At 71.9% G+C, this 55,494-nt stretch carries 52 protein-coding genes, 2 tRNA genes and 2 pseudogenes (2 of these 56 running past the window's edge); 32 read left to right on the forward strand and 24 right to left on the reverse strand.

The features are described 5' to 3' along the window. Together BN4251_RS14195 and BN4251_RS14200 are read right to left on the reverse strand one after the other, a co-directional pair. Positions 1–390 carry the start of a lysylphosphatidylglycerol synthase domain-containing protein gene (locus tag BN4251_RS14195; RefSeq protein WP_087485701.1) on the reverse strand. It extends 627 nt beyond the left edge of the window, so 390 of the gene's 1,017 nt are visible here — the first part of the coding sequence; it begins with the start codon at positions 388–390; its stop codon lies beyond the left edge, outside the window. A 1-nt stretch (position 391) separates the two neighbouring features. Then, entirely contained in the window at positions 392–1,468 is a 1,077-nt protein-coding gene (locus tag BN4251_RS14200; RefSeq protein WP_087485702.1) for a nitroreductase family protein, read from the reverse strand. Between the two features lie 331 nt (positions 1,469–1,799). On the opposite strand from BN4251_RS14200, the gene BN4251_RS14205 reads away from it, so the two are divergent. From BN4251_RS14205 to BN4251_RS14215, 3 genes are all read left to right on the forward strand, one after another. Beyond that, positions 1,800–3,116 carry a UDP-glucose dehydrogenase family protein gene (locus tag BN4251_RS14205; protein WP_087485703.1) on the forward strand — a complete coding sequence of 439 codons (1,317 nt, stop codon included), beginning with the start codon at positions 1,800–1,802 and terminating at the stop codon, positions 3,114–3,116. A gap of 51 nt (positions 3,117–3,167) precedes the next feature. Beyond that, entirely contained in the window at positions 3,168–5,615 is a 2,448-nt protein-coding gene (locus tag BN4251_RS14210; RefSeq protein ID WP_087485704.1) for an acyltransferase family protein, read from the forward strand. A 101-nt stretch (positions 5,616–5,716) separates the two neighbouring features. Then, positions 5,717–7,051 carry a M18 family aminopeptidase gene (locus tag BN4251_RS14215; protein ID WP_087485705.1) on the forward strand — a complete coding sequence of 445 codons (1,335 nt, stop codon included), beginning with the start codon at positions 5,717–5,719 and terminating at the stop codon, positions 7,049–7,051. An 87-nt stretch (positions 7,052–7,138) separates the two neighbouring features. On the opposite strand, the gene BN4251_RS14220 is transcribed toward BN4251_RS14215, so the two are convergent. Then, entirely contained in the window at positions 7,139–7,468 is a 330-nt protein-coding gene (locus tag BN4251_RS14220) for a hypothetical protein (protein WP_245810363.1), read from the reverse strand. Positions 7,469–7,544: 76 nt separating this feature from the next. Between BN4251_RS14220 and BN4251_RS14225 the strand changes: the two genes are divergently transcribed. Then, the gene (locus BN4251_RS14225) at positions 7,545–7,985 is read left to right on the forward strand and encodes a hypothetical protein (RefSeq protein ID WP_245810364.1); all 441 of its coding nucleotides are present in this window, start codon (positions 7,545–7,547) and stop codon (positions 7,983–7,985) included. Here the strand turns inward: BN4251_RS14225 and BN4251_RS14230 are convergent, their stop codons facing one another. Continuing rightward, positions 7,986–9,584, reverse strand: coding sequence for a glutamyl-tRNA reductase (locus BN4251_RS14230; RefSeq protein WP_087485706.1), 1,599 nt, complete (start codon positions 9,582–9,584; stop codon positions 7,986–7,988). Positions 9,585–9,860: 276 nt separating this feature from the next. On the opposite strand from BN4251_RS14230, the gene hemE reads away from it, so the two are divergent. From hemE to hemL, 8 genes are all read left to right on the forward strand, one after another. After that, positions 9,861–10,901 carry a uroporphyrinogen decarboxylase gene (hemE, locus tag BN4251_RS14235; protein ID WP_087485707.1) on the forward strand — a complete coding sequence of 347 codons (1,041 nt, stop codon included), beginning with the start codon at positions 9,861–9,863 and terminating at the stop codon, positions 10,899–10,901. Next, positions 10,898–12,322, forward strand: coding sequence for a protoporphyrinogen/coproporphyrinogen oxidase (locus BN4251_RS14240; RefSeq protein WP_087485708.1), 1,425 nt, complete (start codon positions 10,898–10,900; stop codon positions 12,320–12,322). Before hemE ends, BN4251_RS14240 begins: the two co-directional genes overlap by 4 nt. Further along, the gene (gene hemQ, locus BN4251_RS14245) at positions 12,319–13,056 is read left to right on the forward strand and encodes a hydrogen peroxide-dependent heme synthase (RefSeq protein ID WP_087485709.1); all 738 of its coding nucleotides are present in this window, start codon (positions 12,319–12,321) and stop codon (positions 13,054–13,056) included. Before BN4251_RS14240 ends, hemQ begins: the two co-directional genes overlap by 4 nt. A gap of 38 nt (positions 13,057–13,094) precedes the next feature. Then, on the forward strand, positions 13,095–14,324 hold the full coding sequence (locus tag BN4251_RS14250; protein ID WP_087485710.1) for a ferrochelatase: 1,230 nt from the start codon (positions 13,095–13,097) through the stop codon (positions 14,322–14,324). Next, positions 14,321–15,382, forward strand: coding sequence for a hydroxymethylbilane synthase (hemC, locus tag BN4251_RS14255; RefSeq protein ID WP_245810365.1), 1,062 nt, complete (start codon positions 14,321–14,323; stop codon positions 15,380–15,382). The genes BN4251_RS14250 and hemC overlap by 4 nt, the downstream gene beginning before the upstream one ends. Continuing rightward, positions 15,382–16,149 (forward strand): uroporphyrinogen-III synthase, encoded by a 768-nt coding sequence (locus tag BN4251_RS14260; RefSeq protein ID WP_087485712.1) that lies wholly within the window; start codon positions 15,382–15,384, stop codon positions 16,147–16,149. Before hemC ends, BN4251_RS14260 begins: the two co-directional genes overlap by 1 nt. Then, on the forward strand, positions 16,146–17,213 hold the full coding sequence (hemB, locus tag BN4251_RS14265) for a porphobilinogen synthase (RefSeq protein ID WP_087485713.1): 1,068 nt from the start codon (positions 16,146–16,148) through the stop codon (positions 17,211–17,213). The genes BN4251_RS14260 and hemB overlap by 4 nt, the downstream gene beginning before the upstream one ends. A 66-nt stretch (positions 17,214–17,279) precedes the next feature. Then, on the forward strand, positions 17,280–18,605 hold the full coding sequence (gene hemL, locus BN4251_RS14270; protein ID WP_087485714.1) for a glutamate-1-semialdehyde 2,1-aminomutase: 1,326 nt from the start codon (positions 17,280–17,282) through the stop codon (positions 18,603–18,605). On the opposite strand, the gene BN4251_RS18060 is transcribed toward hemL, so the two are convergent. Then, positions 18,488–19,258, reverse strand: coding sequence for a hypothetical protein (locus BN4251_RS18060; RefSeq protein WP_140398448.1), 771 nt, complete (start codon positions 19,256–19,258; stop codon positions 18,488–18,490). The genes hemL and BN4251_RS18060 overlap by 118 nt on opposite strands. Next, the gene (locus tag BN4251_RS14275; protein ID WP_170931973.1) at positions 19,255–20,997 is read right to left on the reverse strand and encodes an HNH endonuclease signature motif containing protein; all 1,743 of its coding nucleotides are present in this window, start codon (positions 20,995–20,997) and stop codon (positions 19,255–19,257) included. Before BN4251_RS14275 ends, BN4251_RS18060 begins: the two co-directional genes overlap by 4 nt. 356 nt (positions 20,998–21,353) lie before the next feature. Between BN4251_RS14275 and BN4251_RS14280 the strand changes: the two genes are divergently transcribed. Continuing rightward, positions 21,354–21,430, forward strand: a tRNA-Met gene (locus tag BN4251_RS14280). A gap of 234 nt (positions 21,431–21,664) precedes the next feature. After that, complete coding sequence (locus BN4251_RS14285; RefSeq protein WP_245810366.1) at positions 21,665–22,297, forward strand: pentapeptide repeat-containing protein; 633 nt, start codon at positions 21,665–21,667, stop codon at positions 22,295–22,297. Positions 22,298–22,400: 103 nt separating this feature from the next. Here BN4251_RS14285 and BN4251_RS14290 read toward each other — a convergent pair whose 3' ends face one another. The 8 genes and pseudogenes from BN4251_RS14290 to BN4251_RS14325 all read right to left on the reverse strand — a co-directional run bounded on the left by BN4251_RS14290 (position 22,401) and on the right by BN4251_RS14325 (position 31,528). Then, entirely contained in the window at positions 22,401–22,907 is a 507-nt protein-coding gene (locus tag BN4251_RS14290) for a CoA-binding protein (RefSeq protein WP_087485716.1), read from the reverse strand. Continuing rightward, complete coding sequence (locus tag BN4251_RS14295; RefSeq protein ID WP_245810367.1) at positions 22,904–24,298, reverse strand: O-acetylhomoserine aminocarboxypropyltransferase/cysteine synthase family protein; 1,395 nt, start codon at positions 24,296–24,298, stop codon at positions 22,904–22,906. Before BN4251_RS14295 ends, BN4251_RS14290 begins: the two co-directional genes overlap by 4 nt. Continuing rightward, a complete protein-coding gene (gene sfnG / locus BN4251_RS14300) occupies positions 24,295–25,533 on the reverse strand; it encodes a dimethylsulfone monooxygenase SfnG (protein ID WP_087485717.1) in 1,239 nt (412 codons plus the stop codon). Before sfnG ends, BN4251_RS14295 begins: the two co-directional genes overlap by 4 nt. Before the next feature lie 24 nt (positions 25,534–25,557). Continuing rightward, positions 25,558–27,612: an acetate--CoA ligase gene (gene acs / locus BN4251_RS14305; protein WP_087485718.1), complete on the reverse strand. Its 2,055-nt coding sequence runs from the start codon at positions 27,610–27,612 to the stop codon at positions 25,558–25,560. Continuing rightward, positions 27,609–28,523 (reverse strand): ABC transporter permease, encoded by a 915-nt coding sequence (locus BN4251_RS14310; protein WP_245810368.1) that lies wholly within the window; start codon positions 28,521–28,523, stop codon positions 27,609–27,611. The genes acs and BN4251_RS14310 overlap by 4 nt, the downstream gene beginning before the upstream one ends. Continuing rightward, positions 28,520–29,560: an aliphatic sulfonate ABC transporter substrate-binding protein gene (locus tag BN4251_RS14315; protein ID WP_087485719.1), complete on the reverse strand. Its 1,041-nt coding sequence runs from the start codon at positions 29,558–29,560 to the stop codon at positions 28,520–28,522. The genes BN4251_RS14310 and BN4251_RS14315 overlap by 4 nt, the downstream gene beginning before the upstream one ends. Positions 29,561–29,585: 25 nt before the next feature. Continuing rightward, a pseudogene (locus BN4251_RS14320) lies at positions 29,586–30,425 on the reverse strand (ABC transporter ATP-binding protein); the annotation flags it as partial. A gap of 122 nt (positions 30,426–30,547) precedes the next feature. Next, positions 30,548–31,528, reverse strand: coding sequence for a GNAT family N-acetyltransferase (locus BN4251_RS14325; protein WP_087485720.1), 981 nt, complete (start codon positions 31,526–31,528; stop codon positions 30,548–30,550). A gap of 259 nt (positions 31,529–31,787) precedes the next feature. On the opposite strand from BN4251_RS14325, the pseudogene BN4251_RS19005 reads away from it, so the two are divergent. Next, a pseudogene (locus BN4251_RS19005) lies at positions 31,788–31,940 on the forward strand (ABC transporter ATP-binding protein); the annotation flags it as partial. A gap of 339 nt (positions 31,941–32,279) precedes the next feature. Here the strand turns inward: BN4251_RS19005 and BN4251_RS14335 are convergent. Both BN4251_RS14335 and BN4251_RS14340 read right to left on the reverse strand, forming a co-directional pair. Further along, complete coding sequence (locus BN4251_RS14335; protein ID WP_087485721.1) at positions 32,280–33,413, reverse strand: glycosyltransferase family 4 protein; 1,134 nt, start codon at positions 33,411–33,413, stop codon at positions 32,280–32,282. A gap of 10 nt (positions 33,414–33,423) precedes the next feature. Further along, positions 33,424–34,572, reverse strand: coding sequence for an NAD-dependent epimerase/dehydratase family protein (locus BN4251_RS14340; RefSeq protein ID WP_087485722.1), 1,149 nt, complete (start codon positions 34,570–34,572; stop codon positions 33,424–33,426). A 146-nt stretch (positions 34,573–34,718) separates the two neighbouring features. Between BN4251_RS14340 and folP the strand changes: the two genes are divergently transcribed. Next, positions 34,719–35,693 carry a dihydropteroate synthase gene (gene folP / locus BN4251_RS14345; protein WP_087485723.1) on the forward strand — a complete coding sequence of 325 codons (975 nt, stop codon included), beginning with the start codon at positions 34,719–34,721 and terminating at the stop codon, positions 35,691–35,693. A gap of 147 nt (positions 35,694–35,840) precedes the next feature. On the opposite strand, the gene BN4251_RS14350 is transcribed toward folP, so the two are convergent. From BN4251_RS14350 to BN4251_RS14360, 3 genes are all read right to left on the reverse strand, one after another. Beyond that, entirely contained in the window at positions 35,841–36,224 is a 384-nt protein-coding gene (locus tag BN4251_RS14350; protein WP_087485724.1) for a DUF3817 domain-containing protein, read from the reverse strand. Between the two features lie 428 nt (positions 36,225–36,652). Next, complete coding sequence (locus BN4251_RS14355; RefSeq protein ID WP_245810370.1) at positions 36,653–37,498, reverse strand: serine hydrolase domain-containing protein; 846 nt, start codon at positions 37,496–37,498, stop codon at positions 36,653–36,655. 20 nt (positions 37,499–37,518) lie between these two features. Then, positions 37,519–38,343, reverse strand: coding sequence for a serine hydrolase domain-containing protein (locus BN4251_RS14360; protein WP_170931974.1), 825 nt, complete (start codon positions 38,341–38,343; stop codon positions 37,519–37,521). A 282-nt stretch (positions 38,344–38,625) separates the two neighbouring features. Here BN4251_RS14360 and BN4251_RS14365 point away from each other — a divergent pair, with 282 nt between their 5' ends. From BN4251_RS14365 to BN4251_RS14400, 8 genes are read left to right on the forward strand one after another with little or no spacing between them, the layout of a single operon-like run. Further along, positions 38,626–39,339: an FHA domain-containing protein gene (locus BN4251_RS14365; RefSeq protein ID WP_087485725.1), complete on the forward strand. Its 714-nt coding sequence runs from the start codon at positions 38,626–38,628 to the stop codon at positions 39,337–39,339. Positions 39,340–39,346: 7 nt separating this feature from the next. Beyond that, a complete protein-coding gene (locus BN4251_RS14370; RefSeq protein ID WP_087485726.1) occupies positions 39,347–39,874 on the forward strand; it encodes an FHA domain-containing protein FhaB/FipA in 528 nt (175 codons plus the stop codon). Continuing rightward, positions 39,871–41,259 carry a Stp1/IreP family PP2C-type Ser/Thr phosphatase gene (locus BN4251_RS14375; protein ID WP_087485727.1) on the forward strand — a complete coding sequence of 463 codons (1,389 nt, stop codon included), beginning with the start codon at positions 39,871–39,873 and terminating at the stop codon, positions 41,257–41,259. The genes BN4251_RS14370 and BN4251_RS14375 overlap by 4 nt, the downstream gene beginning before the upstream one ends. Beyond that, on the forward strand, positions 41,259–42,650 hold the full coding sequence (locus BN4251_RS14380) for an FtsW/RodA/SpoVE family cell cycle protein (RefSeq protein ID WP_087485728.1): 1,392 nt from the start codon (positions 41,259–41,261) through the stop codon (positions 42,648–42,650). The genes BN4251_RS14375 and BN4251_RS14380 overlap by 1 nt, the downstream gene beginning before the upstream one ends. Next, entirely contained in the window at positions 42,647–44,092 is a 1,446-nt protein-coding gene (locus tag BN4251_RS14385; RefSeq protein WP_087485729.1) for a peptidoglycan D,D-transpeptidase FtsI family protein, read from the forward strand. Before BN4251_RS14380 ends, BN4251_RS14385 begins: the two co-directional genes overlap by 4 nt. Further along, positions 44,089–45,657 carry a serine/threonine-protein kinase gene (locus tag BN4251_RS14390; RefSeq protein ID WP_087485730.1) on the forward strand — a complete coding sequence of 523 codons (1,569 nt, stop codon included), beginning with the start codon at positions 44,089–44,091 and terminating at the stop codon, positions 45,655–45,657. The genes BN4251_RS14385 and BN4251_RS14390 overlap by 4 nt, the downstream gene beginning before the upstream one ends. Continuing rightward, positions 45,654–47,819 carry a Stk1 family PASTA domain-containing Ser/Thr kinase gene (gene pknB / locus BN4251_RS14395; RefSeq protein ID WP_087485731.1) on the forward strand — a complete coding sequence of 722 codons (2,166 nt, stop codon included), beginning with the start codon at positions 45,654–45,656 and terminating at the stop codon, positions 47,817–47,819. Before BN4251_RS14390 ends, pknB begins: the two co-directional genes overlap by 4 nt. Further along, positions 47,806–48,474: an anthranilate synthase component II gene (locus tag BN4251_RS14400; protein WP_087485732.1), complete on the forward strand. Its 669-nt coding sequence runs from the start codon at positions 47,806–47,808 to the stop codon at positions 48,472–48,474. Before pknB ends, BN4251_RS14400 begins: the two co-directional genes overlap by 14 nt. Here BN4251_RS14400 and BN4251_RS14405 read toward each other — a convergent pair. Genes BN4251_RS14405 through BN4251_RS14415 form a run of 3 tightly spaced genes read right to left on the reverse strand, consistent with a single transcriptional unit; the run spans position 48,458 to position 50,144 of the window. Continuing rightward, positions 48,458–48,649, reverse strand: coding sequence for a hypothetical protein (locus tag BN4251_RS14405; protein ID WP_087485733.1), 192 nt, complete (start codon positions 48,647–48,649; stop codon positions 48,458–48,460). The genes BN4251_RS14400 and BN4251_RS14405 overlap by 17 nt on opposite strands. Continuing rightward, positions 48,649–49,395: a class E sortase gene (locus BN4251_RS14410; protein WP_087485734.1), complete on the reverse strand. Its 747-nt coding sequence runs from the start codon at positions 49,393–49,395 to the stop codon at positions 48,649–48,651. The genes BN4251_RS14405 and BN4251_RS14410 overlap by 1 nt, the downstream gene beginning before the upstream one ends. Beyond that, entirely contained in the window at positions 49,392–50,144 is a 753-nt protein-coding gene (locus BN4251_RS14415) for a DUF881 domain-containing protein (protein WP_087485735.1), read from the reverse strand. The genes BN4251_RS14410 and BN4251_RS14415 overlap by 4 nt, the downstream gene beginning before the upstream one ends. A gap of 114 nt (positions 50,145–50,258) precedes the next feature. On the opposite strand from BN4251_RS14415, the gene BN4251_RS14420 reads away from it, so the two are divergent. The 3 genes from BN4251_RS14420 to BN4251_RS14430 all read left to right on the forward strand — a co-directional run bounded on the left by BN4251_RS14420 (position 50,259) and on the right by BN4251_RS14430 (position 52,020). Beyond that, complete coding sequence (locus BN4251_RS14420; protein WP_087485736.1) at positions 50,259–50,723, forward strand: cell division protein CrgA; 465 nt, start codon at positions 50,259–50,261, stop codon at positions 50,721–50,723. A 126-nt stretch (positions 50,724–50,849) separates the two neighbouring features. Continuing rightward, positions 50,850–51,920 (forward strand): LppM family (lipo)protein, encoded by a 1,071-nt coding sequence (locus BN4251_RS14425; protein ID WP_170931975.1) that lies wholly within the window; start codon positions 50,850–50,852, stop codon positions 51,918–51,920. Positions 51,921–51,944: 24 nt separating this feature from the next. Next, positions 51,945–52,020, forward strand: a tRNA-Arg gene (locus BN4251_RS14430). Here the strand turns inward: BN4251_RS14430 and BN4251_RS19010 are convergent. Next, positions 51,983–52,303, reverse strand: a complete 321-nt coding sequence (locus BN4251_RS19010) for a helix-turn-helix transcriptional regulator (protein ID WP_212647643.1) — start codon at positions 52,301–52,303, stop codon at positions 51,983–51,985. The genes BN4251_RS14430 and BN4251_RS19010 overlap by 38 nt on opposite strands. Before the next feature lie 86 nt (positions 52,304–52,389). On the opposite strand from BN4251_RS19010, the gene BN4251_RS14440 reads away from it, so the two are divergent. After that, positions 52,390–52,620: a helix-turn-helix transcriptional regulator gene (locus BN4251_RS14440; RefSeq protein WP_087485737.1), complete on the forward strand. Its 231-nt coding sequence runs from the start codon at positions 52,390–52,392 to the stop codon at positions 52,618–52,620. An 8-nt stretch (positions 52,621–52,628) separates the two neighbouring features. On the opposite strand, the gene BN4251_RS14445 is transcribed toward BN4251_RS14440, so the two are convergent. Beyond that, positions 52,629–53,102: a hypothetical protein gene (locus BN4251_RS14445; protein WP_087485738.1), complete on the reverse strand. Its 474-nt coding sequence runs from the start codon at positions 53,100–53,102 to the stop codon at positions 52,629–52,631. A 127-nt stretch (positions 53,103–53,229) separates the two neighbouring features. On the opposite strand from BN4251_RS14445, the gene BN4251_RS14450 reads away from it, so the two are divergent. From BN4251_RS14450 to BN4251_RS14465, 4 genes are all read left to right on the forward strand, one after another. Further along, complete coding sequence (locus BN4251_RS14450) at positions 53,230–53,694, forward strand: hypothetical protein (RefSeq protein WP_087485739.1); 465 nt, start codon at positions 53,230–53,232, stop codon at positions 53,692–53,694. Further along, positions 53,691–54,062 (forward strand): hypothetical protein, encoded by a 372-nt coding sequence (locus BN4251_RS14455; RefSeq protein WP_087485740.1) that lies wholly within the window; start codon positions 53,691–53,693, stop codon positions 54,060–54,062. The genes BN4251_RS14450 and BN4251_RS14455 overlap by 4 nt, the downstream gene beginning before the upstream one ends. Before the next feature lie 631 nt (positions 54,063–54,693). Then, on the forward strand, positions 54,694–55,374 hold the full coding sequence (locus tag BN4251_RS14460; RefSeq protein WP_087485741.1) for a hypothetical protein: 681 nt from the start codon (positions 54,694–54,696) through the stop codon (positions 55,372–55,374). Next, positions 55,371–55,494 carry the start of a helix-turn-helix transcriptional regulator gene (locus BN4251_RS14465; RefSeq protein WP_087485742.1) on the forward strand. The gene runs 131 nt beyond the window's last position, so 124 of the gene's 255 nt are visible here — the first part of the coding sequence; it begins with the start codon at positions 55,371–55,373; the stop codon falls past the right edge of the window. Before BN4251_RS14460 ends, BN4251_RS14465 begins: the two co-directional genes overlap by 4 nt.

Consider the following 55,494-nt stretch of genomic DNA (forward strand, 5'->3'; position numbering starts at 1 on the left):
CCAGAGCACCTTGTTGGTCACCGAGCCGATCTGACCGGGGATGTACTTCAGCACCCAGGACAGGCACTGCACGGCGATCGCCTCGCGGGCGGGCACCTGCGCGGACGGATCGAGCCAGCGGATGATCCGGCCCCAGGCGATGCCGGTCAGGGCGACGGCTCCCGCGAAGCAGACGGTGGCGAGCACCCACCACCAGGAGAAGCCGAGGTGCTGCTCGCGCACCTGCTCCCAGTTCGCGGCCAGGGAGCGGGCGAAGAGCCAGCCCACCACGCCGACCACGGCGAGGGTGACCACCCAGCGCAGGACCCGCTTGGCCGGCGAGCGCTTCGCCGCCTGCGCGGGCGCGGCGGCGTGGGTGTCGGCGGCGGTGTCTCGCTCCTCGCGGTCCATGTCAGTCGTTGTAGCGGCGGAAGGTGTCGAGATCCTTCTTCGCCGAATAGGGCACCAGGCCCTCCTCGTGGGCGTACCCGAAGCCGATCAGCATGATGACGCGGTCGCTGGTGTCGAGCTTCAGGCGGCGCTGCATCTTCGCCTCGAGCGGCTCGAAGTCCGGCCAGTTGATGACGGTCGAGCTCAGGCCCAGGGTCTCGAGCGCGAGGATGAACTGCATCGAGGCGAGCGAGCCGTCCACGTAGATCGCGTGGCGGTCGCGGGGGCTGAAGTAGGACTCGAGCTTGCCGACGACTACGGCGATGGCGGGGATGTTCTCCGCGTAGCCGGCGGTGCCGAAGGGGATCTGGGCGATCTCGCGGGCGAGCTCGGGATCGTCGTAGACGCGGAACTCGTAGGGGATGCGATTGCAGGCGGTCGGCGCCTGGCGGGCCAGCAGCAGAGCCTTGTCGATCAGCTCCCGCTCGACCGGGCGCTGCTCGTACCAGCGCACGCTGCGGCGCTGGAGGACGAGCTTCTCGAGGTCGTCGTAGCCCAGGTCGCTGAGCTGCTCCTTGGGGTGGGGGATCTTGCCCGTCGGCTCAGCGTCGTAGGGCGCGGACTCGAAGCGGGCGCGGGCGGCCTCGACCGTCCTGTCGGTGCGTGCGGAGACGGCGAAGTACTCGCTGAGCACATCGTGCGCCCAGTCCAGCTCCGGCTGGTCGATCGTGCCCGGGGCCGAGCACTGCTGCGCCACGGCGGCCTCATAGAACTCGATCGTCTCGGTGATGTAGTCGCGGGCGAACACGTCCCGGCGGGGCCGCATCGTCAGGCCCTTCTCGAGACGGTGCACGTTGCGGCGCAGCTCGACGTGCGTGGTGCGGGCGGTGCTCTTGTTGCGGTAGTAGTTGCGCCGGCCGCGCAGCACCGCGGACTGCTCGCGGTTGAAGGCGAGGAAGTTCCCGGTGAAGAACACGTGGGTGAGGACCCGGCTGGAGCCGAAGCTCTCGAGGAAGCCGCGGTTGACGACCTCGTAGGTGCGGCGGATCCAGGTGATCGCGAGCAGGTTCTTCGCTATCGTCTTGAGCTTGTTCAGCACACGGTCTCCCAATGAATGATGAGCAGGAATCCCCACGGATCCTGGAACGGCGAAGCGGCGTCGAGCGACGACTCTGCCGTGGCATCCCGGAGAAGGCGCCGGGACACGAGCTCTCGAGGCGGTCGAACGATCCTCCGTCGAGCCTTGTCCAGGCTACCTGCCGCCAGGAGGCATCAAGCTTTCGCCACCTCACATCGCACGGTGGTTCGATCACACTTCACCAACCATTCACTCGAGTCATTCTGCCGGGACCGCGGCTGATCTCGGAGGTGCCCGCCGCCACGGCAGACGCCGCCCCGTCGGCTGCGGGAGTGCTTGTAAGCTCGCTCCCATGAGAATCAGCATCATCGGGTGCGGGTACCTGGGCGCCGTGTACGCGGCTTCGATGGCCTCGATCGGCCACGACGTCCTGGGCCTGGACGTGGACCAGAAGAAGATCGATGACCTGGGTCAGGGCATCGCCCCCTTCCATGAGCCGGGCTTCGGGAAGGTGCTCACCGAGGCTCTCGACTCCGGGCGTCTGCGCTTCTCGACCGACTACTCCCAAGCCGCCGACTACACCGCCCACGTGATCTGTGTGGGCACCCCGCAGCAGATCGACTCCGCGGGCGCGGACCTCACCTACGTCCACGCCGCGGTCGACTCCCTGATCCCCCATCTGGCGGATGATCACGTGGTGCTGGGCCGTTCGACCGTGCCCGTCGGCACCGCCGCCTCGCTGCTCGAGCGTCTGCGCGCCGCCGGCGTGAAGTCGCCCCTGGCCTGGAACCCGGAGTTCCTGCGCGAGGGCTTCGCGGTCAAGGACACCCTCCACCCCGACCGCATCGTCTACGGCCTGCCCGAGGATCCCGCCGAGGCGGCCCGCGCCCGCGAGGTGCTCGATGAGATCTACGCCCCGATGCTCGAGGTGGAGACCCCGCTGGTGGTGGGCAACTATGCCACCGCCGAGCTGGTGAAGGTCTCCGCGAACTCCTTCCTGGCCACCAAGATCTCCTTCATCAACGCGGTCGCGGAGGTGTGCGAGGCCACCGGCGCGGATGTCTCCGTGATCGCCGAGGCGATCGGACTGGATGACCGCATCGGCCCGAAGTTCCTGCGCGCCGGGATCGGCTTCGGCGGCGGCTGCCTGCCCAAGGACATCCGCGCCTTCATGGCGCGCGCCGGAGAGCTCGGCGTGACCCAGGCGCTCGGCTTCCTGCGCGAGGTCGACCACGTCAACAACCGTCGGCGCGACCATGTCGTGAACATGACCCGCAAGGCGCTCGGCGGCACCTTCACCGGCAAGCGCATCGCCGTGCTCGGCGCCGCCTTCAAACCCGATTCCGACGACACCCGCCAGTCCCCCGCGCTCTACATCGCCTCGAAGCTCTCGGGCCGCGGCGCGGACGTGGTGGTCACCGATCCAGCGGCCAACCAGCGAGTCCATGCCGAGCGTCCCAACCTCGCCGTCGCCGAGGACGCCTACGCCGCCGCAGCCGGTGCGGACATCGTGCTGCTGCTGACGGAGTGGCAGGAGTTCAAGGACCTCGACCCGGTCAAACTGGCCGAGGTCGTGGCCGCTCCGCGCATGATCGACGGTCGCAACGTGCTGGATCCCGCCCGGTGGCGGGCGGCCGGCTGGGACTACCAGTCGATGGGCCGGCCCTGACCGCGGGCTGAGCCCCGCGGCACGTCGCCGTCCGAGAACCGAGGATCGTCCATGCACGCGGGAGACCGTGAGCCGTCACCCCAGCAGCCCGGAGAGCCCGGGGAGCCCGGGGATTCCGCGTCGCGCCGACGCGGTCCTCGCCCTGCCCCCACGCCGGAGGCGGCCTCCCCCTGGCTGCAGGACGCGATCGAGCCTCCGCTGCGCACGCGCAGCCGGCTCGAGGACTGGCTGAGCGGCCCGCAGGTCTCGCAGTCCACCTCGCTCGAGGACTGGCTGCAGGGCCCGATCGAGCAGCACAGCGAGCAGGAGGCCGAGGACGCCTGGTCCACCAGCGGCTCCATCTCGGGCACCCACCACGGTGGGGAGCCTGGCCCCGGCGGGGCCGACGCACCACCCGGCGGCGAGGAACCGGGCGCGCGTCCCCGCCCGGTGTTCCGGGCCGAGCTGCACGGGCTGCGCGCCGTTGCACTGGGCCTGGTGGCGGTCTACCACGTCTGGTTCGGCCGGGTCTCCGGCGGCGTGGACGTGTTCCTGTTCCTCTCGGCGTTCTTCCTCACCGGTACCTTCGTGCGCCGGCTGGAGAGCGGCCGTCCGCTGGGGATCCCGCGCTACTGGCTGCACACCTTCAAGCGCCTGATGCCCCCCGCCGCGGTGACGATCCTGCTGACGCTGCTGGGGACCTGGCTGCTGCTGCCCTCCTCCGCCTGGCCCTCGCTGATGGAGCAGGCGGTGGCCTCGGCCGCCTATGTCCAGAACGCTCTGCTGGTGCTGATGCAGGTGGACTACCAGTCGCACGACGCCGGCGCCTCCTCCCCGCTGCAGCACTTCTGGTCGCTGAGCGTGCAGGGGCAGGCGTTCCTGGTGTGGCCGCTGCTGTTCGCGCTGGTGCTGCCCTTCGCGCGGCGCGGCCGCGGGGTGCGCCTGCCCCTGCTGGTGATGGTGCTGGTGATCGGCGGGGCCTCGCTGGCCTGGTCGGTGGTGTCCACGCAGTTCCAGCAGCCGATCGCCTACTTCGACACCGGGGCCCGGCTGTGGGAGTTCGCGGCGGGCTCGCTGCTGGCACTGACCCTGCCCGCGATCGACCGGCTCACCGCCGCGGCCCGGCCGGAGTACGAGGGCCCGCCGCGCTTCCGCGTGCTGCGCACCCTGCTGGGCTGGGCGGGGATCGCGGGGCTGCTGGCCGTCGGGATCGTGCTGGACGTCTCCTCGCAGTTCCCGGGCTGGATGGCGGCGCTGCCGCTGGCCGCCGCCGGCGCCGTGGTGGTGGCCGGACACTCGGGCACCCGCTGGGGTGTGGACCGGCTGCTGTCCACCCGCCCGGCCGCGTTCTTCGGCGACATCTCCTACGCCCTGTACCTGGTGCACTGGCCGCTGCTGGTGTTCTGGCTGCAGCACAGCGACCAGGAGCGCGCCGGGGCGCTCGACGGGCTGGTGGTGCTCACCGTCTCGGTGCTGCTGGCCTGGGTGCTGACCCGCCTGGTCGATGCGCCGATCCGCCGCTCGGACTGGCTCGAGGCGCGCCCCTGGAGGGCGCTGACCGCGGTGGCGGCGAGCTTCGCGCTGGTGGCGGGCACGGCCGCGGGCTGGTCCTACTCGCTCGAGCGCGGCACCCCCGAGGAGCCTGTCGCGTCGGCGACCCCGGTCCTCCCCACCGACGAGGTGGTCACGCAGGCGCCAGCCGAGATCCTGCCGCGCGGCTACGAGCGCGACCAGCAGTGGCCGAACCTGCCCCAGCGCTGCGAGGGCTCCTACGCCCCGGAGGGCCCCTTCGACAACGTCACCTGCCAGCAGCTGCTGCCCGACGGCGCCGAGTCCGAGGGCCTGGTGGTCGTGGTGGGCAGCTCCCATGCCCGCCAGTGGATCCCCGCGATCCTTCCGTGGGTGCAGGAGAACGACCTGCAGCTGGTGAACCTGCACATGGACGGCTGCAACTTCATGCCGGGCGTCTCACGCGGCGAGTACTGCGCCGGCTACGAGGAGTACGCCCTGACCTACATCGACACGATGCAGCCCGACGTCGTGCTCACCACCTCGACGGTGACCCGCACGGACTCCGCGCAGGAGGAGACCCCCGAGGGGATGGTCAACGCGATCGCGGAGCTCACCGGGCGCGGCATCGACGTGATCAGCGTGCGCGACAACCCGCGCTGGGAGCAGGACCTGTTCGAGTGCGCGGAGGAGGTCATCGAGGAGGGCGGCACCCCGGTGGACGCCGATATCGCCTGCGGCGCGGACATCGCCGAGAAGCACGCGCCGGAGAACCCGGCCGAGGTGCTCGAGCCGGTCGAGGGCGGCGGCAGCCTGACCCTGGTGGACCTCACCGCGCAGATCTGCCCCGAGCAGCGCTGCTCCCCGGTCCTCGGTGACACCTACGTCTACCTCGATGACGACCACCTCACCCGGCGCTTCGTCGAGCAGGCCCTCGCACCGCCGATGACGGAGATTCTCTCCGGCCCCGACGGGCCGCGCAGCATCCAGGAGCTCGCGGCGTCGGGCTGAGCCCTGTGGAGGGATCCGTCGGGGGCGGCGTCCGCACCGGCTCCCGTCGGCGCGTGTCCACACCAGCCCCACCGGCGCGGCGCCGATGATTGAATGACCGGGTGACTCATGCACCTCGCCACTCCTCCTCCCCCGCCGCTCCCTCGCCCCGCGCACGGGCCCACGCCCTGGATCTCGGGGCCTTCGTCACCGCCTCCCCCTCCTCCTTCCACGCCGCCCATGAGGCCGCCCGACGGCTCGAGGCCGCAGGCTTCACCGCGCTGCTCGAGACGGACGCCTGGGACGCGGCTGCCGTGGCCGGGGACCGTTTCGTGCTGCGCGACGGCTCGCTGATCGCCTGGTCGGCCCCCGAGGGCGCGGATTTCGCCTCCCCCTTCCGGATCGTCGGCTCCCACACCGACTCCCCTGCCCTGAAGCTCAAGCCGAACCCGCAGCTCGGCGCCGAGGACCTCTCCCAGGTGGGCGTCGAGATCTACGGCGGCCCGCTGCTGAACTCCTGGCTGGATCGCGAGCTGCGGATGGCGGGCCGACTCGCCCTCGCCGACGGCAGCACCGTGCTGGTGGACACCCCCGGGCTGCTGCGCGTCCCGCAGCTGGCCGTGCACCTGGACCGTGCGGTGAACAAGGACGGCCTGCAGCTGGATCCGCAGCGGCACATGCAGCCGATCATCGGCTTCGCCCCCACTGACGTGCTCGAGATCCTCGCCCACCACGCCGGGGTCTCACGCCACGAGGTCGTGGGCCTGGACGTGGTGACGGTCGATGCCCAGGAGCCGGCGCTGTTCGGTGCCGACGAGGAGTTCCTCGCCTCGGGCCGGCTGGACAACCTCAGCTCGGTGCACGCCGAGGTGGAGGCCCTGATCGAGGTCGCCGCCGCTCCGCGCCCGCCGGCGATGGACGGTCCCTCCCCGATCGCGCTGATGGTCGCGAACGACCATGAGGAGGTGGGCTCTGCGACCCGTTCGGGCGCCGCCGGGCCGTTCCTCGAGGACGTGCTGGTGCGCGTCCATGCGGCGCTCGGCGGGGATGAGTCCAGTCGCCGACGGGTGCTGGCCTCCTCGATGGTGCTCTCGGCCGACGCCGGCCATGCCGCGCATCCGAACTACCCCGAGCGTCATGACCCCGTGACCCGCCCGCGACTGGGCGAGGGGCCGATGCTGAAGATCAACGCGCAGCAGCGCTATGCGACCGATGCGGTGGGGATCGCGGCCTTCGTCGGCGCCTGCGAGCGGGCCGGGGTGCCGCATCAGCACTTCGTCTCGAACAACGCGATGCCGTGCGGGTCCACGATCGGACCGATCACTGCGACCCGTCTGGGCATGACCACGATCGACGTGGGCATCACGCTGCTGTCGATGCACTCGGCCCGCGAGATGTGCGCGACCGCGGATCCGCTGCTGCTGCAGCAGGCTTGCGTATCCTTCCTGCACGGCTGAGCCGCTCGGCGGTCCTGGTCTGCTGAGCGGGTCAGCTGAGCGGATGGGCTGAGCAGGTCAGTGCGCGAGCGGGCTGAGCGGCTGCGCTCAGCTCTTCGCGGCGTCCGCCTCCGGGCCCGTGCCCGGGCTCTGGTCGCCGGCGTCGACGTCGCCGGCGCGGAACCCGATGTCGCGCACCGTCTCCACGGCGGCACGGGCCCGGGTGACCGAGTCGTGGTCCGGTCCATGATGGCGCCGGGCGTCCTTCAGCAGCTCCTCGACCTGGTAGTACGCATCGTCGAGGTGGCCGGACTCCGCGGTCGCCTCGGCGAGCTCCGCGCGCAGCTCGATCGCTTCGGGGGTGAGGGACTCGCCGTGCTCGAGCAGGTCGAGCAGGCGACGGGTGGCGTCGTGGACGCGCTGCTGCGGGGTGCTCATCGGGGTTCCTCCTGGGGTCGGTGCAGTACTCCCGGATCCTACGCGGTGGCCGCGTGAGCAGTACTCTGTGCAGGCCATGGAGATCAACCCCTACGAGTCGCGTCTGCGCATGCTGCAGCAGATCGACGGGGTGCAGATGCAGCGCGAGGCGGCCCCGGATGAGGAGACCGCCGGCTGTCCGGGCTGCCCGTACTTCTGGACCTGCCCGGTGCCGCATCGCGGTGAGGAGGTTCGCGCGCCCGAGGAGATCGATCGCGCGGACGTGCCCGAGCAGCTCGGTGCGCGGCGCGAGTTCAGCCCGCGCGATGAGTCCGACGTGGGCTGGACCGATGAGTGGGTGGGCGAGGACGGCCTGCCGCTCGAGGCCGAGGAGATCGAGACGCTCCGCGCCCAGCAGGCGCAGCTGGCGCAGCAGGCGCGGGCGTCTCGGGAGCATCCCGAGGAGCTGTCCGGTAGGCACCCCGCAGAGGTCTCCCGCTCGGGCTCCTGGCGCCGACTGTTCCGGCGCCGGCGCTGATCAGCGCTCGTCGCGAGCGCGCGGCGAGAGGCGGGACGCGGGGAGGCCGGGCGCAGGCGCGTCGACCCCGGAGCCGTGGACCCCAGGAACGTCGGCCGCAGAAGCGTCCCCCGCAGCGGCACCGACCCCGGACGGGCCGTACCCGGCGGGGCATCCCCCACCGCGCAGCGCGACACGCGCGATGTCGGAGGCGGAGAGACCGGCCATGGCGAGCTCCTCCGCCGGAGCGGCCGCGACGTCCGGGGCACCGAGATCCTGGACGACGGGCGGCACGGTGCGGTCCGCGCGCATCCAGCCGGCCGGGGCGGGGCTCTCCTCACCGCCGTCGATCTCCGCGCCGGAACGTCCCTGACCGGCGGAGATGTCGATCCCGAAGATGGTGTGGAAGGCCTCGACGTAGGCGTCGGCGTAGCCGGTCTCGGCGAGGTGGCGGGCCCGCTCGGCGGGCTGGTGCATGGCGCGGGCGAGGATGCGGCGCACGGCCCGCTCGAGCTGCTCGGCGGTCTCCCCGGAGACCTCGCGGCGCATGCGGTCGATCTCGCCGTCGGCCGCATCGAACACCTCACGGCGCAGCGCGGCCATCGCCGGGTCGATCCGGCGCACCTCCTGCTGGACGCGGAAGGCCTCGACGTTCTCGGCCACGATCGCGCGGGCGGTGGTCAGCGCGGGGTCGTCCTGCGCCTCGGTCTCGAGCTTGAGATCGGACAGCCCCAGCACGGTGACGCCCTTGAGATGGCGCACCAGCGGATGCACATCGGAGTGGAGGGCGAGGTCGAGCACGACGGTGCTCCCGGCGCCCAGGAACTGCTCGGGGAACAGGGAGGTGCCGCGGCCGGAGCAGGCCAGCACCAGATCTGCCCTGCGGATCGCGGCCTCGAGGCCGTCCGCCTCGACGATCTCCACGCCATGGCGCTCGGCGAAGCCGGCGGCCCGCCCCGACGGCGAGAACACGCGCACCTGCGAGGCGCCGCGGCGCATCAGCTCCGCCAGACCCAGGCGAGCGTAGGCGCCGGTGCCGACGATCAGCACCTCCCGGCCCTCGAAGCCGTCGAGCGCGACCGCGGCCCGATCCATCGCGACCGCCGCGCCGCTGCGCCCGGCCGCGCCCACGGGCGCCTGGGTGGCAACGGACTTCGCGCAGCGGAAGCCGTGCTGGAAGAGGTCGTGGAGCATCGAGGTGGTGCGGCCCTCACGGCGCGCCGCCTCATAGGACTGGCGCACCTGGCCGGCGATCTCCGCCTCGCCGAGCACGAGGGAGCGCAGCCCGGAGGTGACCTCGTAGAGGTGCTCGGGCACGGGGGTGTCCATCGCCGCGTCGAAGCAGAGGGCGACCACCTCGCGGTCCAGACCACTGGTGCGGGAGACGGCCTCGACGACGAGGTCCACGCTCTCGTGGAAGCGGTCGGTGTCGAGGTAGACCTCGAGGCGGTTGCAGGTGCTGATCACCACCTCGCCGGCGATGACGGGGGCGGCGCCCGCGGCGACGCGCTCGCTCTGGAGCTCCTCGATCACGGCCGGGAGGCGCTCCGCTCCGCGGGTGAGCGCGTCGAGCACCTCGAGGTCGAGGTGCTCGTGGGAGGCACGGAGAGCGGCGAGCATGGTGGCCAGTCTAGGCATGCGCGAGCCGCTCCCGCCGATCCTGTGAGCGGCTCTGCGGAACCTGTGCACAATAGAGGTGTCATGTCACAGAACCCCATGTCAGAGCCCCTTTTTAGCGACAGTGCGTCAGATCGATCGCGACGCCTGTCAGATACCGGGAACGCCGCAGGCCCGAGGCTCGCCACCGCCCCTGCGATCACCCTGCCCGACCCCTCCGAGGGCTCCCCGGCGCTGCCTCCGGAGCACCCCGCGCAGCGCCCCACCGGCGAGGGCGGAGTGGCCGATGCCTCCCTGCTGCAGGAGCTGCGCGGCGTGAGGGGCGCCACCCCGAGCGTGTGGTTCATGCGACAGGCCGGCCGCTCCCTGCCCGAGTACCGCGCCCTGCGCGAGGGCACCACGATGCTCGATTCCTGCGAGCGTCCGGAGATGGTCTCCGAGATCACCGTCCAGCCGGTGCGGCGCCACCGAGTGGACGCGGGGATCTTCTTCTCCGACATCGTGGTCCCCGCGCGCCTGGCGGGCCTCGGCGTGGAGATCAAGCCCGGTGTGGGCCCCGTATTCGACCATCCGATCCGCACCGAGGCGGACGTCGCGGCGCTCCCGCCGCTGGACGACGTCTACGACGCCGCGCTCGAGCCGATCCGCGAGGCGGTGCGCCTGACCGTCGCGGAGCTCGGCACCACGCCCCTGATCGGCTTCGCCGGCGCCCCCTTCACCGTGGCCAGCTACATGGTCGAGGGCGGCCCCAGCCGTGATCACCTGCGCACCCGGGCTCTGATGCGCAGCCACCCCGAGGTGTGGGATCGCCTGGCGAGCTGGGTGGCCGAGCTCTCGGGCCGCTTCCTGCGCGCGCAGGTGCTCGCCGGCGCCTCCGCCGTGCAGCTGTTCGACTCCTGGGTGGGCGCGCTCTCGGAGGACATGTACCGCAGCTCCGTGCAGCCCCACTCCGCTGCGACCCTGAACCATGTCGCGGGCCTGCCCGTGCCCCGGATCCACTTCGGGGTGGGTGCCGCGCACCTGCTGACCCCGATGCTCGAGGCGGGCGCCACCGCGATGGGCGTGGATCATCGCCTGCGCCTGGACCAGGCGCTCGACATCCTCCCCGAGGGCCTGCCCGTGCAGGGCAACCTCGATCCGGCGACCCTGTTCACCTCGGAGGAGGTCCGCTTCGCGGAGGCGCGCTCGGTGCTCGCGGCCGGCTCCCGCGCCGCCGGGCACGTGGTGAACCTCGGCCACGGCGTCCCGCCCGACGCGGACCCGCAGGTCCTCACCGACCTGGTCAGCTACCTGCACGAGCAGAGCACCGAGCGGGCATGACCATGCGCGTCCTCGTGGTCGGCGGCGGCCTGGCCGGGCTGCTCGCGGCCCGGCGCCACCTGCGTGCCGGGCACCGGGTGGTGCTGCTCGAGGCGACCGGCTCGGTGGGCGGCGCGATCGCGCAGAGCGTCCTGCCGGGCGCTGGCGACCTCGCGCTGAACACCGGCGCCGAGGCCTACTCGAACGGCTCCGGCGCCGTGGATGCCCTGGTCGCCGAGCTGGGCCTGGCCGAGCAGATCGTCGCTCCGCGCGAAGGCCTGGGCAGCCGCGTGGTCTCCGACGCCGGCGCGCACCGCGCCCCGGGCGCGAGCCTGCTGGGGATCCCCTCGCGGCCGCTGGCGGCGGACGTGCGTGCGGTGCTCGGCACCGCCGGCGCGCTGCGCGCGGCGCTCGAGCGCTTCCTGCCCGCCTCTCTCGGCGCCCGCCCCGGCGCGACCGTCGCGCAGGTGGTGCGCCGACGCTCGGGCCGTAAGGTGCTCGAGCGCCTGGTTGCGCCGGTGATCGGCGGGGTCCATTCCTCGGATCCGGCGACCCTCGAGTTCGCGGCCGCCTCCCCGGCGCTCAGCGCGGGCCTGGCCGAGCACGGCTCCCTCACCGCGGCGGTGCGGCGGATCCGGGGCCGCTCCGCGGGCAGCGCCGGCACCCGCGTGCACTCGCTGTCCCCCACCATGGCCGCGCTGCCGCAGACCCTGCAGGCACGACTCCTGGCCGCGGGCGGGATCCTGCGCACCGGCGTGGAGGTCGTGGGCCTTACCCGCGAGGAGACGGACGGGGAGGCCGTGTGGCAGGTGCGCACCTCACGCGGTGAGGAGCTGAGCGCGGAGCACCTGGTCCTCGCCTGCCCGCCCGACACCGCCCGCGAGCTGCTGGCCACCGCCGCGCCCCGCGTCGCCGCTGCGATCCCGCAGGCCCCGTCGGCCGCGGTGCGCCTGGCCGCGCTGGTGCTCGACGCCCCCGCGCTGGACGCCTTCCCCTCCGGCACCGGGGCGCTGGTCGCCCCGGGCACCGCCGGAATCCGGGCGAAGGCCCTCACCCATGCCAGCGCCAAGTGGGAGCACGTCCAGCGCGCGCTGCGCGAGGCGCTGCCGTCGGCCTGCTCCCCGCACCTGGTGCGGCTGTCCTACGGCCGGCCGGGCGAGGCCCTGCCCGGCCGCGAGGAGCTGATCGATCTGGCCCTGGCCGATGCCACCCGCATCCTCGGCGTCCACCTGGATCGCAGCCAGCTGCTGGACTCCGCGGTGATCGACTGGGAGCGCGCGATGCGCCAGCCCCTGCCCGGTCACCGCGCCGCCCTCGACTCCCTCGCCGCGCTGCTCGCCGAGCAGCCGTCCCTCGAACTCGTCGGCTCCTGGCGGGCCGGCACCGGCATCGACGCGATCGTGCGCGCCGACGACTCCCTCACGGAAGGATCCCCGTCATGAACGACGCCCCCGCAGGCGCGACCGCGCAGTCCCCGGAGGACATCGCGCAGACCACCCGCTACACGAGCTACACCGTGTTCCGCCGCCTCTCGGGCCTGACCGAGGACGGCGAGCTCACCACCGCGCAGGTCACCGACGCGCTGCGGGACGTCACCGGTCTCATCGAGTCGGCCTCCGACGGCGGGGTGGAGATCCTGGGCTTCTACGACGTCTCCGGCTTCCGCGCCGAGGATGACCTGATGCTGTGGCTCGCGGCCGACGAGCCCGAGGCGCTGCAGCGCGCCCTGCGCGAGTTCGAGCGCTCCCTGCCGGGCACCTGGCTGCACCGCGAGTGGGCCGCGATGGGCGTGCACCGCATGGCCGAGTTCGCCAAGGGCCACGTGCCCTCGTTCATGGTGCCGGGATTCGAGCGCAAGCAGTGGATCACCGTCTACCCCTTCGTGCGCAGCTACGAGTGGTACCTGCTGCCCGACGAGGAGCGCAACCGTATGCTGCGTGAGCACGGCCTGCTGGGCCGCGACTACCCGCAGTGCAACGCCAACACCGTCGCCGCCTTCGCCCTCGGCGACTACGAGTGGCTGCTCTCCTTCGAGGCGGATGACCTGCACGACCTGGTCGACATGATGCGTCACCTGCGCTACTCCGACGCGCGCCTGCACGTGCGCGACGAACTCCCCTTCCACACCGGCCGCCGCCTCGAGGATCTCGAGGACGTCGCCGCCCTGCTCGCCTGAGCACCGCTCCCACCACGATTCACCACCGAGGACGCCCCATGACCGATCAGACCCTGTCGATGCCGAGCCCCCGCGCCGTCGATCCTGACTCCCCCACCCACACCCGCCGCGGCGAGGCCAAGCCCTTCGACGCCATCCTGTTCTCCTCCTTCGGAGGGCCGGACGGCCAGGACGACGTCATCCCGTTCCTGCGCAACGTCACGCGCGGCCGCGGGATCCCCGATGAGCGGCTCGAGGAGGTCGCCGGTCACTACCGCGCGCTCGGGGGCCGCAGCCCGATCACCGCGCAGAACGAGGCGCTGATCGCGGCGCTCGAGCAGGAGCTCGCCCGCCGCGGCATCGATCTGCCCGTCTACTTCGGTAACCGCAACTGGGCCCCGTACAACGCCGACGCGGTCCGCGCGCTGCACCGCGACGGCCACCGCCACGCTCTCGGCCTCGTGACCAGCGCCTACTCTTCCTACTCCTCGTGCCGCCAGTACCGCGAGGATTTCGGGATGGTGCTCGAGGAGACCGGCCTGGTCGGCGAGGTGAGCATCGACAAGGTCCGGGTCTACTTCAACCACCCCGGCTTCCTCGAGCCGGTGGTGGACGGGGTCGCGGGTGCGCTGCAGAGCCTCTCGGTCGAGGGGCACGACGTGGACCGCATCGCCGTGCTGTTCTCCACCCATTCGGTGCCGAACTCGATGGCGGAGGCCTCCGGCCCGGAGGAGACGCGGGTCGCGGGCTCCGGCGGCTGGTACGTGGAGCAGCACCTCGCAGCCTGCCGCTGGGTGATGGAGCAGCTCCATGACGACATCCCCGAACTCCCCGACTGGCAGCTGGTCTACCAGTCCCGCTCCGGTGCACCGCACATCCCCTGGCTCGAGCCCGATGTCAACGACGTGATCGAGCAGATCGCCGCCGACGGATCGGCCGACGCGGTGATCGTGGTCCCGATCGGCTTCGTCACCGACCATGTCGAGGTGGTGTGGGATCTGGACACCGAGGCGAAGGAGACGGCCGACGAGAAGGGCCTCGCCTTCCGCCGCGTGGCGACCTCCGGGGAGGATCCCCGCTTCGTCGCGGCGCTGGCCGATCTGGTCCAGGAGCGCCTGGACGCGCAGTTCCCGCGCCGCGTGGTCACCGATTTCGGCGGCACCCCCGATGTGTGCGGCGCGAACTGCTGCGTGGGCCGGATGTGCCGTCCCACCACCAGCGGTGTGGATTCGGAGCAGGATGTGGAGCGGGCACGCGCGGAGGCGCTCACGGCGGGAGATCCCTCGTGACGCCCAGATCAGTGGCCGGCACAGGCACTTCGACGTTCGTCGGCTCCTCGCTGCGGATCGGCACCCGCGCCTCCGAGCTCGCCCTCACCCAGTCCGGGCATGTGGGCGAGGCGATCGTGGCGGGCACCGACCATGCAGTGGAGCTGGTGCACGTCAGCACCCGCGGGGACCGCGACCGGGTGAGCCCCCTCGCCCAGATCGGCGGGACCGGCGTGTTCGTCACGGCGGTGCGCCAGGCCCTGCTGGACGAGGAGGTGGACGTGGTGGTGCACTCCTGCAAGGACCTGCCCACCGCGCCGCTCGAGGAGATCACCCTGGCCTGCTATCCGGCCCGGGAGGATCCGCGCGATGCGCTCTGCGCGCGTGATGGTCTGACCCTGGCCGAGCTGCCGGAGGGCGCGAAGGTGGGCACCGGTTCGCCGCGCCGCGCCGCGCAGCTGCTGCGGGCTCGGCCCGATCTGGATGTGCAGGGCATCCGCGGCAACGTCGAGACCCGGCTGAACCGGGCGCTCGGCGAGGGCGCGGATCTGGACGCGGTGGTGCTCGCCGCCTCCGGCCTGCGCCGGGTGGGCCGGGAGGCGGCCATCAGCGAGCTGCTGCCGGTCGAGGTGATGCTGCCCGCGCCCGCGCAGGGAGCGCTCGCGGTCGAGGCCACGACGGCGGCTCTCGCCCAGCAGCCCTGGTTCGCCGAGCGCCTCACCGCGGTCGATGATCCCGCGACCCGCGCGGCGGTCACCGCGGAGCGGGCGCTGCTGCGCACCCTCGAGGCGGGCTGCTCCGCACCGGTCGCCGCCTACGCGGAGCTCGAGCAGGGCTCGGCCGCCGACGGTGACAGCGGCGTCGAAGCAGCTGAGCAGGGCACAGTGCTGCGCCTGCGTGCGCTGGCGATCCGGCCCGACGGCAGCCACGTCGTCGAGGGTCAGGCGCGCGCGGCGCTGGCTCTGGGATCCGACGTCCTCTCGGGCCCCGACTCCGTGCCGTGGGCGCTCGGCGCCGAGCTCGCCGCCGACCTCCTCTCCCGCGGGGCCGGCGAGATCCTCGAGCAGGCCCGGGCCTGATGAGCGCCGTCGCCGCCCCGCGCCCCGTGCTGGTCACCCGACCGGCGGGGCGCGGCGAGACGCTGTCCACCGAGCTCGAGCGGCGCGGTATCGAGGTGGTGCACCAGCCTCTGATCCGCCTCGTGGCCGAGCACGGGGAGGAGCTAGACGCGGCGCTCGCACGCCTCCGCGACGGGGCCTACACGCACCTGGTGGTCACCTCCCGCACGGCGGCAGAGGTGCTGGCCGGGGCGCTCGTGCCGCCCGGCACCGCGGTCCACGCGGTGGGCAAGGGCACCGCCGAGGAGCTGCGCCGGGGCGGGATCCCGGTCTCGCACGTGGCGGCCGGCTCCGGTGCCGAGTTGGTCGAGGAGATGCCGCCGGCCCTCGCGGGAGCGAGCGTGCTCTTCCCCGCCTCCGCCGCGGCCTCCCGCACGGTGCCCGAGGGTCTGCGCGCCAGGGGCTATCGGGTGCACGAGGTGACGGCCTACCGGCCCGTGCCCGTCGAGCCGCCCGCGGCGGTCGCGGTGGGCCTGGCGACCGGCCGTTTCGGAGCGCTCGCGCTGACCAGCCCGATGATCGCCCGCCGTGCCGCCGCGCTCGGCGTCCACGCCTCCACCCCGATCGTCACGATCGGCGATCCCACTTCCGCGGCGGTGAGGACGAAGGGCCTGGCCGTCGCGCTGCAGGCCCACGAGCCCACCGACACTGCCCTCGCCCAGGCGGTCCAGCAGGTGCTGCAGAGCCCGCCGCCGCCTCCGATCCGACCTCCTCAGGAGCCCCGATGACTCAGACCTCCCAGCCCGGCCCCGTCCCGTCGGCCGCCGATCTCTCGGCCGCCGGATTCCCGGGCCCGATCGAGCGACCGCGCCGCCTGCGCTCCGGAGCGGCGATGCGCTCCCTGGTGCGGGAGCACACCCTGCGCCCCGCCGACCTGGTGCTGCCGATGTTCGTGCGCGAGGGCGCGAGCGAGAACCGGCCCATCGGCTCGATGCCGGGCGTGGTCCAGCACACGATGGACTCTCTGGTGCGCGCCGCGATCGAGGCCGTGGAGCGCGGCGTGGGCGGCGTGATGCTGTTCGGCGTGCCCGAGCGCAAGGACGCTGTCGGCTCCGGCGCGACCGATCCCGAGGGGATCCTCAACCTGGCGCTGGCGCGGCTGCGCTCCGAGCTGGGCGATGCCACGGTGATCATGGCGGATCTGTGCCTGGACGAGTTCACCGACCACGGCCACTGCGGCGTGCTCGACGGCGCGGGCCGGGTCGACAACGACGCCACCCTGATGCGCTACCGGGAGATGGCCCTCGCCCAGGCCGAGGCGGGTGCGCACCTGCTGGGCCCCTCGGGGATGATGGACGGCCAGATCGCCGCGATCCGCGACGCCCTCGATGCCGCGGGGCACCTCGACGTGGCGCTGTACGCCTACACCGCGAAGTACGCCTCCTCGTTCTACGGACCCTTCCGGGAGGCGGTGGACTCGTCCCTGCAGGGCGATCGGCGCAGCTACCAGCAGGATCCGGCGAACGGGCGCGAGGCGCTGCGCGAGCTCGCGCTCGACGTCGCCGAGGGCGCGGACCTGGTGATGGTCAAGCCCGGCCTGCCCTACCTGGACGTGCTGAAGGAGGTCGCGCAGGCCTCGCCCGTGCCGGTCGGCGCCTACCAGGTCTCCGGCGAGTACGCGATGATCGAGGCGGCCTCGGCCAACGGCTGGATCGACCGTGATCGCACCGTGCTCGAGTCGCTGCTGGCCTTCCGCCGCGCGGGCGCCTCGACCGTGCTGACCTATTACGCGAGCGAGGTCGCCGGGTGGTACCGCGACGGCCTGCCCGCCCATCTGCGCGAGTTCCTCTGAGCTCGCGCCCCGGCCGTTCTCTCCACCGGCCGCTCTCTCCACCGGCCCCGACGCAAGGAGCATCCGATGACCACTCCCTCCGCCCAGACCCGCTCCGCCGATCTGTTCTCCCGCGCCCAGCAGGTGATCCCCTCGGGGGTGAACTCCCCGGTGCGGGCCTTCGGCTCGGTGGGCGGCACTCCCCCGTTCTTCACGGACGCGAAGGGCGCGCTGCTGCACGACGCCGACGGCAACGAGTACGTGGACCTGGTGGGCTCATGGGGCCCGATGATCCTGGGGCACGCGAACGAGCAGGTGGTCGAGGCGGTGCGTGAGGCCGCGGGCCGCGGGCTGTCCTTCGGCGCGCCGCAGCCGGGCGAGGTGGGCCTCGCCGAGGAGGTCGTGAACCGGATCGCTCCGGTCGAGCAGGTGCGGCTGGTCAACTCGGGCACCGAGGCGACCATGAGCGCGCTGCGCGTGGCCCGGGCCGCGACCGGCCGGGACGTGATCGTGAAGTTCGCCGGCTGCTACCACGGGCACGTGGATGCGCTGCTCGCCGAGGCCGGCAGCGGTGTCGCGACCTTCGCGATGCCCGGTTCGGCCGGCGTGACCGCCGCGACCGCCCGGGACACCGTGGTGCTGCCCTACGGCGATCGCGAGGCGGTGCGGGCCCTGTTCGCCGAGCGGGGTCAGGAGATCGCCGCGATCATCACCGAGGCCGCGCCCGCGAACATGGGCGTGGTGACGCCGCTCGAGGAGGACGGGATCGGCTTCAACCGCTTCCTGTCCGAGACCGCGCACACCGCCGGCGCGCTGCTGATCAGCGATGAGGTGCTCACCGGCTTCCGCGCGGCGCGCGAGGGCTACTACGGGGTCGACGGCGCGGACCGCAGCTGGGCCCCAGACCTGATGACCTTCGGGAAGGTGATCGGCGGCGGCCTTCCCGTCGGCGCCTTCGGCGGTCGCAAGGACCTGATGGGGCTGCTCGCCCCGGCCGGGCCCGTCTACCAGGCGGGGACCCTGTCCGGGAACCCGCTCGCGACGGCGGCGGGTCTCGCGACGCTGAACGGTCTGGACGAGGCCGCCTACGACACGCTCTCCAGCGTCTCCCGGACCCTGCAGCAGCTGGTGGCCGATGCGCTCACCACCGCCGGGGTCCCGCACGTCATCCAGACCGCGGGCACCCTGTTCTCGGTGTTCTTCCGCGATGAGCCGGTGCGCACCTACGAGGAGGCGAAGGCGCAGGACACCGCGGCGTTCACCCGCTTCTTCCACGCGATGCTCGAGGGCGGGATCTACCTGCCGCCGTCGGCCTTCGAGGCCTGGTTCGTCTCGACCGCGCACACCCCGGAGGTGCTGGACCGGATCGCGGCCGTGCTGCCGGGTGCGGCGAAGGCGGCCGCAGGAGTGTGAGCGGCTGTGGTGTGGGTCGCAGGGGTGTGGGTCGCGGGGGCGTGAGCGGCAGGGGCGTGGGCGGCTGGGGTGTGGGTCGCGGGGGCGTGCGCTGCTGAGGAGTGAGCCGCTGGGCGCTCGCCGCCCTGGTGATCATCTGGGGCGTGCGCTGCTGAGGAGTGAGCCGCTGAGGCAGTTGCGGCCTGCACGCCCCAGATGATCACCAGGGCGGCGAGCGCCAGCACGGCCAGCAGGCTGAGGGCGTGGAGGATGAGCGCCCACGGCGCATGATCCGCTCCGCCGACCCCGAAGGTGTCCGCGAGGGTCATGCCTGCGGGGAGCGATGCCAGCAGGTAGATCGGCGACCCGCCGGTGAGCAGTCCCAGCATGATCATGGCGAGGGCGGTGCGGGAGAGGCGGCCGCGCGCGCCGGCGAGGGCTGTGGATGCGGCGGTCACGGGGCCCGGCAGCAGGAGGGCGAACATCAGTCCCCATCCCATCGTGTCGGAGGTCCTCCCCACGGCGGCGTGGATCTGACGGAGCTCGGCGCCGGGCACGGTGGCGAGCGGATTCAGCACCTGGATCTGAACGGCGGCGAAAACGGCATAGCTCAGCACGGCGACGGTGCCGAGCACGCCGATCAGGCGCGTGTGCCGCGGGGAAGGTGAGGTCATGCCCGGAACAGTAGCCCCGACGAACCGCCATCCCATGGGGATTCTGTGGAGGTCAGGCGGGGGCATCGGGGGGACCCGGAGAGCGTGGGCGCCGCCGTTCGCCTCGTGCGCTCCGTCGGCGACGCAGGGAGCGCCGCTTCCACTCCGCGCGGCGAGGTGCCGTCTCTGAGCGGCTGTGCGATTCGGTCGGCGTACCCGGCGATTCGTGCGAAGCGCGGTGCCGTTCGTGGGAGGGGCGGGGCGGTTCGGTGAGCGCCCGCCCCTCCCACGAACGGCACCGGGGGCGGTTCGGTGAGCGCCCGCGGGCGGGTGGTGCGGCGAGTGCCGGCGCGGCTGGTCCACTCCACCAGGTGCCCGTCGGCGGCGGGGTTCCCGACGCGACGCACGCTGCGGGTCTGCTGCTCCTTGTCGTTGCAGTGGGCGCACAGGCCCTGCCCGTTGTCCAGGCAGGTCTGACCGCCTGCGGCGTGCGGGAGGATGTGGTCGGTCTGCCGGATCGGTGCGTCGCAGTAGGGACCACGACAGGTCTGGTCGCGCCAGAGGATGAACCTCGCAAGCGCTGCGGGGAAGGCTCGGGCACGGGACTCGACCCCGACCAGCTCCCCGGTGCGCGGGTGGCTGTACATGCGCCGCAGCGTGGCGCGGAGCGCTGGACCGTCGGGCCCCATCGCGTTCTCGGCGCCGTCAGCGAGCAGGGATCTGAACACTCCGCGCAGCTCTTCGCGCACGGCCTCGGCCGGCACGCTCCCGTATCCCTCGATCCGGGCGAGATCCCCGTAGCGGGGATGGAAGAGCGCACGGTCGGTGATGATGACGCCGATGTCGAGGGTGGTGGGCTCCATGCCGTCCTCGCGACCGATCAGGGTGCCCACGAAGGAGTCTGCCTGGATCGCCTGGTGGCCGCGACGGTCACCGGCGGCGCGGAGTCGCTCGGCCTCATGCGAGAGGCGCTTCCTGATCAGCGCCGCGTTGAGCGCGCTCACGTGGGCGGTGACGGTGGCCATCCCGTGCTGACCGCGGCGCACGGTGACGTGGCGTTCCCGCCGGGCCTGCTGGTGGCGCCGCTCCTGCCCGTCCGGATCCGCGGCCGCGATGACGGCGGCGGTGGTGTCATCCCAGGTCTGGGCTCCGGCCCCGTCGAGCGACGGGAGACGGCCGGCGAGCTCTCGATCTGCCTCGAGACGCTGCTGGGGCGAGAGCGGGGCGAAGGAGCGGGAGGTGGCGTGGGCGACGGTGCTGGTGACCTTCGCGGAGGCCAGCGCCGTGAGCATCTCGGGCATGTCCGAGACCAGCCGCCGCTGGGAGGCGAGGGAGTGAGCCGCCGACGCGGGCGACTTCCGGATCAGCATCGAGACCTCTCGCGACGCTTCGCTCGCGGCCTCGCGCAGCAGCTTGCGCGTAGGAGGGACCTCGCCCTCTTCGTGGGCGGCGTGGGCGCGCGCCTCGGCCTGCTTCTCGAGGGTGAGCGAGTCCGCAAAAGCGGTGACCGCCCTCGCCTCGAGGGCATCCATGGCGCTGCGCAGCTCGTGGATCATGCCCACCACCTCCCGATACCGGCCCGCGAGGGCGGCATCGGAGGTGAACAGCTGCTGCGGGTGCAGCGCGAGCTCCCGCAGCGCGAAGGCGCCGTCCCCCACCATCTCGGCGAGCGCCTGCGGGCCCTCAGTGCGCACGGCATCGACCAGTGCCCGGTGGGGATCACCGGGTGCCGGGTCGAGAGCCTGCGCGTTGACGAACATATGACCATGATTCACCGCACCACTGACAAATGAAACCCCTCCAGAAGAATGTGGAAAACTTCGACTGGGGAGGAACGGTCGCCGGGCCGCGAGCGTCAGGCCGCACCAAAGCCACAGGCCAGAACGTATGCGCCAGCACGGGAAGCGTGACAACAGAATCTTTTCCACAATACCCCAAGGATTCACCACTCGTCCCGCCCGAGAATGTGGATAACCACCCTCTGTGGAGGAACGGTCCGCGCGCCGATATGACCCCTGACGTCCCTCCACGACGCTCTGCGTCGGTCGATGACAGCACGCTCGACAGCACCCGCCGCTCTCCCCCACGCTGGTGGGAGCCGGCCTCGCCGGCCCAGCGCTCCGTAGCTCAGCCCGGTAGAGCAGCTCCCTCATATGGAGTCGGTCGCAGGTTCGAGTCCTGCCGGAGCGTCCACTCCCCGCCCGACGGCGCCCGGCCCCGCCAGTCGCCGGTCGCCGGTCGCCGGTAGTCACCCGCCGGTCGCCAGCCACCGGTCGCCAGCCACCGGTCGCCAACCGCCGACCGCCGGTCCCTCATCCGTCAGCCCCACCCCGTACGCTCACCCCAGCCCGCCGCCACCGCGGCCGGCCCCGTCCACGACCTGCGAGGTGCCTCATCGCCCGACGTTCCGCCGCCACCCGACAGCCCGTGCTCCAGGCGCTCGTCCTGCCCGCGCTCGATCCGGCCGACGGCGAGCAGCTCACCGCCCACGGCCACCACGACGGGCTCCGGCTCGAGGGCGACGATCTCAGCGGTCGTGACCTCTCGGGCACGAGCATCAGCGAGTGCGAGCTGGTGGGCGTCACCGCCCACACCACGGTGCTGCGTCACGCCCGGCTGATCGAGACCCGCTTCGAGCGGCTGAACGCCCCCGTGCTGGATGCCCGCGGCTCCACCTGGCGGGACGTCGAGCTGAGCGGCTCACGGGTGGGGGCGCTGGACGTCGACGACGCCGAGATCCGCTCCACCCGGATCTCCGGCAGCAAGTTCGACTGGATCAACCTGCGCTCGAGCACCCTCGAGGACGTGCTCTTCGAGGACTGCACGATCGAGGAGCTGGACCTCTCGAACGCGACCGCCGCACGCGTCGCGTTCCGACGCTGCCGGGTGGGCAGCCTCCACCTCGCCCACGCCCGGCTCCAGGACGTGGACCTGCGCGCACTGGAGATCGGCGCGATCGGCAACCTCGAGGGCCTGGCGGGAGCGACCCTCGATACCCAGCAGGTCACGCTGCTCGCACCGGCCTTCGCGAGCCACCTGGGGATCCGCGTCGAGGGCTGACGCGCCGCGCACAGTGGAATGGTGCCAGCAGCGGAGAGTGAGCCGACAGCAGAACACGGGCCGAGGTGATCCCCGACCCGCGCCTGATGCCGCGATCCTACGCTCAGCGCCCGCTGAGGCGCTGCTTCCGCGAGCTGATCTCGCCCGTGTTGAACCCGGCCAGGTGCAGGCCGCCGTGGAAGCGGGCGTGCTCGATCTTCACGCAACGGTCCATCACCACGTCGAGCCCGCCGGCCTCGGCGATCGCCGCGGCCTCCTCGTTCCAGGAGCCCAGCTGCAGCCAGAGCGTCTTCGCGCCCACCTCGACCGCTTCCCGGGCCACACCGGGCAGGTCGGCGTCCTTGCGGAACACGTCCACCACGTCGGGCACGACGGGGAGGTCCGCGAGCGAGTCGTACGCAGGGTGGCCGAGGATCGTCTCGGCGCGCGGGTTGACGAAGTACACCTCGTACGGCGAGCTGGACAGCAGGTAGGTGCCCACGAAGTAGCTGGCCCGGGCGGGGTTCGCCGAGGCGCCGACGATCGCGATGCTCCTGGCGCGGCGCAGGATCGCGAGCCGCTCGGGGGCCGACGGCGCCTTCCAGGTGCGCTGGGTGGTCTGCTCGGTCATCGCTGCACTCCCGTCGCCGCCGTGATCGCCTGGTCGAGGTCCCACAGGATGTCCTCGATGTCCTCGAGGCCCACCGAGATGCGGATCAGATCCGCGCGCACACCGCCCGCGGCGAGCTGCTCCGCGGAGAGCTGCTGGTGGGTGGTCGAGGCCGGGTGGATCACCAGGGTGCGGGCATCGCCGATGTTCGCCAGGTGGGAGGCGAGCTGCAGGTTCGCGATCACCGCCTCGCCCGTCGCCCGCGCGGCGGCGGCCTCCTCCTCGTCGGAGGAGAACTCGCCCGTCGGCCGTACGCCGAAGGCGAAGACCGATCCCGGACCCAGCGGCAGGTACTTCTTCGCCCGCTCGTGATGCGGATGGGATTCCAGGCCCGCCCAGGTCACGAACGAGACCCGGGGATCCTCCTCGAGCCACTGCGCGACGGCGCGGGCGCCGGCGAGGTGGGCGTCGATGCGCTGCGGGAGCGTCTCGACGCCCTGCAGCAGCTGGAAAGCGGACTGCGCGGGCAGGGACGGGCCGATGTCGCGCAGCTGCTCGGAGCGCAGCTTGGTGAGGAAGCCGTACTCGCCGAAGTTGTCCCACCACTTGATGCCGCCGTAGGAGGCGACCGGCTCGGTCATGGTGGGGAACTTGCCGTTGCCCCAGTCGAAGCGGCCGGATTCGACCACCACGCCGCCGAGGGTGGTGCCGTGCCCGCCGAGGAACTTGGTGGCGGAGTGGATGACGATGTCCGCGCCGTGCTCGAGCGGACGCACCAGGTAGGGGGTGGCAAGGGTCGCGTCGACCACGAGCGGCACGCCGTGCTCATGCGCCACCTCGGCCAGCCCCTCGAGGTCGGCGATCTCGCCGGAGGGGTTGCCGATGATCTCGACGTACAGGGCCTTCGTCTCGGGCCGGAACGCGGCGCGGTAGTCCTCCGGTTCGGAGGAGGGCACGAAGGTGGTCTCCACGCCGAAGCGGCGCAGGGTGACGTCGAGCTGGGTGACGGTGCCGCCGTACAGCTGCGCGGAGGCGACGACATGATCGCCGACGCCCACCAGCGCGGCGAAGGTGATGAACTCGGCGCTCATCCCGGAGGCGGTGGCGACCGCGCCGATCCCGCCCTCGAGGGAGGCGATGCGCTCCTCGAAGGCGGCGACGGTGGGGTTGCCGATGCGTGAGTAGATGTTGCCGTACTTCTGCAGCGCGAAGAGGTTCGCGGCGTCGGCCGCATCGTCGAAGACGAACGACGTGGTCTGGTAGATCGGGACCGCGCGTGAGCCGTGCTGGGCGTCCGGCGTGCCGCCCGCGTGCAGGGCGCGGGTGCGGAACCCGAAGGTACGTTCAGGAGCGGCGGGCGCCGCTGCCTCAGCGGCCGAGGCGGCGGGGGACGTGCTGGTGGGCTGGCTCATGCGGCGGCTCCTGCCTTGGCCGGGTGATCGGCCGGGAGGGTGTCGAAGGCGGCCTGCGCGGCGTCCTCGGCGGAGACGCCGGGCACGACGGGCAGCAGGTCGGTGTTCAGCTCGGTGCCGCGGGCGCGGGCGAGCTCGGCCTCCTTCTCACGCACGATCGGCAGCACGTCCCGGCCGAAGGCCGCGACCTCCTCGGTGAAGTGGAGGTAGCAGGTGAGCATGAGGTTCACGCCCACCTTCTTGTACTCGATGATGCGATCGGCGATCTCCTCGGGGGTGCCGATCAGGCGGGTCTTGAAGCCGTCGTTGTACTGCACGAGGTCCTCGAAGGAGGAGTCGGCCCACATGCCCTTGCCGTCCTTGGTGGAGGCGCCGGCCTCCTGCACGGACTGGCGGAAGCCCTCGACTGCGGGGCGGTGCGCCTTGGCGACGATCTCGCGCAGCGCCTCCTCGGCCTCCTGGCGGGACTCGCGGGCGATCACGAAGCCGTTCAGGCCGAACTTCGGGGCGCGGCCCGCGGCGGAGGCGGAGGCGAGCACGCCGGCGACGTTCTCCTCATAGCCCTCGAGGGTGCGGCCGTTGGAGAAGTACCAGTCGGCGACGCGGCCGGCGACGTCCTGGGCGGCGGTCGAGTTGCCGCCGAAGAAGATCTCCGGGTGCGGGCGGCCGGGCACGTCCACCGGCTTCGGGTTCAGGGTGAAGTCGTCGATCGCGTAGTACTTCCCGTCCTGGGAGTACCCGTTCTCGGTGAGCAGGCCGCGCAGCGCGGAGATGAACTCCTCGGTGCGCACGTAGCGCTCGTCGTGCTCGAGCCAGGGCAGGCCGAACTTCACGAACTCGTCCTTGAGCCAGCCGGAGACGATGTTCACCGCGGCGCGCCCCTCGGAAAGGTGGTCGGCGGTGATCAGCCACTTGGCGAGCACGCCCGGGTGCCACATGCCGGGGTGGAAGGCGGCGATCACCTTCAGCCGCTCGGTCGCGCCCAGCAGCGCGAGGGAGAAGGCGGAGGCCTCGTGCTGCTTGTCCGCGCCGTAGCTGGCGGCGTAGCGGGTCTGGGTCAGGGCGTACTCGAAGCCGGAGTTCTCGGCGATCTGGGCGAGGCGCTTGTTGTAGGGCAGCTGCCAGTCGGTGCGCTGCTCGATGGTGGAGACGACCAGGCCGCCGGAGACGTTCGGCACCCAGTACGCGAACTTCAGCGGGGTCTCGAAGGTCGAGCGGGGGACGGTGGGGGTCATCGGTTCCTCCTGGGTAGGGGTCGTTCAGGCCTGCGGGGCGACCGCGGGGTCGTCGGCAGGAAGGGCGGTGAGGGCGGCGGCGACCGCGTCGACGGCCTCCGGGTTCTGCAGGGACGTGACATCCCCGAGCGGCCCGGGTGTGCGGCCGGCGCGGCGGTCGCGCTCGGCGTGGACGAGCTGTGCCAGCAGGCGGCGCATGATCTTGCCGGATCGGGTCTTGGGCAGGTCGGGCACCTCGATGACATGCCGGGGCTTGGCGATGGGGCCGATCTCGTGCGCCACCCGGGCCCGCAGCGCAGCCGGGTCCAGCTCCGCGGTCCCGCCGCTGGGCATGAGGAACACGGCCACGGCCTGGCCGGTGAGGGCGTCGTCCACGCCCGCCGCACCGGCCTCGGCGACGGTCGGGTCCGCGACCAGCGCGGATTCGATCTCGATCGTGGACAGGCGATGCCCGGAGACGTTCACGACGTCGTCGAGGCGGCCGAGGATCCAGAAGCAGCCGTCGGCGTCGACCGTCGCGGAGTCCCCGGCGACGTAGAAGCCGCCGTGCTCGCCGCGTCCGGCGTGGTCGCGCCAGTAGGAGTCGCGGTAGCGCTCGGGATCGCCCCACACGGTGCGGGCCATCCCCGGCCAGGGCCGACGGGCCACGAGCGTGCCGGCCACACCGGCGGGCTGCTCGCGTCCCTGCTCGTCCACCACGGCCATGTCGATGCCGGGCAGCGGCACGGTCGCGGAGCCGGGCTTGAGGGTGGTCACCCCCGGCAGCGGCACGAGCATCGAAGCGCCCGTCTCGGATTGCCACCAGGTGTCGATGATCGGCAGCGCGTCGCGCCCGAAGGTGCGGCGGAACCACACCCAGGCCTCGGGGTTGATCGCCTCGCCCACGGTGCCGAGCAGCCGCAGCGTGGACAGGTCGTGCCCGCCGGGCAGCTCGCTGCCGAACCAGGACATGAAGGTGCGGATCAGGGTGGGGGCGGTGTAGTAGACGCTCACCCCGTAGCGCTCGATGATCTCGAGGTGCCGCTCACGGGTGGGCTCGCCCGGGGTGCCCTCGTAGATGACCTGGGTGAGGCCGTTGGAGAGCGGGCCGTAGATCTCGTAGGTGTGGGCGGTGACCCAGGCGAGATCGGCGGTGCACCAGTGGACGTCCTCGGGCCGGGCGTCGAAGTGCGCCCAGTGGGACCAGGAGGCGTGGGTGAGGTATCCGCCGCTGGTGTGGACGAGGCCCTTGGGCTTTCCGGTGGTGCCGGAGGTGTAGATGATGAACAGCGGATGCTCGGCGTCGAAGGCGCGCGCCTCGTGCTCCTCGCTCGCGGCGCCGACGCTCTCGTGCCACCACACGTCCCGGCCCTCGGTCCAGGCGATGTCCAGGCCCGTGCGGCGCACCACCAGCACGTGCTCGAGGTGCGGGAGGTCGCGGGCGGCCTCGTCGGCCGCGGACTTCACCTCCACCGCGGTGCCTCGACGGAACTGGCCGTCGGAGGTGACCAGCAGCTTCGCACGCGTGTCCTCGAGGCGGAAGCGCACCGCCTCGGCGCTGAACCCGCCGAACACCAGCGAGTGCACCGCACCGATCCGGGCGCAGGCGAGCGCGATCACGATCGTCTCGACCAGCACCGGCAGGTACACCACCACCCGGTCCCCGGGGACGATCCCGAGGTCCGTGAGTGCGTTGGCGGCCTGGTGGACGCGGCGCTGGAGGTCCTCGTAGGTCACCGATTCACGGTCCCCGGGCTCCCCCTCGAAGTGGAGGGCGATCTTGCTGCCCTGGCCGGCGCGCACGTGGCGGTCCACGCAGTTCTCGGCGACGTTGAGCCTCCCGCCCACGAACCAGCGAGCTTCGGGGATGCTGAGCTCGCCGGTGGCGGGATCCGGGGTGGGCGGCTGCCACTCGAGGGCGGCGTGCCAGGGCTCGGCCCATTCCAGGCGCCGGGCGGCGTCCTCCCAGAAGCCGAGCGGATCGGCCTCTGCGGTGGCGTAGATGCTCGCGTCCACGTTCCAGTCCCCGGCGGGGGCGGGGTAGGTGCGCGACTCGATCAGCCGCGCCTCCTCGCGAGGGAGAGCCTCTGCAGTGCTCATGTCCACCTCCTCAGCAGCTTCTTCTCGGCGAGGCCCAGCAGGGCGTTGGTCAGGCTGCCCAGCAGGGCCAGCAGCACGATGGCGAGCAGGATGCGGTCCACGCGGCCGTTCTGCTGCGAGTCGTTGAGGATGAAGCCCAGGCCCATCGAGGAGGCGATCAGCTCGGCGGCGACCAGGAACAGCCAGGCCTGGGCGAGCGCGAGGCGCAGCCCGGAGACCACCGAGGGCACCACGGCGGGCAGCTGGATGGTGCGGAAGAGCGACCAGCCGCGCAGGCCGAAGCAGCGCCCGGCCTCGACCAGGTGCGGGTCGATGTGCCGCAGGGCCGCGGCGACGGTGGTGAACACCGGGAAGAACGCACCGATCGCGATCAGCGTGATCTTGGATTCCTCACCGATCTGCAGCCACAGGATCAGCAGCGGCACCCAGGCCAGCGAGGGCACGGCCCGCAGCGCGGCCAGGGTGGGGTTCAGCAGCGCGTCCCCGGCGCGGGAGAGGCCCACCACCGCGGCGACGGCCAGGCCCACCACGGAGCCGATCGCGAAACCGATCAGCACGCGCTGCACGGAGATCGCGATATGCCGGCCCAGCTCGCCGCGCTCGACCAGCTCGGCGGCGGCCTGCAGCACGGTCAGCGGGCCGGGCAGGCGGTAGGCGGGCACCACTCCGGTCGCGGTCACCGCCTGCCAGGCGGCGAGGATCAGCAGCGGCAGCACCGCGCCGGCGGCCAGGCGCACCCCGGTGCGGTCCCAGAACGCCGCGCGGCGGCCGACGGCGGGGGCTGCGCCCCCGGCACCCGACGGGTCGGTCGCGCCCGACGGGTCGGTGACGCCCGTCGGGCCTGCCCCCGTCGGGCCTGCGCCCGTCGCGCCGGTCGGGGCGGGCAGCGGGGTCTCGGTCGAGGCGCTCACTGCGCCTCCACCGCGGCGAGCGCGAAGGCGTCGTGGATGATCTCGGCGCGGGCCTTCTCGACCGCCTCGGCCCCGCCCTGCACGTCCCCGGAGTCGGAGAGCATCGGGGAGATCGCCTCGAGCACCGCGAGCTGGTCCTCGCCGGGCACGCCGGAGACGTCGAGGTTGGAGCGCTCGGTGATCACGGTGCTCGCGACCGCGAGGTCGATCCCGGCGGCGTCGGCGAGCAGCTGGGCGGTCTCCTCGAGATTCGCCAGCGCCCAGGTGCGGGCCTGCTCGTAGGCGTCGACGACCACCTGGGCGACGTCCGCGTGGTTCTCGATGAAGTCCTCGGTGGCGTTGAGGAAGCCGTAGGTGTTGAAGTCGACGTTGCGGTACACCAGCTGCGCACCGGACTCGACCTCGGCCGCGGCCATGATCGGGTCCAGCCCCGACCATGCCTCGACGCTGCCGCCCTCGAGGGCGGAGCGGCCGTCGGCGTGCTGGAGCGGCTGGAGTTCGACGTCGGCGATGCTCAGATCGGCCTCGGCGAGGGCCTGGACCAGGAAGAAGTACGGGTCGGTGCCGGGGGTCGCGGCGACGGCGCGGCCCGCGAGGTCAGCGGGGCCGGTGATGTCGCTGCCCTCGCCCACCACGAGCGCGGACCACTCGGGCTGGGAGTAGATGTCGATGACCTTGATCGGGGAGCTGTTGGCGCGGGCCAGCAGCGCGGCGGAGCCCGCGGTCGAGGCGATGTCCGCCGAGCCCGAGCGCAGGAACTCGTTGGCCTTGTTGGAGCCGGCAGACTGCACCCACTCCACGGTCACGGAGTCGCCGAGCGCGGTCTCGATCAGCTTCTGGTCACGGATCACGAGGCTGAGCGGGTTGTAGGTGGCCCAGTCGAGGGTGAGCGTGCCGGTGCTCCACTCCCCCTCGCCACCGGCGCCGGAGCCGGTGCTCTCGGAGCCCTCGCCCGGGACGCAGGCGGCCAGTCCCATCCCGGCCACGGCGCTGAGTCCGAGGGCGGTGGCGGTGCGGCGGCTGATGCGGTGGGTCATGAGGGGATCTCCGTGGGTGTGGTGGGCCCTCGAGCAGGTGGGCGCGCAGCTCGGCGAGGGTGTGGTCGGCGCGGTCGCGGGGGCGGGTGCCGGGCACGTCGACCACGCGGGCGAGGGAACATGCACCGGGTCCCTCCTCGCGAAGGGAGCGCAGCAGCAGCACCCGGTCGGCGAGGTACAGCGCCTCCTCGACGTCATGGGTGACGACCAGGACGGTGGTGGGCTCGGCGGCGTGGATCTCCAGCAGCAGGTCCTGCATGCGCAGCCGGGTGAGGGCGTCGAGCGCGCCGAAGGGCTCGTCCAGCAGCAGCACCTCGGGGCTGCGGGCGAGGGCCCGGGCGAGCGAGGCGCGCTGGGCCATGCCGCCCGAGACCTCGCGGGGGCGCAGGTCCGCGGCGTGCTCGAGGCCGACGAGCTGCAGCAGGTGCCGCACCCGGTCGCGGCCCGCGGCGCGGTCGGTGCCGCGGGGCAGGCCGAGGGCGACGTTCTTCTCGAGTGTGCGCCAGGGCAGCAGGCGCGGCTCCTGGAAGGCGACGGCGGTGCGGTGGTCGGTGCCCGCCAGGGCCGTGCCGCCGATCCGGATCACTCCCGAGCTGGGGCGGTCCAGGCCTGCGATCAGGCGCAGCAGGGTGGACTTGCCGCAGCCGGAGGGGCCCACCACGGCGACGATCTCGCCCGAGCCGAGCTCGACGTCGAGGCCGCGCAGCACGTCGTGCCGGCCCTGGGCCACGTCGAAGGAGCGGGCGACCTGGTCCAGGCGCACCCCATGCGGACGCCCGCGCGCAGGGGGCGCGTCGGCGTCGGTCCCGGGATCCGATGACCCCCGGGCAGGACCGTGAGCGGGTGCGGTGGCGGTGCTGGTCATGTCGCCGATCATGACGGCGCGGACGGAACCGACGCCAGAATCGCGTCATAAGCCGTCATAGTCACCGCCCGAAGATGACGAGCGGACGACAGCGTGCGAAGCAGGTCACATGCCGGGGACTCTCAGGCCGGCGGCAGCTCGCCCTCGAGGATGCTCAGCACGTCCGCCTCGCGGAAGCCGAGCGAGCGGTTCAGGGCGAGCATGGGGGCGTTGTCGAGGGCGGTGTAGGTCTGGATCCAGCGGGCGCGCGCGAGCTCGGGCACACCCGCGAGGTTCTCGAGGTTCGCGAGCTTGAGGGCCCGGCCGATGCCGCGGCCGCGGTGGGCGCGGTCCACGAGGGTGTCGTCCTGCGTGATGATCTCGGGGTCGTGGCGGCTGACCAGGATCTCGGTGTACCCCACCGCGAGGCCCGCGTCATAGGCGAGGGCGCGCACGAGGGTCCAGCCCTGTGCGTCCATGCGCCGCTCGGTGCGTCGGAGCGCCTCGACGTCGCTGCGCGGTGCGGGCCGGGTGAGGTCCCCCATCGGTACGTCGGCCTCCATCTGTGTGTTCAGCCGCGCCCAGTCCTCGAGCAGCTCCTCGGGGCAGGCGCCCCGCCAGGTGCGCACGGTGATGCCAGGCCCCGCAGCCGACGGGGCGGGGTGCGCAGCGGCCGGGTCGAGCGGCAGGTCCCGCAGCATCCGGTGCTCCTGGTTCCCGAGCCGCAGGCCCTGCGCGAGGGAGAAGGCCACACCGGCCTCGCTGTAGGTCTCGGCCTGGACGATCTCGGCATGCCCGGCGAGCGCCTCGCGCACGGCGGCGGCGAGCGCCGTGCCCACGCCGCGGCGCCGGTGCGCCGGGAGCACGGAGATCTCGACCTCGGCGGGGTCTCCGGGATCGACCTCGGCGCCGGCCGCGCCGACCCTCTCCCCGTCGATGCTCGCCACCAGCAGCACCGAGCGCCGTGCGGGCTTCGGATCGGCGAAGCGGGCGAGAGTGGTCTCGTCGCTCGCCCACCAGGCGGCCTCGCGCCCGGCGTTGAACCCCTCTCCGAGCAGGGTGTTCCAGGCGAGCAGGGCCTCGCGGTCGGTGGGGTCCACGGGCGTGATCCGGACTGTGCTCATCGCGCCATCCCATCATGGCGAGGCCTCAGCGCCCCAGCGATTATCCGGCCGGCTCCCGCACGGGGCCGCGTGCGCTCGAGAGAACTCGACAGAAGGAGAGAGCTCAGCGCCCCAGGCGGTGCTCGAGGGAGGCCTTCACGCCGCTCCACTCGCGGGCACGCCGCGCCCGCACCGGCCGGCGGTCGTGGCCCCGGACCCCTCCGCGCTGCAGCTGGTGTACCAGAACCCGCTCGCAGCGCTCGACCCGCGATGGAAGGTGGTGGACCTGGTCGCCGAGCCGCTGCGGATCGCCGGGACCGGTCGCGCCGCCGCCCGCGCCCGGGCCCTCGAGCTGCTGGCACGGATGGGGATCGACGAGGCGGCCGCCGCGCGGCGGATCGGCCGGCTCTCGGGCGGGCAGCGTCAGCGCGTCGCGATCGCGCGGGCGCTGATCCTCTCCCCCTCCACGCTGGTGCTCGACGAGCCCACCTCCGCTCTCGATGTCACCGTGCAGGCGCGGATCATCGACCTGCTGTTCACGCTCCGTGAGAGCGATCCGGCGCTGACCATGGTGTTCATCTCGCATGATCTGAGCCTGGTGCGGCAGATCAGCGACTCGGTGACCGTGTTGCAGCGGGGCCGGGTGGTGGATCAGGGGCCCGCCGAGCAGGTCTTCGCCGCGCCCAACTCCCCGTACACGCGCGGGCTGATCGAGGCGATCCCGCGGGCGGCAGGTGCCGGGTGGGGAGCGCCGGCCGGAGGGGGTGCCGGGTCAGCGCCCGGCGCCCGCCCGGTGCTTCTCGATCGCCATCTCGTAGTAGCGCAGCAGATCGTCCGAGGCGTTCTCCCAGGAGAACTTCTCCGCCTCGGCCCGTGCCTCGGCACGGATCGCGGCGCGCCGCTGCGGATCCGCGAGCCGATTCAGCGCCGCATCCAGGGTCGAGTCATCACCCGAATCCCACAGCAGCCCGTTGACCCCGTCGGTGACCTGCTCCATCGTCGGCCCCGAGCGGGCCGCGACCACCGGGAGCCCGGAGGCCATCCCCTCGAGGATCACCAGGCCGAGGGTCTCGGTGACGGAGGGGAAGATGAACCCGTCGGCGCTCGCGAAGGCGCTCGCGAGCTCCTCGCCCTGCATGAAGCCGGGGAACAGGGTCGAGGTGCCGGCGAACATCTGCTCCAGCTCGCGCCGGAACGGGCCGTCGCCCACGATCGCGAGGGCCACGTCGTCACGCCGCTGCATCAGCGGGCGCAGGCGGTGGATCTCCTTCTCCGCGGCGAGGCGCCCCACGAACACCAGCAGCTTCTTCTCCGGATGCCCCTCGGTGAGGCGCTCGCGCATCTGGGCGGAGGCGAAGTCCGGATGGAAGGCCTTCGTGTCCACGCCGCGCCGCACCACGTGGAGGTCCTCGATGCCCTGGGAGGCGAGCTCGGCGCGCATCGTCTCGGAGGTGGCGATGTTGATGTCGGCCAGGGCATGGTTGCGCCGGATCTGCCACCACACCGGGCGCTTGCCCCACGACCACGCCCTGTACAGGTCCAGGTAGCGGGGGATGTGGGTGTGATAGCTCGCGACCAGCGGGATCCGCTGGCGGTGCGCGGCGAACGCCCCCGAGGAGGCCAGCAGCAGCGGCTGCGCGGCATGGACCACGTCCGGGTGGAAGCCGCGGATGATGCCGTCCACGGTGGGGTTGGGCAGCGTGAAGCGCCGATGCTTGTAGAACGGCAGGGTCACGGGCCTGACCCCCACCACCCGCGCGCCGTGATGCTCGGTCACGCCGAGCTCCGGAGCGATGACCATGACCTCGTGGCCGAGATCCCTGAACCGTTCGACGGCGTGGCGCAGGCGCGTCACCACGCCGTCGACGGAGGGCAGGAAGGTCTCCGTGACGATCGCGATCTTCACGGGGTGGCGGTCACTTCCAGGTGACGGTGGGCATGACCAGCTCGCGCTTGACTCGGTCGGTGTTGTTCATCGCGACCTTGAGCACCTCGGCGAGGTGCTCGTCGGTGAGCAGGTGCGGCTCCAGGCCCAGCGAGAGCAGGGTGGTGTTGACCGCGTTGTAGTAGTGGTCGTACTTCTCCACGCGCGGGTTCTCCATCGAGGAGATCGCCACCTCGTTGCCGAGATCCGCGGCGACCTTCTGCACCTTCTCGGCCAGCTCCTTGACCGAGAACTGCTCGGTGAACTGGTTGTAGACCCGGAACTCGCCACGGTCGGCGGGGTTCTCGCAGGCGATCTCGATGCAGCGCACCGTGTCCTGGATGTCAAGGTAGCCGCGGGTCTGGGAGCCGTTGCCGTAGACGGTGAGGTCGTGGCCGATGGCCGCCTGGATGATGAAGCGGTTCAGGGCGGTGCCGAACACGGCGTCGTAGTCGAAGCGGTTGACCAGACGGGGATCCAGACGGGTCTCGTCGGTCTCCAGGCCGTAGACCACGCCCTGGTTCAGATCGGTGGCGCGGATGCCCCAGATCTTGCACGCGAACATGATGTTGTCGCTGTCGTGCACCTTGGTGAGGTGGTAGAACGAGCCGGGCTGCTTGGGGTAGGGCAGGCGGTCCTTGCGGCCCTTGTGCTCGATCTCGATCCAGCCCTCTTCGATGTCGATGTTCGGCTGGCCGTACTCGCCCATGGTGCCGAGCTTGACGAGGTGGCAGTCGGGGGCGAAGTCCTTGATCGCCCACAGCACGTTCAGGGTGCCCTCGATGTTGTTGCGGTGGTTCTCGATCGCGTGCTCGCGGTCGATCATCGAATAGGGCGCGGAGCGGTGCTCGGCGAAGTGCACGAACGCCTCGGGCTGGGTCTCCTGGAAGACCTTGGAGACCGCCTCGTAGTCGGTGAGGTCCGCGATCTCGACGGCGATGTCCTTGCCGGAGACCTCCTTCCACACCTTCACGCGCTCCTCGAGCGGGAGGATCGGGGTGACCGAGTTCGAGCCGAGCTCCTCATCGATGTCGCGACGCACCAGGTTGTCGACGATCGTGACCTCATGCCCCTTCTGCGAGAGGTACAGGGCAGTGGGCCAGCCGCAGAATCCGTCTCCGCCGGCGACGACGATCTTCATCTCGTGAGTCCTCCATCAAGTCGAGGGCCGGCGTGCGAGGTACAGCGCAGCCGGATTGTGCACGTTCTTGTCAGCTCTTAACGTAGTGCAGGTCGGACAGCCCTCAAAGACGGGCGGACCCGGCCTGAACTGCGGAGGAACGGACCATGAACAACGCTGACGGCGAGGGCTCGACAGGCCGCTCCCCCGGGTCGGATTCCACTGTAGCCCGCGTCTCCGACGCGATGCTGGATGGTTCGGCGTCCGCCGCGGACGGCCTCTCGTGCGCGCCCCGCCCGCTGCCGGACACCACCCGCCGGGTGCTGGTGATGGCGATCGTCAACCGCACCCTCGACTCCTTCTTCGACGAGGGCCGCACCTGGGGCCTCGAGGCAGCGGTCGCCGCCGGACTCGACGCAGGCCGGGCAGGCGCGGACCTGATCGACGTGGGCGGGGTGAAGTTCGCGCCCGGCGACCCGCTTCCCGCGCACGAGGAGGCCGAGCGCGTGGTCCCCGTGATCGCCGCACTGCGCCGCGAGCTGCCCGCGCACGTGCTGCTCTCGGTGGACACCTTCCACGCCTCCGTCGCCGAGGCCGCGATCGACGCCGGCGCGGACCTGATCAACGACACCACCGGACTCTCGGACCCGCAGATGGCGGAGACGGTCGCGAAGACCGGGGCCTCGCTCGTGATCACCCATTCCGCGGCCAGGCCCCGCGAGCCGCTGCCCCGCCCGCAGTACAGAGATGTGGTCGCCGAGGTGCGCAACTTCCTCGGCGAGCGCCTCGAGCGGGCCCTCGCCGCGGGCATCCCGCGCGAGCGGATCGTGCTGGATCCGGGGCCGGACCTGAACAAGTCCACCGTGCAGACCCTCGAGCTGCTGCGCGGGTTCGAGCAGTACGCCTCCTTCGGCCTGCCGCTTCTCGCGGCGCTGTCGCGCAAGGACTTCGTGGGAGAGTCGCTGGGCCTGCCCAAGGAGGAGCGCCTCGAGGGCTCGCTCGCCGCGGCGGCCTGGACCATCCAGCACGGCGCGCGCCTGCTACGAGTGCACGACGTCGCCTCCACGGTGCGCCTGGTGCGCATGCTCGAGGTGCTCGCCGGCTGGCGCGACCCCGCAGGCCCCCTGGTCCACAACGCCTGACGGCACCGCCCGGCGGGGTCCCCTGACCACGGCCGCGCTCAGTCCGCCACGCCCTCCATCCGGCCACGCCCCGATAAGTACCGCTGAGGTGGAACCTTTTGGCTCGTGGCCAGCGGCACTGCACGGGCCGTGGCCGGTGCGCCTGGTTCAGCGGCGGTTCAGGCGCCCGGTGCGGTGGAGCCAGATCTCGAGCGGCACGGTGACCAGGGGCGGGATCGCAGCGAGCAGGGCCAGCAGCGCGACCCACCACTTCCAGCGCAGCGAGATCGCGGCCACGATGGTCATCGCCACGTAGAGCATGAACGCCCCGCCGTGGAGGCGGCCGAACAGCCACACGCCCATCTCGGTGGTGCCGGTGACGTACTTCAGGAACATCCCCACCAGCAGTCCGGCCCAGGTGAACGCCTCGAAGAAGGCGACGACGGCGAAGAGGACACCGATCGGCGAGCGCGGCGCCCTGGAGGAGTCGGCCGAGCTCGCGAGGATCCCGTCGGCAGCCTGGGTGAGGGGATCGGTGGCGGGGGTGGTCATCGGGGTCCGGCTCCTGGCGTGACATGGCAAGTCGTGGCGAGGTCACCCTAATTGGCGCGGACAAGGGGTGGCCTGGTCAGTGAGGGTGAGAGGCGTCTCCTGCACCGTGGCACCGCGGCACCGCGGCACCTCGCCCGCCGTGGCTCTGCTGGCGCCACGCGACGAAACGTGCCACTGAGATGGAACCTTTTGGCTCGTGGTTGCGAGCGGCGGCGTGCGATTGCGGGCGGTGGCGCACGGCGGCGAGCGGCAGCGTGCGATGGCGCGCGGCTGCGGGCGGTGGCGTGCCACTGCTCGGATCGGGGCCACGTGACGGGAAGTACCAGTTCCGTGGAACCTTCTGCCCAGCGGCCGGGGAAATGCCAGCAAGGACCCCGCCACCCGGGAACCCGCCACCCGGGGCCCTGGCACCGGGGACGCAGCGCGGCTCAGCCGGCATGCGCCTCGAGCACGGCGTCGGCGAGGCGGGGCATGACCTCGCGGTGGGCGTCGCAGAAGTCGTGGGAGGTGCCCACCACGAGGGCGAGGTCCGCGACGGGGTCCACCCAGAAGGCGGTGCCGCGCATCCCGAAGTGCCCCATAGTCGCCTCGCTGTTGGCGCGGCCCGTCCAGTGCGGTGACTTGCTGCCGCGGATCTCGAGGCCGAGCCCGAAGGGGTTCGGCTCCTGCTTCCCGAAGCCGGGCATGATGCCCACCAGCTCGGGGAACTGGACGCGGGTCAGCTCGGCGTACCAGCGCGGCTCGAGCAGGGTGGGTCGCAGCAGCTCAGCAGCGAACAGGGCGAGATCGGTGAGCGCCCCGTGCGCGCCCACCGAGGCCGAGCCGCTCCACTCGAGGCCGTCCATGCCGAGCGGATCGGCGATCCGGTCCCAGATCCAGTCGCCGAAGTCCCGGCCGAGCGCCCGCTCCAGGTGGCGGGCGGCCTCGTCGATGCCGTAGTTGGAGTAGTGGCGGCGCAGCCCGGGTGCCTGGAGGGTGCCCTCGGACTCATAGAAGTAGCCGGAGGCGTGGGAGAGCAGATGGCGGAGCGTCGCGCCGGGCGGTCCGGCCTCGTCCGCGAGGTCGGCGCGTCCCTCCTGCAGGGCGAGGACCGCGCCGTATCCGGTGAGGGTCTTGGTGACCGAGCGCCAGGGGCGGATCCGCGTGACGTCGCCGCGCCGCTCCCGCTCCCCCTCGGGGCCGAGCACGATCGCGGCGGCCTCAAACCCGAACTCGTCGAGCAGGTCCAGCGCCCTCGCTGCACCCCTCGCTGCACCGTTCGCTGCAATGTTCACAGCACCGCTCACGGTGCCGCTCAGCCCGCGTCGCCGAAGCGCTCGAGCAGCGCGTCGGTCACGCCCGGCCAGATGCGCACGTGGTCGGGGCCGAAGCTCTGCTCGCCGAGGAAGGCGGCGGTCAGGCCGCGCACCGGGTCCACCCACAGGAAGGACCCGGCCTGGCCGAAGTGGCCGAAGGTCTGCGGCGAGGAGTGCGCGCCGGTCCAGTGGGGGTCCTTCTCGCCGCGGATCTCGAAGCCGAGACCCCAGTCGTTGGGCTTCTGCCTCCCGTAGCCGGGCAGGATCCCGGACAGTCCCGGGAACTGGACGCTGGTCGCCTCGCGCCAGAGCTCCTCGGGGATCAGGGTGGGGGCGAGCAGCTCGCGGCCCACCGCCAGCAGGTCGCGGAGGGAGCCGCGGTAGCCGGCGGCCGGGGAGCCGCTCACCTCGAGGTCCACCAGGTCGAGGCCGGAGATGACGGTCTGCTCCATCCAGTCGGCGTAGTCGTAGCCGGTGGCGTCCTCGAGGTGCGCGGCGAGCACCTCGAAGCCGGTGTTGGAGTAGATGCGCCGGGCGCCCACGGCGCCCACGATCTCGTCGCCGTCGAAGGCGTAGCCGGCGGTGTGGGCGAGCAGGTGGCGCACTGTCGCGCCCTCGGGCCCGGCGGGCTCGTCGAGGTCGATCAGCCCGCGGTCCACGGCGATCAGCGCACCGAGCGCGGCCAGGGGCTTGGAGACGCTGGCGAGGTCGAAGACGCGGGTGGGATCGCCCTGGGTGTGCAGGGTGCTCTCCGCGTCGGACACCCCTAGGGCGTGCGCGGCGTCGAGGTCGACGGGGATCACGGGCGGCGTCTCGGTCTCCACGCTCCCCAATATGGCACACGGCAGGAGGAGGACCCACGGTGGGCACACGGCGCACAGCAGCCCGCGGCAGCGTGCGGCAGCCCCCGCACACGCCCACCGCGCGGCCGCGACCTTCACCACCCCTGCACGATTCCCACCCGGCCTCCCCGCCGCGTGATCCCGGGATCTCCCTGCTCACGCGTTACGATCTGGGGGCGAGCAGCCTCGTTCCCACCCTCCCCCGAGGGCTCGGCCCGATGTCGCTCGCGCACCTGGCAGCCACAGCGAGAGCGAAGGACCACCGTGGGGATCTTGGATCGGATCGAGCGCGGCCTCGATCGCGGCGTGACGAGCATGTTCTCGCCCGGCCGCGGACAGCTCAAACCGCTTGACCTGGCACAGGGCCTCAAGCGCGAGTGCGATGACCAGATCCAGGTGCTCGACCGCACCCGGACCCTCGCCCCGAACGTGTACACGGTCTACCTGCACTCCCAGGACTTCGAGCGCTTCGCCTCCTGGCAGGACACCCTGCTGGACGAGCTGCAGCGGGTCCTCACCGAGCACGCCGACAAGCAGCGCTACATGTTCGTGGGCGCCGTGAGCGTCGACCTCGAGCAGGACGACGAGGTGCGTGCCGGGCGCTTCGAGACCGAGTCCCGCACCGAGCGCGGCAGCGTCGCGCCCGCCACGGGGGCCGCGGCCTCGGGCGCGGGCGGCAGCCCGATCATCGAGATCGACGGCCAGCAGTACCTGCTCACGGGCCCGGTCACGGTGATCGGCCGCGGCGGGGACGCGGACATCATCCTCGAGGACACCGGGGTCTCCCGTCACCACCTCGAGCTGCGCGCCGAGGAGGACGGGACCCTGATCGCCACCGACCTCGGCTCGACCAACGGCACCTTCGTGGACGGGGAGCGGATCCGCACGCCCGTCACGCTGCACGACCGCTCGCTGCTGAAGATCGGACGCACCCGACTGACCGTGATGCTCCCTGCTGCCGGCCCGGTCAGCTGGTGAGCGCCCCATGAGCGAACTGACCCTGGTGGCCCTGCGTCTGGGCTTCGTGCTCGCGCTGTGGCTCTTCGTGATCGTCGTGGTGCTGGTGCTGCGCAACGATCTGTTCGGCACCACCGTGGTGACCCGGTCGAGCCGTGATCCGCGGCGCGAGCAGCGTCCCGCTTCCGGGCCGATCGGCGGTGCCGCCGCCGAGGCGGGCACCGATCCCGCCCAGCTGCGCACGGACCCGGAGGTGACGCAGGCCGCGATGGTGGTCACCGCAGGGCCGTTGCGGGGCACATCGCTGACGCTGGGCTCCACCCCGATCCTGATCGGTCGGGCGCCCGAGTGCACGCTGGTGCTGGATGACGACTACGCCTCCAATCGGCACGCCCGCGTGTTCCAGCGCGAGGGCGAGTGGATGGTGGAGGATCTGGGCTCCACCAACGGCACGCTGGTCTCGGGCCGACGCATCGAGGGTGCCGTGCCCTTCCGTCCGGGCGCCCAGGTGCGGATCGGCCGCACCGAGATCGAGCTGAGACGAGGTCCTCGATGAGCATCGCCCTGCGGTACGCCGCCCGCTCCGACGTCGGCCTCGTGCGGTCCAACAACCAGGACTCCGGCTATGCCGGCTCCCACCTGCTGGTGGTGGCCGACGGCATGGGCGGTCACGCCGGCGGCGACGTCGCCTCCTCGGTCGCGATCGGCCGCCTCGCCCAGCTCGACTCCGAGACCCCGGCCTCGGACATCGTGGCCACCCTCGAGGAGACCGTGCTCGAGGCGAACCAGGAGATCCTGCGCCGCGCGCGGGACGAGCCTCAGCTGCGGGGCCTGGGCACCACGATCACCGCGCTGCTGCGCGCCGAGGGGAAGTTCGCCCTCGCCCACATCGGTGATTCCCGCGCCTACCTGCTGCGCAAGGACGAGACCACCCAGATCACCAAGGACCACACCTTCGTGCAGCGACTGCTGGACGAGGGCCGGCTCACCGAGGAGGAGGCGGAGCGCCACCCCCAGCGGTCGGTGCTGATGCGCGTGCTCGGCGATGTCGACGCCGATCCCGAGCTGGACCTGTCCCTGCGCCCCGCCCATCCCGGGGACCGCTGGATGCTGTGCTCCGACGGCCTGTCCGGCCTGGTCTCGCTGGACACGATCGATGCGACGCTCAAGGAGATCGACGATCCCGGCGAGTGCGCGGAGGCGCTGATCCAGCTCGCCCTCAAGGGCGGCGGGCCCGACAACATCACCTGCATCATCGCCGACGTGATCGACCTGGACACCCTGGGCCGTCACGACGAGGCGCCCTCGTCGGCGCCCCAGATCGTCGGCTCGGCGGCCCGCAACCGCCATGCGCCGACGGCGGCCTCCGGCCCGGCGGCCAAGGCCGCGGCGCTGACCCGCGAGGAGCCCGAGGCGCCCTACGAGGACGAGGACTTCTCCGAGGAGGAGCCGCCGCGGCGCAGCCCCTGGCCGGCGCTCGCGGTGCTGATGCTCCTGCTCGCCCTGCTGGGCGGGCTGCTGTGGGCGGGCTACGCGTGGTCGCAGCGCCAGTTCTATGTGGGCACCGACGGCACCCACGTGGTGCTCTACCAGGGCCTGGCCCAGGATCTGGGGCCGATCTCGATGTCCGAGCCGCTCGAGGTCACCGACATCGAGCTCGATGACCTGCCCGAGGTGACGCGTCAGCAGGTGGAGCGCTCGATCTCCGCCTCGGATCGCGAGTCCGCCGAGCAGATCATCGACCGTCTCGAGCAGGCCGCGCTCGCGAACCAGCCTCCCGCGCCGCCCGTCCCGTCGGACGCCGGCGGAGCCTCCGATGCGGGCGGTGCCTCCGATGCCGGAGGACGCGCGGAAGAGGAGGAGGGCGCCGACGAGATCGAGCCCCTGCCCACGCGCACCGACCGCACCATCCCCCCGCCCGATGAGGGCGAGGAGACCTGATGGCCACGATCGTGTCCTACACCGCGCGCCCGCGCCGCCTCATGCAGGGGCTGCTGCTGCTGTTCGCGGTGATCATCGGGGTGGGCGCCTACGCCCTGGTGGGGCTCGGTCGGCATGATGAGCTGCCCGAGAACCTGCTGCAGCTGGGCGTCGGCGCGCTCGTGCTCGCGATCGCGCTGCAGGTCGCGGTCATGTGGCGCACCCCGTACGCGGATCCGGTGATCCTGCCGATCGTGATGCTGCTGAACCTTTTGGGCATCGCGATGATCGAGAGCATCCACGCCGCGAACGCGATCTACGGGATCCGCAGCTCGGCCAGCGCGGACCGGCAGATGCTGTGGACGATCCTGGGCGTGGCGCTGTGCATCGCGGTGGTGGTGCTGCTGCGCGACCACCGGCGGCTGCGCCGCTACACGTGGATCAGCGCCCTGGTGGGCGGTGTCCTGCTGCTGCTGCCGCTCGCTCCCGTGATCGGCGACTCCCGCAACGGCTCGAAGATCTGGATCAGCATCGCGGGCTACAGCTTCCAGCCCGCGGAGCTGGCCAAGATCGCCTTCGCGATCTTCTTCGCCGGCTACCTCGTCTCCCGCCGCGACACCCTCGCCCTCGCGGGCCCGCGCGTGCTCGGCGTGCAGCTGCCTCGCTGGTCGGACTTCGGCCCGATCCTGGTGGCGTGGGGCTTCGCGATGGCGGTGCTGGTGTTCCAGACGGACCTGGGCACCTCGCTGATGTTCTTCGGCCTGTTCGTGGTGATGCTGTACGTGGCCACCGACCGGCTCAGCTGGCTGGTGATCGGGGCGGTGATGTTCCTGCCGCCGGCGGTGTTCGCCGCCACCCAGATGGGGCATGTGCGCACCCGCATCACCTGCTGGCTGGATCCGCTCTCGAGCGCGAACTACTCCTCGTGCGAGCAGATCAGCCAGGGCCTGTTCGGGCTCTCCAACGGGGGGCTCACGGGCGCCGGCCTCGGCGAGGGGCGGCCCGACGTGGTGCCCCATGCGGAGTCCGACTTCATCTTCGCCTCCTTCGCGGAGGAGCTCGGGATGGTGGGCTCGTTCGCGCTGCTGCTGCTGTACCTGCTGCTGGTCCAGCGCGCGATCCGCGCGGCCGTCGGCATCTCCGACGGCTTCGGCACCCTGCTGGCCGGCGGCCTCGGCTTCGTGATGGCGCTGCAGGTGTTCGTGGTGGTCGGCGGGGTGACGCGGGTGATCCCGCTGACCGGCCTGACCCTGCCCTTCCTCGCCGCCGGGGGCAGCTCCCTGGTGTGCAACTGGATCATCGCCGGGATCCTGGTGCGGCTGTCCGATGCGGCCCGTCGGCCCGCCGCGAGGCAGGTCCCCGGCGGCGCCGCCCCGCCCGCTCCCCGCCGTGGTCAGGAGGTGACCGCATGAACAAGCCCCTGCGCCACGTGTGGCTGGTGACCGGCCTGCTGTTCATCCTGCTGTTCACCTCGACCACCTACTTCCAGGTGATCGCCCAGAACCGGTTGAACGCCCACGGCCAGAACGACCGCACCCTCTACAACGAGTACGGCCGCCATCGCGGCCCGATCGTGGTGGACGGCGAGGCGATCGCGAGCTCCCAGGAGTCCGGGGACACCTACGGCTACCTGCGCAGCTACGACCCGGGCGGAATGTACGCCCCGGTGACCGGCTACTACTCGGTGGTCTACGGGTTCACCGGCATCGAGCGCTCCCTGAACGAGACCCTCTCGGGGGATGCGGACGCGCTGTTCTACCACCGTCTCTCCGCGATCCTCTCGGGCCGGCAGGGCCAGGGCGCGAGCGTCGAGCTGACCCTCGACGCCGGCGCGCAGGAGGCCGCCTGGGAGGCGCTGGACGGCCGACGCGGCTCGGTGGTCGCCCTGGATCCGGAGACGGGCGCGGTGCTCGCGATGGTCTCCGCCCCCAGCTTCGATCCGAACCGTCTGGCCTCGCATGACACCGGCGCGGTGAGCCGTGCCTGGTCGGAGCTGAACGATGATCCGGACCGCCCGCTGACCAACCGCGCGATCGGCGGGGCCCTCTCCCCGCCGGGCTCCGCCTTCAAGCTCGTGGTCGCCGCGGCGGCGCTCGAGTCCGGCGAGTACACCGCCGAGACGGAGATCCCCGGCCCGGGCACCTATCAGCTGCCGAACTCCTCGGCGGTGATGAACAACCGCGCCGCGGGCGGCACCGAGCCCTGCGGGCCCGATGACGTCTCCACCCTCGCCGAGGCGCTGCGGCAGTCCTGCAACACCTCCTTCGCGATGCTCGGCACGGAGGTGGGCGAGGAGCAGCTGCGCGAGACCGCGGAGGGCTTCGGCTTCGGGCAGCGGCTCGAGATCCCGCTGTCGGTGACCCCCTCGACCATCGGGTCCGAGCTGGATGCGGCGCAGCTGGCGACCACCTCGATCGGGCAGTACGAGACCCGGGTGACGCCGCTGCAGATGGCGATGGTGGCCGGGGCGTTCGCGAACGACGGCGTGGTGATGGAGCCGCAGCTGGTCCAGGCGGTGCGCACGAACGATCTGTCCACGGTCGCCGAGCTCAGCCCGAAGGAGCTGGGCCAGCCGGTGACCGCGGCGAACGCCGCCCAGATGCGGCAGATGATGGTCGGCGTTGTCGAGGACGGCACCGGCGCCGGTGCCGCGATCGAGGGCGCCGAGGTGGGCGGCAAGACCGGCACCGCGGAGTGGGGCGAGGATCGTGCGCCGCACTCCTGGTACGTCGGGTACGGACAGCAGGGGGACCAGAAGATCGCGGTGGCGGTCCTGGTCGAGGAGGGCGGATACGGCTCGCGCACCGCGGCGCCGATCGCCAAGGACGTGATGGAAGCGGTGATCCAGCCATGAGGACGCAGCCGGGACTCGTGCTCGAGGGACGGTACGAACTGACGTCGCTGATCGCCACGGGCGGGATGGGCCAGGTCTGGAAGGGCCAGGACCAGGAGCTCGACCGCGAGGTCGCGATCAAGGTGCTGCGCGAGGAGTACGCGGGGGACGAGGGCTTCCTCAAGCGCTTCCGCGCCGAGGCCCGCCACACCGCCGCGCTCGCGCACGACGGCATCGCCGCGCTCTACGACTACGGCGAGCTCGACGGCCGCGCCTACATCGTGATGGAGCTCTGCCCGGGCCGGCCCCTGTCGGAGATCATCGAGGAGAACACCGGCGGGCTGCCCGAGAAGCGGGTGGTGACGCTGCTGATCGAGCTCGCGCGGGCGCTGGACGCCGCCCACTCCAAGGGCGTGGTGCACCGCGATGTGAAGCCGGAGAACATCCTGGTCGACGAGGACGACGACTGGTCGATGAAGATCACCGACTTCGGGATCGCGCGCAGCAAGGACCAGGCCCGGCTGACCAAGACCGGCCTGGTGATGGGCACCGCCCAGTACCTCTCGCCCGAGCAGGCGATGGGCAAGCAGGCCACCTCGCTCTCGGACATCTACGCGCTGGGGATCGTGGGCTACGAGATGCTCAACGGTCGCCGCCCCTTCACCGGCTCGAGCCAGGTGGAGATCGCGATGGCGCAGGTCAAGCAGCAGCCCCCGGCGCTGTCGGAGGAGATCAACGAGGACCTGCGGCGCCTGATCATGATGATGCTCGCCAAGGCGCCCGCGAACCGTCCGCGCTCGGCGTCGGCGGTCGCCCGGATCCTCGAGGCGATCCAGCGCGGTGTCGAGCCGCGCTTCACCACGGGCGCGATCCCGGCCTCCCGGGTAGAGGACCACGACTGGACCGGCGAGAACCGGGTGCGTCCGAGCGCCTCGGCGGCCAGCCCCTCCATGGGCGGGGCCTCGGCGAGCGGCGCCTCGGCGGGCAGCGCGAACGGGAGCGGTCGCCGCCCCGGCGCCTCCCCCACCGGGACCCGCACCGCGGCGATGCCGCTGCCGCTGTCCGGTCGCGGGCGCGGCATCCGTCACCGCTCCGGGGCGTCGGGCCCCTCGGCGCTGTCGGCCGCCTCGGCCGGCTCCGCGCCGCGCCGCTCGGCGGGCTCGGCCCGGTCGGCCGCCTCTCCGGCGCCGCCGCCGCGCTCGGCGCGTCGCTCCTCCCCCGGCGCCGCCTCGACCACCGCCGCGCAGGGTCAGGGGCTCGGGCCGACGGAGGAGCCGGGCAGGGCGTTCGGCCAGGAGGCCTTCGCCGACGTGGACACCCCCGCCTCCTCGCGGACCGTGCGCGGCACCTCGGTGACCGGCCGACGGATCGCCGGGATGACGGTGCCGGGGTTCGCGCTGGTGGTGCTGGTGGTGATCGCGATCATCGCCGCGGTGCTGGGCGGGCTGGGGATGCTCCCCTTCGGCGCGGCGGGCCCGCTGCCCGAGATGGGGATCGCCGGACCGGCGACGGATGAGGGGATGTCAGCGACTACGATGGTCGGGTCGGTCGGTGTCGGCCACGGCACGAGGACAGGTGTGGAGTGAGCGAGAAGAACGTGGTCCTGGGCGGTCGATACCACCTGGGCAGGATCCTCGGGACCGGGGGCATGGCAGAGGTGTTCCTCGCGGAGGACACCCGTCTGCATCGCACGGTCGCCGTGAAGGTGCTGCGCTCCGATCTCGCCCGTGATGCGAACTTCCAGGAGCGCTTCCGGCGCGAGGCGCACAGCGCGGCCTCCCTGAACCATCCCTCGATCGTCGCGGTCTATGACACCGGCGAGGAGCATCAGAGCACCGTCACCGGCACCGATGTGACCATCCCGTACATCGTGATGGAGTACGTCGAGGGCCGCACCCTGCGCGAGCTGATCGATCCCGAGAACCCGATGGACGCCCATCAGGCCGGGGAGATCATGGCCGCGCTGCTGAGCGCGCTCGAGTACTCCCACCGCGCAGGGATCGTGCACCGGGACATCAAGCCCGGCAACATCATGATCAACGAGGCCGGCAACGTGAAGGTGATGGACTTCGGGATCGCGCGCGCGATCGCGGACGCCACCAGCGCGATGACCGCCACCCAGGCCGTGATGGGCACCGCCCAGTACCTCTCCCCCGAGCAGGCGCGCGGCCAGCTGGTCGATGCCCGCTCGGACATCTACTCCGCCGCGTGCGTGATGTTCGAGATGCTCACCGGTCGCCCGCCCTTCACCGGCGACACGCCCGTCTCGATCGCGTACCAGCACGTGCGCGAGGAGCCGCACCCGCCCTCGGCGTACAACACGGTGATCACCCCCGCGATGGACGCGGTGATCCTCACGGGTCTGGCCAAGGACCGCGAGCAGCGCTACCCCAGCGCCGTCGCCTTCTCCCGCGACATCGCCGCCGTGGTGGGCGGGCGCGCCCCCAGCCTGATCCCGGCGGCCGCTGCCGCGGGGGATGATCCCGAGGCCACCACCGTGCTCGGCCCGGTCGACGACGCCACCGAGGCGCTGCCCGCGATGGCGGGCGCCGGCGCGGTCGGCGCCGCGGGTCTGCGCGCCCAGAGCTGGAACGGGGCCTCCGCGACGACCCCCACCACCGGACCGCTCGCCCTGCACACGGGCGAGCAGGTCGAGGAGGTCGAGGAGCGCAAGAAGCCCTGGTGGCTGTTCATCCTGGTGGCCGTCGCCGTGCTCGCGCTGATCGGTGCGGCGATCGCGGTGTTCGATCCCTTCGGCCAGCGCGGCCCCGAGATGGAGGTCGTCCCGGGCGTCGTGGGCGAGACGGAGGAGGATGCCGGCACGATCCTGCGGGACGCAGGGTTCAAGCCGTCGTTCACCCCGCAGGAGTCCCAGGAGGTCGAGGCCGGTCTGGTCATCGAGACCACCCCGGGCGAGGGCGAGGAGGCGGAGGTCGGCTCGACCGTCGAGGTCCTGGTCTCCGCCGGGCCCGAGACGGTGCAGGTGCCCGAGGATCTCGAGGGCAAGACCCGCGATCAGGCCCGCGAGGCGCTCGAGGAGGTGGGCCTGGTGATGGTCGAGGGCGACCCGGAGAACGTGCCCCAGGAGCAGGGGACGGTCTCCAGCACCGATCCGCTCGGCGGCGCCCCCGTGGAGAAGGGCTCCGAGGTCGAGGTGCGCCTGGCCTCCGGCAAGGTCGAGGTCCCCAACGTCACCAACACCCCGTTCGAGGACGCCAAGAAGACCCTCGAGGACCGCGGCTTCACGGTGCCCGACCCGTCCGCGCGCGAGTCCGAGGACGAGGAACCCGGCACGGTGCTGTCCCAGACGCCCGAGGCCGCAGACGGTCCGGCCGACTACGGCTCGAGCGTGACCCTCGTGATCGCGGCCGAGCCCGGCCCGGTCACGGTCCCGAACGTCAACGGCCACCCCGTCGAGGACGCCTCGACCACCCTGCGCGAGGCCGGCTTCGGCCTCACCACCACCACCGAGCCCTCCGACTCCGTGCCGGAGAACCACGTGATCCGCACCGAGCCCGGGGCGAACGAGCCCGTCGCGAGCGGCTCCGACATCACGATCGTGGTCTCCTCCGGGCCGGAGGAGACGCAGTCGCCGACCCCGTCGGAGTCCCCCAGCCCGAGCGAGTCGCCGAGCGAGGAGCCCTCGGAGGAGCCCAGCGACGAACCCACCGACGGTGAGGACAACGCCCAGGGCAATCGCGGTCCCGGCAACAACAGCGGAGGCGGGCGCGGCAATGGCGGCAACTGAACGTGAGGACCGCCCGGCACGGATCCTGGTGGTCGACAACTACGACAGCTTCGTCTACACGATCGTCGGCTATCTCCAACAGATGGGCGCCGAGACGGTCGTGGTGCGCAACGACGAGGTGCCGCAGGCGGCCGACGGCGGCGTGGATCTGGCGGGCATGGACGGGGTGCTGATCTCCCCCGGCCCCGGGAATCCGAGCACCGCAGGGCGCTCTCTCGAGGTGATCGGGGCCTGCGCCGCGCAGGCGGTGCCGATGCTCGGGGTGTGCCTGGGCCATCAGGCGCTGGGCCAGCACTTCGGGGCGACGGTGGATCATGCCCCGCAGCTCATGCACGGGCGCACCAGCGAGCTCACCCATGAGGGCGCGAGCGTCTTCGCCGGGGTCCCCTCCCCGATGACGGCGACGCGCTACCACTCGCTGAGCGTGGTGCCGGAGACGATCCCGCCCGAGCTCGAGGTCACCGCCCGCACGGCCGACGGCATGGTGATGGGCCTCGCGCACCGCGAGCTGCCCCTGCACGGGGTGCAGTTCCATCCGGAGTCGGTGCTCACCGAGAACGGTCACCTGATGCTGGCGCGCTTCCTGGAGCTGTGCGACGGCCGTGACGCCGTCGAGCGCTCGGCGGGGCTCGTGCCCCTCATGACCGCGGGCTGAACCGGCCCCCGGGCTCGGGCGCGCCGACCAGCCCGTCGTTGAAGGGCATGTACGGCGCGATCGCGGGGAACACCCAGCCGAACAGCGCCACGATCACCGCAGCGAGCAGCAGCACCGTGAGCACGATCCGCACCCACAGCGGCCCCGGCAGGTGCCTGAACAGCCAGCCGTACATCAGCTCTCCTCCTCGCTCCCGGGGGCGCCGTCCCCCGTGGCGAGCGCCTCGGGGATCCCGTCCTCGCGGTCCGTCCAGTACGCGAACTCGGCGTGGACGATGTACCGCTCCCGCGCCGAGAACATCGGATGGCAGGCGGTGAGGGTGAGCAGCTGCTCGGTGGGCTCGACCCCGGGCTCGCCGGGCGTCGGTGCGATCACCTCGACGTCCTGCGGCATCACGATCAGCGACTCGGTCACCTCGTAGACGTAGAAGGCGTCGGCCGTCTCCACCACGATCGCGTCCCCGCCCTCGAGGCGGGCGATGTCCTCGAACACGCGCCCATAGGTGTTGCGGTGGCCGGCCACCGAGAAGTTGCCGACCTCGCCGGGCAGGGCCGTCTCCGGGTAGTGCCCGGCGCCCTTGACGTTGAGCACCTCCTCGAGGCTCACGCCCTCGGCGAGGGGGAACTCGGTGCGGTCGAAGGCGGGCACGTGCATCTTGCCCCACACCATGGTGTCGCCGGGCGTCTCGGGCACGGGCGGCGGGCCCTCCTGGCGGGGCGCGATCTGCTCGGGGTCGACCTCTCCCCATTCCTGCTCGAGGCCGTCGATGATCCCGGACTGCTCGCGATCGGCGACCACATCGGTCCACCACAGCTGCCACACCAGGAACAGCAGCAGGAGCACGCCGAGGGTCAGCAGCAGCTCGCCGAGCACACCGATCAGCGTGCCGCCGCGACGTCGGCGATGGGTGGGGCGGCTCATCGGATCACCGTCGCCTCGACGGTGAGGGAGCCCTCGAAGGCGGGCAGGGTGGTCTCCTCGAGCGTCTCGACCTTCTCGCCGAGGCCCACGTGGTCGACCCATTCGCGGTAGACGCCGACGCCCGGGTCGCTGTCGAGCCCGGCCTGCATCTGTTCAACCGGCCCGATCACGGTGATCACGAACGGCGGGGAGTAGACGCGACCCTCGAGCAGCAGGGTGTTGCCCGCGCAGCGGAAGGCGCTGCCGTTGATGACGCGCTGGTCCTGGAGCATCATCGCCTCGGCGCCGGAGGCCCACAGCGCGTTGATGTAGGACTCGAGGTCCTGCTGGTGGACGACGAGGTCGTTGGGCTCGGTGCCGGGGATGGAGCTGAGCGCGCTGCTGGGGGCGTCGGTGAGGGTGACCCGCAGCGCCGGCCCGCTGACCTCGCTCAGCCCCACCGCCTCGCCCACCTGGGCGGTGCGCTCGGCGGTCTCGGCACCGGCGCCCTCGCCGCGCAGGCGCTCGACCTCGGCCCGCTTGGCGACGTTGTCCTCGGTGAGCTGCTCGATGCTGCGGCCCCTCTCCTGGAGCACGCCCACCACGTCGCTGCTCTCGTCACGGATCGAACCGCCGCCGGAGAGGCGCGCGGTGGTGGCGAACAGGACGCCGCACAGCACCATCACGGCCACCACACCGATCTTCTGGTGCAGGCGCGCGGGAGGTCGCTCGGGATGCTCGGCAGCAGGCCGTGCGTCCTCAGCATCCATCGTGGCTCCTCACTTCGCGCCCTCGGCCCACGAGCATTACCCTAGACCAAGGTCCGCCCCTGCGGACCCGCGGGCACGCCCGCGCCGCCCGCCGCGTCGAGGGAGCACCGTTACATGGCCAAGAGCAGGAAGAAGCCGTCCTCTCGGGCGACATCGAGCGCGAAGGCCAAGGCCACGGAGGATCTCGAGACCAGCAGCGCCGGCTCCGCGAAGGACCCTGTCACGAAGCCCTCGAAGAAGCCCGCCTCGGGCAAGGATCCCGTGACGTCCACGGGCGGCGCCACGCCCAAGGGCGGCGAGGTCATCGAGAAGGCCAAGGACTCCACGCGCTCCACCTCGGTGAAGAAGGCCGCGGCCGCGGAGAGCTCGCGCACCTCCGGCCGACGCGTCGCGGTCGCGACGCAGAACCCCGCCTGGCTCGCGCCCACTGCCGTGGTGCTGCTGGTGCTGGGTCTGCTCTACCTGGTCACCTACTACATCTCGCAGGGCCTGCTCCCGCTGCCGATCGGCGACTGGAACCTCGCGGTGGGCTTCGGCGTGCTGATGGTGGGCGGCGGAATGCTGATGTTCTGGAAGTAGTCGCCCGTCGGCGACCGCGCGATGGGGAGTTGTCCCCAGCGCGCCGCTGGCCATGCCCGGGTAGGGTGATTCCTGACGGGTGTCGGCTCCGGCACCTGCCACGGATCCAGCGACCCCGGGGGCATCATGACCACCATCTCCACCAGGCGACGTCTCGCCGCCGCGCTTCTGCTGCCCTTCGTGATGGTGCTCGCCGGATGCGGGAAGTTCCATGCGGAGTTCGACGTCCAGAGCGCCGACACCATGAACGTCAGCTACGACTTCGCCCTCGACGAGGACCTGGCGCGCAGCGGCTTCGACACCGCCCAGGCGATGTGCGACAGCCTGGTCGAGGAGATCTCGGTGGCCGGCGAGCTGGCCCCGGATGTCGAGGCCTATGAGGAGGGCGGCCAGTTCGGCTGCCTGATGACCGGTGTGATGAACGGTGACAACCTCCCCTCGGACATCACCCTCGAGGAGGTGGACGGCGAGATCCACCTGAGCATCGCCGGGCTCGGCTCGGTCGAGGACCTCTCCGGTCCCGGCGTGGACATCTCCTCCTTCGATTTCCGCACCACCTTCACCTTCCCGGGCGAGGTCATCGAGTCCTCCGGCGGTCAGGTCGAGGGCAGCACCGTGACCTACACCGATCCTCAGGAGTTCGCCTCCGGCGTGGACATCCGCGCGGAGGCGGGCGGCTTCCCGTGGCTGATCGTGGTGGTGGTCGTGGTGCTGCTGGGCGGTCTGCTCCTGCTGCTGCTGGCTGTGGCGGCTTTCTTCGTGATCCGGGCTCGTCGGAACAAGAGCGGCGGCGCCGGCCCGCCGGCCGGCTACGGCGCGGCCGCCGGTGCAGGGGCGGGAGCTCCCGTGCCCCCGGCCGCTCCGCAGTCCCCCCAGGCCCCGCAGGCGGCCAGCCCTCCCCCGCGCCGCAGCAGGGTGGCGGTCAGCAGGGCGGCGGTCAGCAGTGGGGTCAGGCCTCGCCGCCTCCGCCTGCGCCGCACGAGGGTCAGCAGTGGGGCCAGCAGCCGCAGGGCCAGCAGCCGCCGCAGGGCCAGCAGGGCGGTCAGCCGTGGAACCAGCCTCCGGCGCCGGGGCAGCAGCCTCAGCAGCCTCCGCAGAATCCGGGCTGGTGACCGCACTGCGGTGAGCCTCCAGGAGCGGTGTGAGCAGGGTCATGGCTCTTGGATTGGCGCCGATCTGAACGGCCCGCTAGAGTAGTTCAGGTCGGTTCAGGCCGACAAAGCGCCCGTAGCTTAACGGATAGAGCATCTGACTACGGATCAGAAGGTTGGGGGTTCGAATCCCTCCGGGCGCGCCACACTCGAGGCCCCGTCACCACCAGGTGACGGGGCCTCTCCCGTTTCGATCCACGAGATCGGCACGCCCGTCGAGAGCGCCCACAGCTTGAGCGTCGAGCGCCGAGGCGTGCTCTGCCCACGCTCGGCGGCGTTGACGCCCTGGCGTGACAGGCCAGCGTGCTCGGCGAACTGCGACTGGTCCATGCCTGTCATCTCCCGCGCCTTGCGCAGGCGATCGGCGATCGTCCACTGAGGAATAGTGCCCGGCTGATAACTGATGGTCATATGACTAACCCTAGTCATGTGACCGACAGATGACTATGCCCTAGATCCGAAACAGGCACGTGTCGCCTTGACGACACATGCTCGCGTAGTGCATCATCCGACGCATGACCACAACGCGACTTCTGTCTAGTTCGGGAGTTGCCGAGCGCCTCGGCATCTCTCGGCAGACCGTCCCGCAGTGGGTTGCCGCGGGCAAGCTCAACCCTGTCGGCAAGATCGACGGCCCGAGCGGTGCCTACGTCTTCGACGTGGAGCAGATCGACAGCCTTGCTGCTGCCCGCGCTGCCGAGCTCACTGACGAGCTCGCCCGTCTCACCACTGAGGTGACGCGATGATGCGCCGCTCAGTCCCAGGCGGCGCGTGGCCGGTACTGGTATCCGCGTCCGAGCATCAGGGCGGCGCTGTACTCGACGCCCGCCCCGCTGGTGTCCACCACGTCGGCCGACAGCTGGACCACGCCAACGTGCACCCCGGCACGAATCGCTGCATCGAGCGCGCCACCCGGACGCACGCTCGCCTGACCGAGCTTCGGCCCTCCGCTGATGCTGCCGCGCTTGACCGTGAGCAGCTCGTGCACTTCAACCTTGGGAGCACCGCTGGACGTGCGTCCCGGCGCGAGGACCGCCCAGACGTTGCGCCGGCGCTTGCCGTCAGCGAGCCGCAGTCGATCGGCCTGGAATCCGGCTCCGAGCGCAGCCTCGACCACCTCGCCCTGCCACTCGACGGGCGCCGGTCCCTTCCAGGGCTTCGGCGGGCCACCACCGCTCATCTTGTCGAGTACGGCATTGGCCTTGCTGAGCATCTGTCTGATCTCCATGCCGCTCAGCCTATGGCGGTGACCCGATGAGCGCGCACGAGGTCGAGATGCTGCTGACCGCAGCCCTGCTCTCCACTGTCCCCGTGAGCGCCGTCGCTCTCGTCGTGCACCTTATCCGGGGCAGACGATGACCGGCCGCACGCTCAAGCACGGCACGCAGACCGGCTACGCCTACCACGGGTGCCGGTGTGCTGACTGCACCGATGCGCACCGGCTCGCCGAGGCCGGTCGCCGCGCCCGACGCGCTGCCCGCCTCGCAGCAGACCAGGACATCCCCCACGGCAAGCCCAACGGGTACAGCACGTTCGGATGCCGGTGCGAGCCGTGCCGGCAGGCGATCAGCGAGTACCGCCGTGACCTCCGGCAGCGCCGCAAGAACGGCGACCCGATCCGCAAGCTCGCGCCCCGCCGCCCCGCGCCCGCGCCGCCCGAGTGCGAGCGCCTGCACGCCGATGCCGTGCTCGACGTGCTCGAGGCCCGCGCCCGCGTGCTCGAGAAGGCCGTCTCCCGCCGGCACCCCGGCGCTGCCCAGCGCCGCATCGAGGTGCTGCAGCTGCTCGCCGCTCTCAAGCGCCACGGGATCGCCCGATGAGCGCCCCGGTGCAGCTCGACCTGCTCTCGCAGCTCGACTACGACCCCCGCCACGACGCCCAGCGCGCCCTGATGCTCCGCTACCTCGACGGCAAGCCCGAGACCTACCAGGACCGCTACGACTTCTGGTGCCTCACCCCCGGCGAGGCATGCCCCGGCTGTGGGTACGTCTTTCGCGCCGGCGGGCACGACTCAAGCGGCGACCACCACATGACGCCCGGCCGCACCGAGTGCGAGGGGCGCATCGCCTACCGCAAGCACGCGCAGCACGCCGCAACGCACGGCACCCCTGCCGACCTCGAGCGCGCTATCAGCGCTGCCGCGCCCTGCTGGGCCGCTGACGACCTCCGCGCCGAGGTGACCGCATGACTACCCCCGCACGCGCTAACGCGCCGCCCTGACCGGCCTGCTGACAACTCCATAGCATCCCCGCGCACTGAGCGGGGCGACTGCCCAGGGCGAGACACCGGGACGCGCACGAGCCGACTGCCAAAGGGCTCAGGGATGACGGACTCCCTCATTCAGTGTTCCGGCTCCGATGAGTAGGCGCGATCGGTCAAGGCAGGCCCGGACGATCACACAGCACCCCTCCACCGACCTGCTCAACACCCCGGCCCTGACCAGATGAGTAATCCCCATCAGGTGACCCGCGACCGATCGACGGCATACCGACCGACCGACCGGAGTGTGCTGGTCCTCCCCAAAGCCTGGGGGGACCAGTCTCCCTCCCTCCAACTCCCTCTCTCCCTCCCAGAGTGATCCCACCCCACCAGCAGGCACCAGGAGGTGCAGCAGATGCCCTACAACACCAAGATCACCAGCTCGCCGATGCACACACACCCCTGCCCCCTCTGCTCCCGACCTACCCGCCGTGACGGCCGCTGCCGCACATGGAACTGCCTGAACCGCTTCCCCGATCCCGCCGAAGCACGAGAGCAAGCCCTCGCCGAGATGCGCGAGACCATCCGCACCGCACGACAGAACAGAACGGATAGATCCCATGACTGAACCCATCCAGACCCCCACCGGCACCCTCACGATCCAGCGAACCTACGAGGTCGGCCGCACCTTCGTGATGGTCACCAAGGACGAAGACAGCAAGGGGTTGCGCGTCCCGACCTTCGAGCTGCTCGCCGCAATCGACGCCGCCGAGCCCGAGTCGATGCGCGCCTACCTCCGCGAGACCGTCGAACACACCTACCTCGAGAACATGGCCGTGCCGGCCACCGAGCGCGACACCATCAGCGAGTCGATCGCATCGTTCAAGGGCGAGACCACCGAGCGCGAGATCCCCGAGGCCGACTCCCCCCGAGGACGTGGACGAGCACCCGGCCCCGGCCGTCACCGAGCGCCTCGCCCTGCTCGAGTGGATCGCCACCCTGTACCCCGAGGGCACCTGGGATCAGCACCGGTGCGCCGTCGAGTGGGTGCTCGACCGATGACCGCCCGCGCCGAGTCCGTCGCCCCCGTCTCCACCGAGACCCGGCAGCACCTCCGCGCCCACCGCGACGAGCTGCACTCCCTCGCCGGCACGCTCGAGGTCACCCGCGACGAGCTCCGCGCCGACGCGCTGCTCGGCGCACCGATCACCCTCGACACGCTCCGGCTCGTGCGCGACGCCGCCGACCTGCTCACCATCGCCGCCCGCCGCCTCGACCCCGACCAGGAGACCACCCGATGACGACCACCCCCACCCCTCGCGTGGCCGGGCGCGTGCCGGCACAGTGGCAGGTGCTCACCAGCGAGCAAGCTGCCGAGGCCCTGGGCATGTCCCCCGAGGCCCTCCGCACCCTCCGCTCCC

Source organism: Brachybacterium massiliense, from assembly GCF_900184245.1.
GTDB lineage: Bacteria > Actinomycetota > Actinomycetes > Actinomycetales > Dermabacteraceae > Brachybacterium > Brachybacterium massiliense.

Bases quoted from the DNA above. Each gene is read 5' to 3' on its own strand.
- BN4251_RS14205 (WP_087485703.1), top strand. From the start codon at position 1,800: ATGAGAATCAGCATCATCGGGTGCGGGTACCTGGGCGCCGTGTACGCG.
- BN4251_RS14210 (WP_087485704.1), top strand. From the start codon at position 3,168: ATGCACGCGGGAGACCGTGAGCCGTCACCCCAGCAGCCCGGAGAGCCC.
- BN4251_RS14220 (WP_245810363.1), bottom strand. From the start codon at position 7,468: ATGAGCACCCCGCAGCAGCGCGTCCACGACGCCACCCGTCGCCTGCTC.
- BN4251_RS14225 (WP_245810364.1), top strand. From the start codon at position 7,545: ATGGAGATCAACCCCTACGAGTCGCGTCTGCGCATGCTGCAGCAGATC.
- BN4251_RS14230 (WP_087485706.1), bottom strand. From the start codon at position 9,584: ATGCTCGCCGCTCTCCGTGCCTCCCACGAGCACCTCGACCTCGAGGTG.
- BN4251_RS14240 (WP_087485708.1), top strand. From the start codon at position 10,898: ATGACCATGCGCGTCCTCGTGGTCGGCGGCGGCCTGGCCGGGCTGCTC.
- hemQ (WP_087485709.1), top strand. From the start codon at position 12,319: ATGAACGACGCCCCCGCAGGCGCGACCGCGCAGTCCCCGGAGGACATC.
- BN4251_RS14250 (WP_087485710.1), top strand. From the start codon at position 13,095: ATGACCGATCAGACCCTGTCGATGCCGAGCCCCCGCGCCGTCGATCCT.
- BN4251_RS14260 (WP_087485712.1), top strand. From the start codon at position 15,382: ATGAGCGCCGTCGCCGCCCCGCGCCCCGTGCTGGTCACCCGACCGGCG.
- hemB (WP_087485713.1), top strand. From the start codon at position 16,146: ATGACTCAGACCTCCCAGCCCGGCCCCGTCCCGTCGGCCGCCGATCTC.
- hemL (WP_087485714.1), top strand. From the start codon at position 17,280: ATGACCACTCCCTCCGCCCAGACCCGCTCCGCCGATCTGTTCTCCCGC.
- BN4251_RS18060 (WP_140398448.1), bottom strand. From the start codon at position 19,258: ATGACCTCACCTTCCCCGCGGCACACGCGCCTGATCGGCGTGCTCGGC.
- BN4251_RS14275 (WP_170931973.1), bottom strand. From the start codon at position 20,997: ATGTTCGTCAACGCGCAGGCTCTCGACCCGGCACCCGGTGATCCCCAC.
- BN4251_RS14290 (WP_087485716.1), bottom strand. From the start codon at position 22,907: ATGACCGAGCAGACCACCCAGCGCACCTGGAAGGCGCCGTCGGCCCCC.
- BN4251_RS14295 (WP_245810367.1), bottom strand. From the start codon at position 24,298: ATGAGCCAGCCCACCAGCACGTCCCCCGCCGCCTCGGCCGCTGAGGCA.
- sfnG (WP_087485717.1), bottom strand. From the start codon at position 25,533: ATGACCCCCACCGTCCCCCGCTCGACCTTCGAGACCCCGCTGAAGTTC.
- acs (WP_087485718.1), bottom strand. From the start codon at position 27,612: ATGAGCACTGCAGAGGCTCTCCCTCGCGAGGAGGCGCGGCTGATCGAG.
- BN4251_RS14315 (WP_087485719.1), bottom strand. From the start codon at position 29,560: ATGACCCACCGCATCAGCCGCCGCACCGCCACCGCCCTCGGACTCAGC.
- BN4251_RS14325 (WP_087485720.1), bottom strand. From the start codon at position 31,528: ATGAGCACAGTCCGGATCACGCCCGTGGACCCCACCGACCGCGAGGCC.
- BN4251_RS14340 (WP_087485722.1), bottom strand. From the start codon at position 34,572: ATGAAGATCGTCGTCGCCGGCGGAGACGGATTCTGCGGCTGGCCCACT.
- folP (WP_087485723.1), top strand. From the start codon at position 34,719: ATGAACAACGCTGACGGCGAGGGCTCGACAGGCCGCTCCCCCGGGTCG.
- BN4251_RS14350 (WP_087485724.1), bottom strand. From the start codon at position 36,224: ATGACCACCCCCGCCACCGATCCCCTCACCCAGGCTGCCGACGGGATC.
- BN4251_RS14370 (WP_087485726.1), top strand. From the start codon at position 39,347: ATGAGCGAACTGACCCTGGTGGCCCTGCGTCTGGGCTTCGTGCTCGCG.
- BN4251_RS14375 (WP_087485727.1), top strand. From the start codon at position 39,871: ATGAGCATCGCCCTGCGGTACGCCGCCCGCTCCGACGTCGGCCTCGTG.
- BN4251_RS14380 (WP_087485728.1), top strand. From the start codon at position 41,259: ATGGCCACGATCGTGTCCTACACCGCGCGCCCGCGCCGCCTCATGCAG.
- BN4251_RS14385 (WP_087485729.1), top strand. From the start codon at position 42,647: ATGAACAAGCCCCTGCGCCACGTGTGGCTGGTGACCGGCCTGCTGTTC.
- BN4251_RS14390 (WP_087485730.1), top strand. From the start codon at position 44,089: ATGAGGACGCAGCCGGGACTCGTGCTCGAGGGACGGTACGAACTGACG.
- BN4251_RS14400 (WP_087485732.1), top strand. From the start codon at position 47,806: ATGGCGGCAACTGAACGTGAGGACCGCCCGGCACGGATCCTGGTGGTC.
- BN4251_RS14405 (WP_087485733.1), bottom strand. From the start codon at position 48,649: ATGTACGGCTGGCTGTTCAGGCACCTGCCGGGGCCGCTGTGGGTGCGG.
- BN4251_RS14410 (WP_087485734.1), bottom strand. From the start codon at position 49,395: ATGAGCCGCCCCACCCATCGCCGACGTCGCGGCGGCACGCTGATCGGT.
- BN4251_RS14415 (WP_087485735.1), bottom strand. From the start codon at position 50,144: ATGGATGCTGAGGACGCACGGCCTGCTGCCGAGCATCCCGAGCGACCT.
- BN4251_RS14420 (WP_087485736.1), top strand. From the start codon at position 50,259: ATGGCCAAGAGCAGGAAGAAGCCGTCCTCTCGGGCGACATCGAGCGCG.
- BN4251_RS14425 (WP_170931975.1), top strand. From the start codon at position 50,850: ATGACCACCATCTCCACCAGGCGACGTCTCGCCGCCGCGCTTCTGCTG.
- BN4251_RS19010 (WP_212647643.1), bottom strand. From the start codon at position 52,303: ATGACTAGGGTTAGTCATATGACCATCAGTTATCAGCCGGGCACTATT.
- BN4251_RS14440 (WP_087485737.1), top strand. From the start codon at position 52,390: ATGACCACAACGCGACTTCTGTCTAGTTCGGGAGTTGCCGAGCGCCTC.
- BN4251_RS14445 (WP_087485738.1), bottom strand. From the start codon at position 53,102: ATGGAGATCAGACAGATGCTCAGCAAGGCCAATGCCGTACTCGACAAG.
- BN4251_RS14450 (WP_087485739.1), top strand. From the start codon at position 53,230: ATGACCGGCCGCACGCTCAAGCACGGCACGCAGACCGGCTACGCCTAC.
- BN4251_RS14455 (WP_087485740.1), top strand. From the start codon at position 53,691: ATGAGCGCCCCGGTGCAGCTCGACCTGCTCTCGCAGCTCGACTACGAC.
- BN4251_RS14460 (WP_087485741.1), top strand. From the start codon at position 54,694: ATGACTGAACCCATCCAGACCCCCACCGGCACCCTCACGATCCAGCGA.